The sequence below is a fragment of the Bacteroides sp. RTP31139st1_H2_RTP31139_211217 genome, from assembly GCF_040227615.1.
Classification (GTDB): domain Bacteria; phylum Bacteroidota; class Bacteroidia; order Bacteroidales; family Bacteroidaceae; genus Bacteroides; species Bacteroides uniformis.
This window is the reverse complement of record NZ_JBCNZM010000028.1, coordinates 1-42225: the sequence shown is the minus strand read 5'-3', so window position 1 is coordinate 42225 and position 42225 is coordinate 1. Positions and strand designations below refer to the sequence as shown.

30 protein-coding genes, 1 tRNA gene and 6 pseudogenes are annotated in these 42225 nt (G+C 45.8%); 30 read left to right on the top strand and 7 right to left on the bottom strand.

The window, feature by feature from the left end:
• The 13 genes and pseudogenes from ABUA47_RS06845 to ABUA47_RS06780 form a co-directional block, all read left to right on the top strand.
• The coding region (locus ABUA47_RS06845) for an RHS repeat domain-containing protein (RefSeq protein ID WP_349831479.1) at positions 1 to 3687 on the top strand (3687 nt) is incomplete at its 5' end.
• 2 nt (positions 3688 to 3689) lie between these two features.
• Positions 3690 to 3998 (top strand): hypothetical protein, encoded by a 309-nt coding sequence (locus ABUA47_RS06840; protein WP_035447399.1) that lies wholly within the window; start codon positions 3690 to 3692, stop codon positions 3996 to 3998.
• A 227-nt stretch (positions 3999 to 4225) separates the two neighbouring features.
• A pseudogene (locus tag ABUA47_RS06835) lies at positions 4226 to 5557 on the top strand (RHS repeat domain-containing protein); the annotation flags it as partial.
• The gene (locus tag ABUA47_RS06830) at positions 5538 to 5747 is read left to right on the top strand and encodes a hypothetical protein (RefSeq protein WP_035447395.1); all 210 of its coding nucleotides are present in this window, start codon (positions 5538 to 5540) and stop codon (positions 5745 to 5747) included. The pseudogene ABUA47_RS06835 and the gene ABUA47_RS06830, both read left to right, overlap by 20 nt.
• Before the next feature lie 251 nt (positions 5748 to 5998).
• A complete protein-coding gene (locus ABUA47_RS06825) occupies positions 5999 to 8023 on the top strand; it encodes an RHS repeat-associated core domain-containing protein (protein ID WP_371413385.1) in 2025 nt (674 codons plus the stop codon).
• Positions 7989 to 8519 carry a hypothetical protein gene (locus ABUA47_RS06820; RefSeq protein ID WP_118931273.1) on the top strand — a complete coding sequence of 177 codons (531 nt, stop codon included), beginning with the start codon at positions 7989 to 7991 and terminating at the stop codon, positions 8517 to 8519. The genes ABUA47_RS06825 and ABUA47_RS06820 overlap by 35 nt, the downstream gene beginning before the upstream one ends.
• A 95-nt stretch (positions 8520 to 8614) precedes the next feature.
• Positions 8615 to 9841: pseudogene (locus ABUA47_RS06815) on the top strand (RHS repeat-associated core domain-containing protein); the annotation flags it as partial.
• Between the two features lie 595 nt (positions 9842 to 10436).
• Positions 10437 to 10889, top strand: coding sequence for a hypothetical protein (locus tag ABUA47_RS06810; protein ID WP_035447390.1), 453 nt, complete (start codon positions 10437 to 10439; stop codon positions 10887 to 10889).
• Between the two features lie 115 nt (positions 10890 to 11004).
• A pseudogene (locus ABUA47_RS06805) lies at positions 11005 to 12843 on the top strand (RHS repeat-associated core domain-containing protein); the annotation flags it as partial.
• Between the two features lie 12 nt (positions 12844 to 12855).
• Entirely contained in the window at positions 12856 to 13263 is a 408-nt protein-coding gene (locus ABUA47_RS06795; RefSeq protein WP_051642902.1) for an NTF2 fold immunity protein, read from the top strand.
• 654 nt (positions 13264 to 13917) lie between these two features.
• Positions 13918 to 15099, top strand: coding sequence for an RHS repeat-associated core domain-containing protein (locus ABUA47_RS06790; RefSeq protein WP_227741093.1), 1182 nt, complete (start codon positions 13918 to 13920; stop codon positions 15097 to 15099).
• Positions 15041 to 15421, top strand: a complete 381-nt coding sequence (locus ABUA47_RS06785) for a hypothetical protein (RefSeq protein ID WP_227741090.1) — start codon at positions 15041 to 15043, stop codon at positions 15419 to 15421. Before ABUA47_RS06790 ends, ABUA47_RS06785 begins: the two co-directional genes overlap by 59 nt.
• 3 nt (positions 15422 to 15424) lie before the next feature.
• Positions 15425 to 15697 (top strand): hypothetical protein, encoded by a 273-nt coding sequence (locus ABUA47_RS06780; RefSeq protein WP_009037544.1) that lies wholly within the window; start codon positions 15425 to 15427, stop codon positions 15695 to 15697.
• 327 nt (positions 15698 to 16024) lie between these two features.
• Here ABUA47_RS06780 and ABUA47_RS06775 read toward each other — a convergent pair whose 3' ends face one another.
• Complete coding sequence (locus ABUA47_RS06775; RefSeq protein ID WP_009037545.1) at positions 16025 to 16423, bottom strand: DUF2809 domain-containing protein; 399 nt, start codon at positions 16421 to 16423, stop codon at positions 16025 to 16027.
• Between the two features lie 148 nt (positions 16424 to 16571).
• On the opposite strand from ABUA47_RS06775, the gene ABUA47_RS06770 reads away from it, so the two are divergent.
• The 12 genes and pseudogenes from ABUA47_RS06770 to ABUA47_RS06715 all read left to right on the top strand — a co-directional run bounded on the left by ABUA47_RS06770 (position 16572) and on the right by ABUA47_RS06715 (position 24651).
• Positions 16572 to 16760 (top strand): hypothetical protein, encoded by a 189-nt coding sequence (locus ABUA47_RS06770; protein WP_009037546.1) that lies wholly within the window; start codon positions 16572 to 16574, stop codon positions 16758 to 16760.
• A 70-nt stretch (positions 16761 to 16830) separates the two neighbouring features.
• A complete protein-coding gene (locus ABUA47_RS06765; RefSeq protein ID WP_009037547.1) occupies positions 16831 to 17421 on the top strand; it encodes a TIGR00730 family Rossman fold protein in 591 nt (196 codons plus the stop codon).
• A complete protein-coding gene (locus tag ABUA47_RS06760; protein WP_349831477.1) occupies positions 17418 to 18149 on the top strand; it encodes a DUF4271 domain-containing protein in 732 nt (243 codons plus the stop codon). The genes ABUA47_RS06765 and ABUA47_RS06760 overlap by 4 nt, the downstream gene beginning before the upstream one ends.
• A gap of 4 nt (positions 18150 to 18153) precedes the next feature.
• A complete protein-coding gene (locus ABUA47_RS06755; protein ID WP_005834069.1) occupies positions 18154 to 18906 on the top strand; it encodes a uroporphyrinogen-III synthase in 753 nt (250 codons plus the stop codon).
• A 198-nt stretch (positions 18907 to 19104) separates the two neighbouring features.
• Positions 19105 to 19521, top strand: coding sequence for a ribonuclease P protein component (gene rnpA, locus ABUA47_RS06750; RefSeq protein WP_022400586.1), 417 nt, complete (start codon positions 19105 to 19107; stop codon positions 19519 to 19521).
• Positions 19518 to 19739 carry a membrane protein insertion efficiency factor YidD gene (gene yidD, locus ABUA47_RS06745; protein WP_005831056.1) on the top strand — a complete coding sequence of 74 codons (222 nt, stop codon included), beginning with the start codon at positions 19518 to 19520 and terminating at the stop codon, positions 19737 to 19739. Before rnpA ends, yidD begins: the two co-directional genes overlap by 4 nt.
• Positions 19736 to 20401, top strand: coding sequence for a TatD family hydrolase (locus ABUA47_RS06740; protein ID WP_025832306.1), 666 nt, complete (start codon positions 19736 to 19738; stop codon positions 20399 to 20401). Before yidD ends, ABUA47_RS06740 begins: the two co-directional genes overlap by 4 nt.
• Before the next feature lie 107 nt (positions 20402 to 20508).
• Positions 20509 to 21801 carry a tyrosine--tRNA ligase gene (gene tyrS / locus ABUA47_RS06735; RefSeq protein ID WP_005834072.1) on the top strand — a complete coding sequence of 431 codons (1293 nt, stop codon included), beginning with the start codon at positions 20509 to 20511 and terminating at the stop codon, positions 21799 to 21801.
• Between the two features lie 124 nt (positions 21802 to 21925).
• Positions 21926 to 21996, top strand: a tRNA-Gln gene (locus ABUA47_RS06730).
• 253 nt (positions 21997 to 22249) lie between these two features.
• Positions 22250 to 22384 (top strand): annotated as a pseudogene (locus tag ABUA47_RS06725) (5-keto-4-deoxyuronate isomerase); the annotation flags it as partial.
• Positions 22385 to 22440: 56 nt separating this feature from the next.
• Entirely contained in the window at positions 22441 to 23244 is an 804-nt protein-coding gene (locus ABUA47_RS06720; RefSeq protein ID WP_005831048.1) for a gluconate 5-dehydrogenase, read from the top strand.
• A gap of 174 nt (positions 23245 to 23418) precedes the next feature.
• Entirely contained in the window at positions 23419 to 24651 is a 1233-nt protein-coding gene (locus tag ABUA47_RS06715; RefSeq protein WP_117588931.1) for a DUF4861 domain-containing protein, read from the top strand.
• A 78-nt stretch (positions 24652 to 24729) separates the two neighbouring features.
• Here ABUA47_RS06715 and ABUA47_RS06710 read toward each other — a convergent pair whose 3' ends face one another.
• Positions 24730 to 25362, bottom strand: a complete 633-nt coding sequence (locus ABUA47_RS06710; protein ID WP_005831042.1) for a response regulator — start codon at positions 25360 to 25362, stop codon at positions 24730 to 24732.
• Positions 25359 to 27248: an ATP-binding protein gene (locus ABUA47_RS06705; RefSeq protein WP_117703879.1), complete on the bottom strand. Its 1890-nt coding sequence runs from the start codon at positions 27246 to 27248 to the stop codon at positions 25359 to 25361. The genes ABUA47_RS06710 and ABUA47_RS06705 overlap by 4 nt, the downstream gene beginning before the upstream one ends.
• A gap of 321 nt (positions 27249 to 27569) precedes the next feature.
• Here ABUA47_RS06705 and ABUA47_RS06700 point away from each other — a divergent pair, with 321 nt between their 5' ends.
• Positions 27570 to 28466, top strand: coding sequence for a DUF4595 domain-containing protein (locus tag ABUA47_RS06700; protein ID WP_005831035.1), 897 nt, complete (start codon positions 27570 to 27572; stop codon positions 28464 to 28466).
• Positions 28467 to 28609: 143 nt separating this feature from the next.
• Here the strand turns inward: ABUA47_RS06700 and ABUA47_RS06695 are convergent, their stop codons facing one another.
• Together ABUA47_RS06695 and ABUA47_RS06690 are read right to left on the bottom strand one after the other, a co-directional pair.
• Positions 28610 to 29266: a polysaccharide deacetylase family protein gene (locus tag ABUA47_RS06695; protein ID WP_005831030.1), complete on the bottom strand. Its 657-nt coding sequence runs from the start codon at positions 29264 to 29266 to the stop codon at positions 28610 to 28612.
• A gap of 118 nt (positions 29267 to 29384) precedes the next feature.
• Positions 29385 to 32729, bottom strand: a complete 3345-nt coding sequence (locus ABUA47_RS06690) for a DUF2723 domain-containing protein (RefSeq protein WP_195325644.1) — start codon at positions 32727 to 32729, stop codon at positions 29385 to 29387.
• Between the two features lie 390 nt (positions 32730 to 33119).
• Here ABUA47_RS06690 and ABUA47_RS06685 point away from each other — a divergent pair.
• A pseudogene (locus ABUA47_RS06685) lies at positions 33120 to 34067 on the top strand (ATP-binding protein); the annotation flags it as partial.
• Positions 34068 to 34858: 791 nt separating this feature from the next.
• Here the strand turns inward: ABUA47_RS06685 and ABUA47_RS06680 are convergent.
• On the bottom strand, positions 34859 to 35986 hold the full coding sequence (locus ABUA47_RS06680) for an AAA family ATPase (RefSeq protein WP_022400582.1): 1128 nt from the start codon (positions 35984 to 35986) through the stop codon (positions 34859 to 34861).
• A gap of 193 nt (positions 35987 to 36179) precedes the next feature.
• Between ABUA47_RS06680 and ABUA47_RS06675 the strand changes: the two genes are divergently transcribed.
• The gene (locus tag ABUA47_RS06675) at positions 36180 to 37601 is read left to right on the top strand and encodes a sialate O-acetylesterase (RefSeq protein ID WP_349824383.1); all 1422 of its coding nucleotides are present in this window, start codon (positions 36180 to 36182) and stop codon (positions 37599 to 37601) included.
• A gap of 153 nt (positions 37602 to 37754) precedes the next feature.
• Here the strand turns inward: ABUA47_RS06675 and ABUA47_RS06670 are convergent, their stop codons facing one another.
• Positions 37755 to 40289 (bottom strand): glycoside hydrolase family 9 protein, encoded by a 2535-nt coding sequence (locus tag ABUA47_RS06670; RefSeq protein WP_195325646.1) that lies wholly within the window; start codon positions 40287 to 40289, stop codon positions 37755 to 37757.
• Positions 40290 to 40628: 339 nt separating this feature from the next.
• Between ABUA47_RS06670 and ABUA47_RS06665 the strand changes: the two genes are divergently transcribed.
• Together ABUA47_RS06665 and ABUA47_RS06660 are read left to right on the top strand one after the other, a co-directional pair.
• Positions 40629 to 41882 carry an AGE family epimerase/isomerase gene (locus ABUA47_RS06665; RefSeq protein WP_044469000.1) on the top strand — a complete coding sequence of 418 codons (1254 nt, stop codon included), beginning with the start codon at positions 40629 to 40631 and terminating at the stop codon, positions 41880 to 41882.
• Between the two features lie 23 nt (positions 41883 to 41905).
• Positions 41906 to 42225: pseudogene (locus ABUA47_RS06660) on the top strand (hypothetical protein); the annotation flags it as partial.

Here is a 42225-nt window from a genome sequence, read left to right as displayed (position 1 = left end):
ACCTACAACAGTCGTAACCAGATAGCTACTTGCCGCACAAGTACCAGCCGTTCGGGCTATGTAATGGAAAGCTATGCTTATGCAGCGGATGTTTCTTCCTACAAAGATGAATTCAAGGCTAATAACGTGCTTGATGCTGTACAGAACTACCAACGAACATCGGGAGGAGCGACGCTGTATCTGAATAATACGTACGGGGACGTCTTTTCTAAATTCACCTTGCAGTCCAGTGAAGAATATAGTAGTTTGTATCCTGAGAAAAGAACTGTTTCTTATAGGTATGATAGTAAATGGAATCCGGTGGAAGTTACTACTCCCGACAACATGTCTGTGGTCTATTTGTGGGGCTATAAATATTCTTTGCCGATTGCCCGTCTCAAAGGTATCACTTATGCGGAAGTAGTGTCTCGGCTCGGAACAACAGGTTTGGATGCTTTGTGTTCTGCCGGTTCACCCAATACGACGGCCCTCTATGCACTGAAAACGTCCTTCCCGGAATGCGAGGTCACAACCTGGCTTCACAATCCTTCTTATGGGCTGAAGGAGATAAGAAAAGCAACTGGTTTTAAGGATTTCTATCTCTATAATGCTTTGGGTGGTTTATCTGATGTGCAGGATCATAACCAAAATCCTATTGCCTCGTACTTCTATCAGTGGTCTCCTGACGGCACTTCGCAGAATTACGTTCGCACTCATGCTATGACTGCAGCAGCAGGTAGCAAGTATATGGCAAGTTATGATTATTATGACGGTTTGGGGCGTCTCTTCCAGAAGGTACAAAAGGGAATTACTCCCACCGGAAGTAATTTGATATCGTTACAAGAATATGATGGCGCAGGACGTCGTTCGGAGAGTTGGCTCCCAATTGTTTCCTCCTCTGTTTATATGTCTCCTTCGGCTATCAAAAGTGCGGCTCCGGGCAACTATTCAAGTGATTCCCGTCCCTACAGCAAGCCTGTTTACAGTGTTTCCCCATTAGACCGCATTCTGAAGCGATACTCTCCGGGAGCGGCATGGGCATCAAAACCTGTAACTATGGATTATCTGGCTAATTCTTCCGATGTGAATTGCATTAACTATTCGGTAAGTTCGTCTGGGGCACTTGTCAACAACGGTACTTATGCAGCCGGACAGTTGCGCGTGGTGAAACGTATTGACGAAGACCAACATGTTTCTTATACTTTCACAGACAAACAAGGCCATATATTGCTGGAACGCCAGATGCAGGGTAGCGAGCAGCATGATACTTATTATGTGTATAACGATTTGGATAACCTTTGCTTCGTATTACAACCGATGTATCAGAGTGTGTCAAACCTGGATCAATATGCTTTCCAGTACAAATATGACAACCGTAACCGTTGTAATTGGAAAAAGCTTCCAGGTGCTTCTGCCGTGAGCTATGTGTACGATGAGGCAGACAATATGATCTTTTCCCAGGATGGCAAGCAGTATGCCTCTAAGCAGTGGAGTTTCTATCTGTATGATAAGTTCCATCGTCTGGCAGTGCAGGGCGTTTGTTCCAATACGAATACGGCTGCAGTTTCGAATGTTATTGTATCATGTACACGGGTGAATAGCAACAGCGGTTTGGGTAACAGTGGATATACATCAAGCTTTGCCTTGGTGTCGCCCGAAGTCCATAGAGTAAACTATTATGACGACTATGCCTTCCGTAGTCTGACCGGTTTCGATAATGCCGGCTTTCCTGCGGCAACAATCGATGCCAAAGGATATGTCACCGGTAGTGTGATTACTGTTCTTGGCAGCAGTACAAAACTTTATTCGGCTAATTATTATGACTTTGAGGGACGCATCACAAAAACGGTTCAAGGCAATTTGCTGGAGGGTTATGATACGACGAACACTGTTTATACTTTTACCGGCAAGCCGAACACTGTGACACATACACATACTGCCAGCGGAAAGACCACGCGCACGGAAGTATATACCTATACCTACGACCATGCGGACAGAATAAGCAAAGTGCGGCATAGTCTTGGCGGCACTTCAATCACTCTGTACGATGCCACTTATGACAACTTCGGCCGTTTGCTGACCAAGCAGTATCACGGTACGAGCACCAACAAGCTGACTTATGCCTACAACCTGCGCAGCTGGCTGACGGGCATCAGCGGTACATGCTTCACACAGAACCTGTACTACAACACGGGTGTGGGTACTGCGAAGTACAACGGCAGCATCAGCAGCATGACTTGGAAGTCCGGGAACGAAAGTACAGTCCGTGGTTACAAATTCACTTACGACGGTCTTGACAGAGTACTGAACGCTACCTATGGAGAGACAGCAAGTATCAGCACGAATGCGAACCGCTTCTCGGAGAACGTTACGGGTTATGACAAGAACGGTAACATCAAGAGTTTGCAACGTTACGGCCAGACTGGTGCCAGTGCCTACGGCCTGATAGACAACCTGACTTTTACCTTGAACGGCAATCAGTTGAGCCGTGTGGACGATGCCGTGATGGCTTCTGCTTACGGTGGAGGCTTCGAGTTCAAGGACGGCGTGAAGCAGGTCGGAGAGTACACCTACGATGCGAACGGCAATTTAACCAAAGATTTGAACAAGGGAATCACCGATATTCAATATAATTGTTTAAATTTGCCAAGTGCAGTAACGTTCAGCGACGGAAGTACGATTACCTATGTTTATGCAGCCGACGGCACAAAGCTAAGAACGGTTCATAAGATAGGTGGCGCTACCACCACAACGGACTATTGCGGGAATGTGGTCTATGAAAACGGAGCCCAGAAGCTTCTGATTACCGAAGAGGGCTATATTACTTTGAGCGACAACAAGTATTACTATTACTTGAAGGACCATCAGGGGAACAACCGTGTAGTCATAAACCAGAGCGGAGCGGTAGAGGAGACAAACCATTACTATCTGTTTGGAGGAGTATTCGCTTCATCAACAAGCACTCAGCCTTACAAGTACAATAGCAAGGAATATGACACGAAGAAAGGCTTGAACTGGTATGATTACGGGGCACGGCATTATGATGCAGTGTTGGGACGGTTTATGACGGTGGATCCGTTGGCAGAGAAGTATTATTCAGAAAGTTTGTATACTTATTGTTATAGTAATCCTATAAATTGTATAGACCCTAACGGGAAGGATGGTATTTATATTGCCTTCCCTGATTATAAAATATCAACTCCTATTGGTAAAATTGGGAATTTAGGTCATGCTGGAGTATTATTGATTGATAATAAAACAGGAGTGACTAAATATTATGAATATGGCAGATATGACAAAGAGGGTAAAGGAGTTGTCAGAACATTCGCTGTTCCAAATGTAAAAATAGGACAAGATAAAAAGCCTACATTGGAATCATTGAATAAAACTTTATCAATAATATCTGAACAAGCGGGACATGCCGGAAGAATAGAAGGAGCATATATTGAAAGTGATAAGTTTAAAGAAATGAAAAACTATGCAGAATCAAAAATAGCGGAGAATGCTAATTCAAAGAGGAAAGAGTATTCATTAAGGAATAATAATTGTGGAACTTTTGCGGCTGATGTTTTGAAACAAGACCCATCTGTAAAAGATAAGGCACCAGTAATTATAGATCCAAGGCCCAATAGTATAGTTAAAGAGTATCAAGATAATTTTAAGTCACTAAATTATGATCCTAAAAAGAGACAAGTTAAAATTGAATAGATATGGAAAGTCAAAGTATATCATTAGGAGATTTATTTTCAGTTGAATTATTTGTAGGATCAATAACGTTTGTTTTAGGAACGGTTTTGTTCTTCTTATTATTATTATTGAATTTGAGGCTTAATCTTAAAACGACATTATTATATTGTTGCCTGCAATTGATACTTGTTGTCTCTCTTTCTACTATTTTCTTTATATTTTGGCGTTTTAATTTTGATATAATGATAGGGTTTCTATATTTACCAGGTGTATTATCTGAGGTTTTTATTATGCTCTTATTCTATTTTATATTAAAAATAAAAAACAAATAATTGAATAATATTTTTATAACAATTCTATTACAGCGGGTGGAAACATCCGCTGTTTCTTTTTATAGGGTACCCACTATAATAGAAATATTAGCAGTCTAACTTGCCAAGTGGAGTAATGAAGGCCCAATGGCAAAATTTATTCAATGAGCTTTAAAGCAAATGTTAACGCCGCCTATGATAATACTACAATCATTGGTACAGACACTAACCGTTTCCGCGAGAACGCGACAGCTTTCGTCTACAATAACAGCTTCGAGTTCAAGGACAGCATGAAGCAGGCGAACGAGTACACCTACGATGCCAACGGCAATTTAACTAAAGATTTAAACAAGAATATTACCGGTATATCATATAATTGTTTAAATTTGCCAAATACAGTAACGTTCAGTGACGGAAGTACTATCACCTATATTTATGGAGCCGATGGCACAAAGCTGAGAACAGTCCATAAGATAGGCAGTACAACCACAACGACTGACTATTGCGGCAATGTGATCTATGAAAACGGAGTCCAGAAGCTGCTTCTTACCGAAGAGGGTTATATTACTTTGAGCGACAGCAAGTATCACTACTACTTGAAAGACCATCAGGGGAATAACCGGGTAGTCATCAGCCAGAGCGGCACGGTAGAAGAGACGAGCCATTACTATCCTTTCGGCGGTACATTTGCAAGTGCAGGTAATGTTCAGCCTTACAAGTACAACGGCAAGGAGTATGACTCGAAGAAAGGGCTGAACTGGTATGACTACGGGGCACGGCATTATGATGCGGCGTTGGGGAGGTTTGAGACGGTGGACCCTTCTGCTGAAAACTACTTCAAAACAAGTCTCTATGCTTATTGTGGTAACAGCCCTATCAGCAGAATAGACCCAACAGGAGCTGACTGGTATGAAGATAAACAAGGGAATTTACGTTGGCAGGAAGGCAGTGAAGCCTTAAAAGGCTATACTAATATCGGTTCATCTGCCTCTATTGCGTTAGGTAATGACAACTATCTGAACTTCTATCAGAATGGAGGTATCTTAGCCAATCAGGCTGTTAATGCTTTTGACTTGATAGCTTCCTGCGGTAAACTTCAGAATCAGTTCTTAGGTAAAACCAGTCCTTTATCTGAAGACTCTAAGTCTGCCCTTTTCAATTCTCTGAACAGTCGTTCTATAGATGCTATTGCGCGACCTATAGGCGAAGCTGCCTTTGGCTTTGGTGCCGGAAAGTTTGGCGGTATGTTGTTGGGGAAGGCAATAGGATGGGCTGTAGGAAAGGTGGCAGGAAGAGGTACTCAAAATGCAATACAATCAACTGCTCACGGAGTGCAACGGATTGCTGGAACAACGGCAACGAGAGGAGGGGTACTTTCTGTGAATGAAGTAAGAGTAACAAAGTCTGTAGGAAAGGCTTTTACTCAGGCTGATGGAGCTACAGTTTATCTTCATGAAATTACTCCCGGTAGATTTAATGCTGTTGTAGAAGGGAGGAAAGGTATAATAACAACAATGGGAAATTGGTCTCAAAAATCTATTAATAGAATAGCGAAAAATTATGGATGGAATATTAAATAAAGAAATGGTTGTTTGCTGTTTCTGCGGGAAGAGTTTACCCTTAGAAGCGGCTGTAGTTTTGAAAGTTTGGGCAAATGAGAAGAGTGAGGAGTATCAAGTATTATATTCCCATAAATCTCATTTTGTTAGAGCATTAGATAAATCAGTAATACTACATCCAGATTTATTAGAGCCTGATGCTTTAGGTTAATTCGTCGTAACGAACTACTGTCTTCCTCTGATATAGGTTGATTAAAAACCAATCTATCTAATTACTATCCTAACATCAGATATTCCATATCTTGTATGTTAGGATAGTTTTTGTTATTCTATCAGCGAGACGTAGGATACCTATTGTGTGTATGATGACCACCGTAATCTCTGCACTTGGAAGAAGCTTCCGGATGCGCAGCTCGCGGAGTATGTGTATGACAACGGTGGACGGCTGACGCAACAGGGGGAGTGCACGAACAAGACGGTTTCTTCCGATCAGGTGGTGCATGTGCAGAACTGGGCGGTACGGGTTTCCCGACGAGCCAGTTCACGAACGACACTTCGGGCTACAGTAAAGGCTCCCTGACAGGAAGCGCGGTGACTGTATCCGGCAGCAGTACTAAAATTTACAAAGGCTATTACTATGACGTCAAGGGGCGTGTAACTAAAGTCGTACAGAACAATCTTTTGGGCGGTTATGACGTGACTAATACGGTCTATACCTTTACGGGACAGCCCGCCACGGTGACGCATAGCCATACCGCAAGCGGCAAGTCCACACGTACGGAAGTCTATACCTATAGCTATGACCATGCAGACCGTGTAAGCAAGGTGGAGCATACTTTGGGAGGAACCAAAATAACTCTGGCAGACTATACGTACGATAGTTTCGGCCGTCTGAGTACCAAGTCCCTGCACGGCTCTGCGGCGAACAAGCTGACGTATGCCTATAACCTCCGCAGCTGGCTGACGGGCATCACAAGTACGCGCTTCACCCAGAACCTGTACTACAATACGGGTGTGGGTACCGCCCGCTACAACGGCAGCATCAGCAGCATGACCTGGAAGTCCGGGAATGAAAGCACCGTCCGCGGTTACAAGTTCACCTACGACGGACTGGACCGCATGCTGAATGCCACCTACGGCGAGACAGCAGGTATCAGCACGAACGCGAACCGTTTCAGTGAGAACGTGACGGGGTATGACAAGAACGGTAACATCAAGGGATTGCAGCGTTACGGGCAACTCTCTTCAGCCGCCTACGGCATGATAGACAACCTGACTCTCACCTTGAACGGCAATCAGTTGAACCGTGTGGATGATGCCGTGACGGCTTCCGCCTACAATGGCGGCTTCGAGTTCAAAAACGGTGCCAATGCTGCCGATGAGTACTCTTATGATGCCAACGGCAATTTAACTAAAGATTTGAACAAAGGTATTAGCGGCATTACATATAATTTCTTAAATTTGCCGAATGTGGTGACTTTCAGTGACGGAAGTACCATCACCTACACTTATGGAGCCGACGGCACAAAGCTGAGAACAGTCCATAAGATAGGCAGTACTACCACCACTACCGATTACTGCGGAAACGTGGTCTATGAAAACGGAGTCCAGAAGCTGCTTCTTACCGAAGAGGGTTATGTTACTTTGAGCGACAGCAAGTATCACTATTACTTGAAAGACCATCAAGGGAATAACCGGGTAGTCATCAGCCAGAGCGGTACGGTAGAAGAGACGAACCATTACTATCCCTTCGGCGGGGCGTTTGCAAGTACAAGTAATGTTCAGCCTTACAAGTACAACGGTAAGGAGCTTGACTCAAAGAAAGGGTTGAACTGGTATGACTACGGGGCAAGGCATTATGATGCGGCGCTGGGAAGGTTTACGACGAATGACAGATTTGCCGAGAAGTATTATTCGATGTCTCCGTATCAGTATGGGGCGAATAATCCGGTGAATAACATAGATGTGAATGGAGATACAATTGTTGTAAATCCTAATCCTAATGGCTTGATAGATAATGTGAGAATATTTTTTGGATTTGATACCAAGTATCAAAAGGACGTGAAAGCAGATTTGCAGCAACTTAAGAAGGATGATAAGGAAATTGGTGAGATGATTATTGAACTGGAGAAAAGTAAGAATGTTCATTCAATAACAAGGACTAAACGAGGAAAGTCTAATTCTTCAGGATTTGATAGAGAAAAAGCTAAAAAAGACATTCCGCAAGGAAGCATTATAAATTATGACCCTGATGTTAAAACGGATATTAATGGAAATCATCGGACACCAAGAATTGGTTTAAGCCATGAGTTACAGCATTCGTCGGATGTAGATAAAGGTATTATGTCTTATGAAAATATAGGAAATGGAATACCCATGAGAGAAATTCGTGCTATTAATACTGAGAATAAAATTAGAAAAAGAACAGGAGATGCAAAAAGAACGGAATATCGTGGAAGGAAAATACCCCAAAAACTGTTGGAATAAGATTATCCTTATGTTGGGTATTAATCTCTTATTTGTAATGTGTGTACATAAAACAAGTGAGAGGTATGAAGATATGTTTGTTGATTCTACTTGGCAAAGTCCTTTTGTTGCAATGAATATAGAATACAAAGATAGTGTATATTCGATAGTTCCAAGAGAAGGAGATATGTACCTATTTCTGAATGATGGGGTAGCTAATAAGAAATATCGATATGAACTTTTTCCAATTTTATTAGAACAGACATTGGGTATAGACAGCATTACATTTTGTTCACTAAAGGAAATGGACTGTATGGTAACTCCACAGCCATACATAGATTCAATTTATAAAGGAAAAGTAGAAAATCTTATTTCTTTGCTTTTTAATGAGAAAGGTGTACTTTCTGTTGGTTTGTCATATCCAGAAGAAAAATATTTGATTTATTTGTTATTTCATCATGGAGTTTATCTTAATACAGATTGCGAAACTGGAGTTTTGTATATCTTAAATAAATAAGTATTTTATATTCTTGAAATAATCTATTTAATTGCTATCCTAACATCAGATATTACTATATCTTGCATGTTAGGATAGTTTTTTATTTACTTCCCGCTTCCGGAAAGACTACAAGAGAGGAAGTATACACTTACAGCTACGACTATACTGACAGGGTGAGCAAGGTGGAGCATACTTTGGGAGGAACCAAAATAACTCTGGCAGACTATACGTACGATAGTTTCGGCCGTCTGAGTACCAAGTCCCTGCACGGCTCTGCGGCGAACAAGCTGACGTATGCCTATAACCTCCGCAGCTGGCTGACGGGCATCACAAGTACGCGCTTCACCCAGAACCTGTACTACAATACGGGTGTGGGTACCGCCCGCTACAACGGTAACATCAGCAGCATGACCTGGAAGTCCGGGAATGAAAGCACCGTCCGCGGCTACAAGTTCACCTACGACGGACTGGACCGGATGCTGAATGCCACCTATGGCGAAACAGCAGGTATCAGCACGAACGCGAACCGTTTCAGTGAGAACGTGACGGGCTACGACAAAAACGGTAACATCAAGGGATTGCAGCGTTACGGGCAACTCTCTTCAACCGCCTACGGCATGATAGACAACCTGACTCTCACCTTGAACGGCAATCAGTTGAACCGCGTGGATGATGCGGTAGCGGCTTCCACCTACAATGGCGGCTTCGAGTTCAAAAACGGTGCCAATGCCGCCGATGAGTACTCTTATGATGCCAACGGCAATTTAACTAAAGATTTAAACAAAGGTATTAGCGGCATTACATATAATTTCTTAAATTTGCCGAATGCAGTAACGTTCAGTGACGGAAGTACCATCACCTATACTTATGGAGCCGACGGCACAAAGCTGAGAACAGTCCATAAGATAGGCAGTACAACCACAACGACTGACTATTGCGGCAATGTGATCTATGAAAACGGAGTCCAGAAGCTGCTTCTTACCGAAGAGGGTTATATTACTTTGAGCGACAGCAAGTATCACTACTACTTGAAAGACCATCAGGGGAATAACCGGGTAGTCATCAGCCAGAGCGGCACGGTAGAAGAGACGAGCCATTACTATCCTTTCGGCGGGGTATTTGCAAGTGCAGGCAATGTTCAGCCTTACAAGTACAACGGTAAGGAGCTTGATACGAAGAAGGGTTTGAATTGGTATGATTATGGGGCGAGGCATTATGATGCGGTGTTGGGAAGGTTTATAACGGTTGATGCTTTATATGACAAACATTTTAAAGTATCTCCTTATGTCTATTGTGGAAATGAGCCTGTCGGTCGCATTGATCCGGATGGAAATGATTGGCGCGTGCAAACCCATTATAATCGTGAAACGGATAAGATAGAATATAAAATTACGGTAAGAGCGGCTTTGATAAATAATTCTAATAATAAGGAGCTTGATATAAAGACTTTGGCTGGACAAATAGTAGAGCAAGTGAATGCCGCATATACGATTTCAGGTGATGACTTTGTTTCGACTATGGATATGCAATTGAGAACTGTCAACTCGGTGGATGATATAAAGGACACTGAACACGTTTTGCAGATTGTTGATCAAGATATGTTGACAAAAACGGATAAAAGTGTAGTTATGGCTGAGACTTATAAAAATAGTCTGGATGTGAAAATAGGAACGAAAGCGGTTTCTAATATGTTGAACAATGATGATAACCGGACTTTTGCTCACGAACTTGGTCATTCAGGAGGATTGGGGCATACAATGAATGTGGAAAACTTGATGACACAGAAAAAAGTTATTCAAGATTTTGATGGAGATTATCTTAAAGCAACTCAGTTAAACCGTTCTCAGATACAAACAGTCCGAGATAATTATATCCATAACAAGTTGAATAGGCATATTCCTAACTGGAGGCAAAAACTTAAAAGAAGGCAGTAATATGAAGACACGTATATTTATTTTTATAATCATACTTGCCATGCTGGTGGCGTGCATTGGTCATTTGGACTCAGAGAATGATTTCATGATTCGAGTAGGTACTGGTTTTAAGGAGCGTACCGGTAAAGATTATATCCAATGTTGGGTGAATGACAGCCTTGTTTTTAATGGACTGTATGTGAACAAGACGGATGACCAAATATTGGACTACCATGAAGATTGGCTTGGAATGGAAATCACCCGTTTCGATAAAAGCGGATATGATAGTTTAAAAATAAAGATACGTGTCACATCTCTGGATACGGTATTATATTGTGGAAAAAGGGTCATAGATAGTACGTTCCGATACCGGATTGATAATATTCCCAATATTGTAATTTCATGTAGCTCCAACGGTGGTATTTTGTTGTGGGATACTTTACGTACACCTGATTATTTTTGGCTCGAATATTGATATATTAAGAATCTCTGATTCTATAATCTAAACAATTCCCTGCTTATGTTGGATGTAAGCAGGGAATTTCATATAGGAGCATGCTGACTTGGAGCGGTACGCTTTCCGTTACCGGTACGACGTGACATCCACGGTCTATACCTTTACGGACAAGCCTGCCACGGTGACGCATACGCACACGGCAAGCGGGAAGGACAGCCGGACGGAAGCATACACTTACAGCTATGACCATGCAGACAGGCTCTCCAAGGTGGAGCATACATTGGGAGGGGCGAAGGTGACGCTTGCTGCCTATGCTTATGATAACCTTGGTCGTCTGCAATCGAAGTCGCTGCACGGCTCCGACGCGGACAGGCAGGCTTACGCCTATAATGTACGCGGCTGGCTGACGGGCATCAGCGGAACGAAGTTCACGCAGAATCTGTATTATAACACCGGCAACGGGCCTGCCAAGTATAACGGCAGCATCAGCAGCATGACGTGGAAGGCAGGAACGGCAAGCACCGTCCGCGGCTACAAGTCCACTTATGACGGACTGGACCGTCTGCTGAATGCTACTTATGGCGAGACAGCAGGCATCAGCACGAACGCCAACCGCTTTTCGGAGAACGTTACGGGGTATGACAAGAACGGCAATATCAAGGGATTGCAGCGTTATGGCCAGACTGGTGCCAGTGCCTACGGCCTGCTTGATAATCTGACTTTCACCCTGAACGGCAATCAGTTGAGCCGTGTGGAGGATGCCGTGAGTACCGCGGCATACGGTACAAACACTGCCTTTGTGAACGGTGCAAGCGCTGCAGGGGAGTATGCCTACGATGTCAATGGTAATTTAACGAAAGATTTGAATAAGGGAATTACCGATATTCAATATAATGTATTAAATTTGCCGAGTACGGTATCGTTCAGTGATGGTAGCACGATTACCTATACTTATGGTGCTGACGGCACGAAACTGAGAACAGTCCATAAGATAGGTAGTACAACCACAACGACTGACTATTGCGGTAATGTGATCTATGAAAACGGTACTCAGAAGTTGTTACTCACAGAAGAGGGTTACATCAACCTGACCGGTACCCAGCAGTATCATTACTACTTGAAAGATCATCAGGGTAACAACCGTGTAGTGATCAACCAGTCTGGTACTGTGGAGGAAACGAACCATTACTACCCTTTCGGTGGTGTGTTTGGCACTACAGGCAATACCCAGCCTTACAAGTATAACGGTAAGGAGCTTGATACGAAGCAGGGTTTGAACTGGTATGATTATGGGGCGAGACATTATGATGCTGCGTTGGGAAGGTTTACGACGAATGACCCGTTGGCAGAGAAATATTATTCGATGAGTCCGTATACTTATTGTGCCGATAATCCGGTAAAGTTCATAGACCCAAATGGTATGGAATATGCTCCTGGTGATCTGTTTAAGACTAAAAGAGCAGCAGCTAAAGATTGGGGTATGTATTATAATGGTGCATCTATTATACGTAAACGTGAAATGGGCTCTTCTATTTATGAAGTTAAGCAAAAGGGAAAGCTAAAGGGATATTCTTATAGTGCAGCCAATGAAGGAGAGCACAGCGTATCTATAAGCTTACCTCCTAACGGTGAGAGATTTGTAGGATCGATTCATTCGCATGGAGACGCGGACGCAGAGCATATAAATAATAAATTCTCAAAAGCTGATATAAAATATATTGAGAAAACAAAAGAAAATGGTTATTTGGCTACGCCGAGTGGCGATTTGTTAGAATATAATCCTTATAGTAAGAAAACATCAATAGTGACTAGTGATCTTCCTAGTGATCCCAAAGATCCTAAACGAAAGAATAATATTAATCCGAAAGATATTCCTGCTGAAAAGGGTAAACAAAGAATGAAAGAATTGCTACAAAAGCCAGATTTAAACATTCCTGTTAGCCAGAGAGAACATATTCATTGGGTATTTTAAAAAGATAGCAATATGTATAGGACTTATTTTTTTGCTTTAATGCTATTTGCGATGTCATGTACAAACAGTACATCGAAGGTCGGAGAAGATCAACAATCATCTCAACAGATTGAGTATGTAATGAATGATAGTCTCTCAACAGATTTTTATACTGATATGAAAAGCTATGTTCCTGCAGAGGGATTTATACCTACAGCGGATATTGCAGTAAAGATAGCGGAATGCGTACTATTGGAAATTTATGGAAAGGAAAGTATAGAGAAAGAAAAACCTTTTTCTGTTAACTTGGTAAATGGAATATGGGTAATAGAAGGGCATATTCCTAATGGAAATGATAGTGCGCTGACTTTCTGTGGACAATCTTATGTGGAAATAAGAAAAAGTAATGGTGAGATTATAAAGCTTTTGCATACTAAATAAAAAATATTACTCTAATATAAGTTGCCTTTTTTCAATGAGATTTATTTAATTACTATCCTAACATCAGATATGCTATATCTTGTATGTTAGGATAGTTTTTTAGGTCTATCAAATGATGTAGGTCATGCAGGACTACATCCGTACTCTCCGGATGCTTAACAGCACGGGCACTTCCTATCTGGATAACATTTCCTATATGTATTATTTGTACGACAGTCTGGGACGGCTGACCCTGCAGGGGGGAATCCTTCTTCCAGTCCTACCGTGCTTGTGCAGAACAACTTGCTCAGTGGTTACGACATCACAAGTACGGTTTATACTTTCTCCAACAAGCCGTCTGGTGTGACACATACACATACTGCCAGCGGAAAGACCACGCGCACGGAAGTATATACCTATACCTACGACCATGCGGACAGAATAAGCAAAGTGCAGCATAGTCTTGGCAGTACTGCGATTACTCTGTACGATGCGACTTATGACAACTTCGGTCGTTTACTGACCAAGCAGTATCACGGTACGAGCACCAACAAGCTGACTTATACCTACAACCTGCGTAGCTGGCTGACGGGAATCAGCGGCACACGCTTCACGCAGAACCTGTACTACAACACGGGTGTAGGTACTGCGAAGTACAACGGCAGCATCAGCAGCATGACCTGGAAGTCCGGGAACGAAAGTACAGTCCGTGGTTACAAATTCACTTATGACGGTCTTGACCGGATGCTGAACGCTACCTATGGCGAGACAGCAAGTATCAGCACAAATGCGAATCGCTTCTCAGAGAACGTTACGGGTTATGACAAGAACGGTAACATCAAGAGTTTGCAACGTTATGGCCAGACTGGTGCCAGTGCCTACGGCCTGCTTGATAACCTGACTTACACATTGACCGGTAATCAGTTGAGCTGTGTGGAGGATGCGGTGAGTACCGCTGCATACGGTACAAACACTGCCTTTGTGAACGGTGCAAGCGCCGCAGGGGAGTATGCCTACGATGTCAATGGTAATTTAACGAAAGATTTGAATAAGGGAATTGCCGATATTCAATATAATGTATTAAATTTGCCCAGTACGGTATCGTTCAGTGATGGTAGCACGATTACCTATACTTATGGTGCTGACGGCACGAAACTGAGAACAGTCCATAAGATAGGCAGTACAACCACAACGACTGACTATTGCGGTAATGTGATCTATGAAAACGGTACTCAGAAGTTGTTACTCACAGAAGAGGGTTACATCAACCTGGCCGGTACCCAGCAGTATCATTACTATCTGAAGGACCATCAAGGCAACAACCGTGTAGTAATCAACCAGTCAGGTACTGTAGAGGAGACGAATCATTACTATCCTTTCGGCGGTGTTTTTGGCACTACAGGCAATACCCAGCCTTACAAGTATAACGGCAAGGAGTTTGACAATAAGAAGGGTTTGAATTGGTATGATTATGGGGCGAGACATTATGATACGGCGTTAGGAAGGTTTACGACTAATGACAGATTTGCCGAGAAGTATTATTCGATGTCTCCGTATCAGTACGGGGCGAATAGTCCGGTTGTTAATATTGATGTGAATGGAGATAGTATTAGAATTTGCACTGAAACTCAGTCCTTTGGTCACACATGGATTAGTGTTGGTGAAGGATCTAATATGACTGTTTATAGCTACGGACGATACAATGGAACTAATAAAGGGCCAGATAGAAGCTCTAATTCTTTAGGAAATGGTTCCGGTGTTCTTTTAAAGTTAATGGGGGATGAAGCAAAAGCTTACAATGACAAAAAAAGCAGCTGGTGGAATGTCTGTATTTGTAGTAACAGATGTGGCAGATGAAAAAGTTGCTAATATTTTAGACGAAAAGTTTAATATGTCAACTACAATGCCAGATAATCCTAAAAGTGATTATTATAACAGTTCTTCTGCTCGTATTATTGATGAATATAAGCTGACAAGTAATAATTGTACAACAATGGTATATGACGTGTTGAATAAAAGTGGGTCAAATGCTCTGAAAGGGACAAGGCTACAACAAACAAGTAATTTGGGAACATGGACTACTATTCCTATTGTCAACAGATTTGTTCTTCCAATATCAATGCAGAATCATTTAGTGAGAATATCCAAACCAGGAGGTGTAGTTTATAAAACAAGATAGATTATGAAATGGCTTAGAATTGTGTTTGTTGCCACATCAATAATTCTTTCATTATTAATTATATACGCAATTATTAATTGTGAAATTAGTTATAAATATGAGATTGAAAATCGATGTGGGGATAAGATTGATATCTTATGGGTTGAGGAGTGGCTAAAAGAAACGATTAAAGTGTGGAAGTTTTTTCTATGCTATGTAATCATTAATATCTTTTATTTAGTAGCTTCTCTTGTCAATAGCCGTAAATCTTCAAAAGAAAAATGCAGTTTATCATAAACAAACGCAGTCTCTTTTGTATTGATAATTAGGCCGTCTTGCCTTGATATGAATTGACTATTTTTATCGTTATCCTAACATCAGATATCCCATATCTTGCATGTTAGGATATTTTTTTGTCATATAACAGTCATACCATTTCTAATGTTGTAACTATCCTCCGTGCCGGGCTACACCCTTTTTTGCAGATGGCTATACCATCGCATAGAAAGGGTGTAGCCATCCGGAGTAAAAGGTGTAGCCTCGTGAAATGTGTCCTACGAATGCTTTTGGCGGGGATAATAGCGGCTTGCATAGAATCTGTGTTCCTTTGTCCGCGTCTTGTTTTTATACTGCTTCATCCGAAGAAGAAAAGGAAGCGCAAGAATCTACGGTGGCAGATAACATTACCCCGACAGTATAACATATCATATCCGACCATAAAAATCCATGCCCGAAGACCAATGCTCCGAGCGTGGTGTTTCGTATGGCATTCGCCCAATCGACCTGGTATAATTGGCTGATTTCTATGCAATAAGAAAACAGTAAGGAGATTGCGGTCACTTTGAGTATGGATGCCGAAGGGAAGAGAAAGCGTAATCCCCAATAAACCATAGCTGCCCAAAGTGTATCGCCAATATACTCTGCAATAAATTTAGGCAATGCATTGCCATACTTCCGGGAAGCAAGTCCTGCCAATATGATGACGAAAGTGACGGTTAAGTAAATCCAACGTTTGTATTTCACATCATGATGTTTTAGGTCCATTGCAAATTTATGGAAAATTGACAGATATGAGTGAGAAGGAAGAGCTTTTTCGTATTTTTTCCTATCGAACGGTCTGTGTAAGGCTATAAACAGAAAAGCAAATGAAGGGCAATACTATGACACGTATATGGCCAAAAATAACTATTGGTACAGCATGCATGAACTGAGCCGCATGGACGATGAAACAGGCGACCCCTTGCCGGGTGACCGGAGACTTGCACCTATTCCCGTCGGATTTACCGTTCGGAGCGGTGGCACCCAATGGCTGTTCGAGAACAGCGTCCGCACCACAAATCCGGAAGAACTTTGGAAATAAGACTCTCTTGTTTCAAATCTCCCCGAAATCATGTACCTTTGTGGCGATACCTAAAAAAGGGTGTGGCAAGATGATGAACAAGATAAATTCCGTATGCGTATATTGTGCTTCGAGCACAAAGATAGATTCCGTTTATTTCGATGCAGCCCGTGAGCTGGGCGCTTTGCTGGGGCAGCGGCAAATTCGCCTGATTAATGGTGCGGGAAATATGGGACTGATGTCCGCTGTGTCCGATGCGGCACTCCGGGCAGGGGGAGAGGTGACGGGCGTCATTCCCCGCTTCATGGTGGAGCAGGGATGGCATCACACCGGACTTACCCAACTCGTGGAAGTGGAAAGCATGCACGAACGGAAAAAGACAATGGCCGACTTGAGCAATGCCATCATTGCCCTGCCCGGTGGTTGCGGCACCCTGGAAGAACTGCTGGAAATCATCACTTGGAAGCAACTCGGACTGTATCTGAACCCGATTGTGATACTGAATGTCAAGAACTATTTCGACCCTCTGCTCGATATGCTCCGGCAGGCGGTGGACGAAAACTTCATGCGTACGCAGCACGGTGCCATCTGGCATGTGGCGCAGACACCGCAGGAAGCCGTGGAACTGATATATACCACTCCCTTGTGGGACGCCTCCATCCGTAAATTCGCTGCAATATGATAGGGCTGTTGATGGCTTGGGCAGTAGTGGGGATGGAGGGGATTCCTATTCCATATTCTCCGAGAATGGACGATGGCATCACCGTGGTCCTTTTGTGCTGTTTCTTTCTGTCGGCCTATGTCTTGTCACGCAGCCGCAAGTTCCTGCTGCAACTGGTGAAGGATTTCCTGCTTCATCGCGAACGTACCAGCATATTTGCCACTTCCACAGCCGCCGATATGCGCTATTTGCTGCTGCTCATCCTGCAGACTTGCATCCTTGCGGGTGTCTGTATCTTCAGCTACTTCAATGATATACAGCCGGAACTGGTACGTCATGTGTCGCCGGGGCTTCTGCTGGGGATTTACATCGGTGTGTGTCTCTTCTATTTGTGCTTGAAGTGGATGCTCTACTCTTTTCTGGGTTGGATTTTTTTTGACGAAAGTGTTACAACGCTATGGCTTGAGTCCTATTCTACGCTACTTTATTACTTGGGATTCGCCCTTTTCCCGTTTGCCCTGTTCGTAGTCTATTTTGATTTGAGTTTGCAGCTGACGATAATAATCGGATTGATTTTAGCCTGTTTTGCTATAATATTGATGTTATACAAGTGGTTAAAGCTTTTTTGTAACAATTTATATGGCGGTTTGCTTTTAATTGTGTACTTTTGTGCCCTTGAAATCATGCCTTGTTTTGTGTTATATCAAGGTGTGATGCAGCTAAACAGTTATTTGATAATAAAATTTTAGGACGTTGAAAATTAAGAAAGTACTTGTGTCGCAGCCGAAACCGGCATCAGAGAAATCTCCTTACTACGACATCGCCGAGAAGTATGGTGTGAAAATAGATTTTCGCCCATTTATCAAAGTGGAGAGCCTTTCAGCGAAAGAGTTCAGACAACAGAAAATTTCGGTATTGGATCATACTGCCGTTATTTTTACTTCGCGTCATGCTATTGATCATTTCTTCCACTTGTGTACAGAATTGCGTGTGACAATTCCCGAAACAATGAAGTATTTCTGCGTGACGGAGGCCGTTGCTCTGTATATCCAAAAGTATGTGCAGTATCGTAAGCGTAAGATTTTCTTCGGAAACACCGGGAAGATTGACGATTTGATACCTTCCATTGTTAAGCATAAGACTGAAAAGTACTTGGTACCAATGTCGGATGTACACAATGATGACGTGAAGAATCTGCTGGATAAGAATAAGATTCAGCACACGGAAGCTGTCATGTACCGTACTGTCAGCAATGACTTTGCTGCAGATGAGGCTTTTGATTATGACATGCTGGTGTTCTTCAGTCCGGCAGGCATCAGTGCCTTGAAGAAGAATTTCCCTGATTTTGACCAGAAGGAAATCAAGATCGGAACATTCGGCTCTACCACTGCCCAGGCAGTCCGTGATGCCGGACTTCGTCTTGATCTGGAAGCTCCCAGCGTGCAGGCACCCTCAATGACGGCGGCGCTTGACATGTTTATCAAGGAGAATAATAAAGGAAAGTAAAAAGAGTTATGAGTTATAAGTTATGAGTGATTTGCTTATAGCTTGTAGGCATAACAATGGATTTATAAAATTGAGCTACAAGTGGTTGTGCTTTTATGTCGCCAGGTACTTGTAGCTCGTTTTTGTATCGCCCCATAACTTATCACTCATAACTCATCACCCATCACTCATCACTCATAACTTATAACTCATCACCCCATGCCAAATACCTTGCGTAAGTCCGAACGGTTGGACAAGAAGAAAGTGATAGAGAAGATGTTTGCGGGCGGCTCACGCTCGTTTTCGGTTTTCCCTTTGCGTGTGGTGTATCTGCCGGTGGAGGAGCTGGAGGCACCCGTTTCCATTCTTGTAAGTGTTTCGAAACGCCGTTTCAAGCGGGCGGTGAAGCGCAACCGCGTGAAACGCCAGATACGTGAAGCCTACCGCATGAACAAACACGGACTGCTGGCCGTGCTGACGGAAAAAAAGTGCCGTCTGGCCGTGGCCTTCATCTATCTTTCGGACCAGTTGGTAGACTCTTCTGTCATTGAGGACCGTATGAAGACAGCTTTGGCACGCATTGCCGAGAAGGTAGCGGCAAATGCTGAAGCTGAGCAAACTCCGCAGGTGTCATGAAGCGTCTGCTTTCATATCTGCTGCTGCTTCCCATCTATTTCTATCAGAAGTGCATATCGCCCATGATAGGGCCTTCATGCCGTTTTACCCCCACTTGTTCGCAATATGCGGTGGAGGCCATCAAGAAACACGGACCTTTCAAGGGGTTTTGTCTGGCAGTCAGGCGCATTCTGCGCTGCCATCCCTGGGGAGGTTCCGGATATGATCCCGTTCCATGAATATTCCAGTTGACATACATACACACCGGCTTCCGCAAGTACCCGGAACTGCCATTGCAAATTGCTATCCCGAAACGTTCTCTCCACAGAGCGGCGGATGGTATTCGGTGGGGATACATCCCTGGCATATAGGTCGGAGTGGAGGTGAACACTCAGGAGTTGAAGGTGCTGTGGCTAGCAGGGTGTGCGGCCTGGAGGAGTTAGTGCGCCATCCCCAAGTACTTGCCGTGGGCGAAGCCGGGCTGGACAAGCTGGCAGATGCTCCGATGGATTTGCAGGTGGAAGTGTTCAGGTGCCAGGCATGTTTGGCAGAGGAAGTGGGAAAGCCGCTGGTGATTCATCTGGTGAAGGCGGTTGATGAACTGCTGAAGGTGAAGCGGGACTTGCGCCCGTCGAATCCGTGGATAATACATGGTTTCCGTGGCAAGGCGGCGCTGGTGGAGGAATATCTGAAACATGGCTTTTACCTTTCATTCGGGGAGAAATACCAGGAAGCAGCCTTGTGCCGGGTACCTGCCGACCGGCTGTTCATCGAAACGGATGAAAGCGAAGTTTCCATCGGGGAATTGTATGCACGCGCTGCCGAAGTGCGCGGCATCTCTCCCGAGGAGCTTGGAGAAACACTCCGGAGAAATGTCTGCAAAGTCTTTTTTAAACCCTAAGAGTTGTTTCTTCGAATAAAGAGTCGTATTTTTGCGCAGATTAAAATAGGAATCAAACAATTCATAGATAATCACTTAAATAATTAATCAGATAACTTAATCATTCGATGAATTTTGTAGAAGAATTAAGATGGCGTGGCATGCTCCACGATATGATGCCGGGTACGGAAGAACTTCTGGCTAAGGAACAAGTGACTGCATACATTGGTTTCGACCCTACTGCGGACTCTTTGCACATCGGGCACCTTTGCAGTGTGATGATTTTGCGTCACTTCCAGCGTTGCGGACACAAGCCGTTGGCACTGATTGGCGGTGCTACGGGTATGATTGGTGACCCTTCCGGAAAGTCTGCCGAACGCAATCTGCTTACGGAAGAGACGTTGCAGCGCAACCTGGCCGGTATGAAGGCCCAGCTCTCCAAGTTCCTGGATTTTGATTCGGATGCCCCCAACCGTGCCGAGTTGGTGAACAACTACGATTGGATGAAGAACTTCACTTTCCTCGATTTTGCCCGTGAAGTGGGTAAGCACATCACCGTGAACTATATGATGGCGAAAGATTCTGTAAAGAAGCGTCTGAACGGTGAGGCACGTGACGGTCTTTCCTTCACGGAATTCACCTACCAGCTGTTGCAGGGGTACGACTTTCTTCATCTGTATGAAACCAAAGGCTGCAAGCTCCAGATGGGTGGCAGCGACCAGTGGGGTAACATCACCACCGGTGCCGAACTGATTCGCCGTACGAACGGTGGGGAGGTATTTGCACTGACCAGCCCGCTGATTACGAAGGCCGACGGTGGCAAGTTCGGCAAGACAGAGTCCGGAAACATCTGGCTCGACCCGCGCTACACTTCTCCATATAAGTTCTACCAGTTCTGGCTGAACGTGAGCGACGAGGATGCCAAACGCTACATAAAGATATTCACTGCACTGTCCAAGGAGGAGATTGATGCTCTGACGGCCGAGCACGAGGCTGCTCCCCATTTGCGCGTCCTTCAGAAGTGCCTGGCCAAGGAAGTGACTATCATGGTTCATTCCGAAGAGGACTATAACGCTGCTGTGGATGCATCCAACATCTTGTTTGGCAATGCAACTTCCGATGCACTGAAGAAGTTGGACGAAGATACGCTGCTGGCTGTGTTCGAGGGTGTTCCCCAGTTCGAAATATCCCGTGATGCACTGGCTGCCGGTGTGAAGGCGGTGGATTTGTTCGTGGATAATGCTGCTGTATTCGCTTCCAAGGGCGAGATGCGTAAGCTGGTGCAAGGCGGTGGCGTTTCTCTGAATAAGGAGAAACTGGCTGCTTTCGACCAGGTGATTACGACAGCCGACCTGCTGGACGAAAAATACCTGCTGGTACAGCGCGGCAAGAAGAATTACTATCTGATTATCGCCAAATAACGGTAGCCTAAAGAGAAGTAATTAAGGAAATGATGCTTCGGCAGTAAAAATAGCCCCGAAATATTTGGATATTTCGGGGCTTCCTTTTATCTTTGCACCGCTTTTTAACAGAAAGCCCTATGTTTGGACTATGGTGTAATGGTAGCACAACAGGTTTTGGTTCTGTTTGTCCAGGTTCGAATCCTGGTAGTCCAACTACGATACAGCTAATTGCAGCTAAAAACCCACTAAAATCGCAAGTTTTAGTGGGTTTTTTTGTTATTCTTTCCCCCTCTTGTTGGCACTATAGGTATAGATTTTTTCTTTTTACGAATCTTTGAACGATATTGCTATATAATTGACACAAATTTATACGGTTTCTCCATTTTCTTTTGTTACATTTGCATCGTGTACGCAAACGATGTGTATTTGATGGCTGAAGTTATAACCTATTAAATGTAGTGCAATCATGAAAACGAACTATGAAATTCGCTATGCTGAGCATCCCGATTATGTGAAAAGCTACGATATGAAAAGCATTCGCTGCGATTTCCTTATAGGGAAGGCATTCTCCCAAAATAAAGTTTCCATTGAGTATAAACTACTTGCAAATCGTACATAAATAGAATATCACTTATTTAAACTTAATAATTTAACGTTATGAATCCGTATTTGAATTTTTCTTTGGAAGGTAAAGTAGCCCTTGTTACAGGTGCTTCTTATGGTATCGGTTTTGCTATCGCTTCAGCTTTTGCAGAGCAAGGAGCAACTATCTGTTTCAACGATATCAACCAGGAGTTGGTAGACAAAGGCTTGGCTGCCTATACTGAAAAGGGTATCAAGGCACGCGGTTATGTATGTGATGTGACAGATGAACCTGCTGTTCAGGCCATGGTAGCCCAGATTGAAAAGGAAGTAGGCTCTGTTGATATCCTCGTAAACAATGCCGGCATCATCCGCCGTGTTCCTATGCACGAGATGGAGGCTGCTGACTTCCGTCGTGTAATCGATATCGACCTCAATGCTCCGTTCATCGTATCAAAGGCTGTTCTGCCTGCCATGATGAAGAAGGGCCACGGTAAAATTATCAATATCTGCTCTATGATGTCCGAACTGGGTCGTGAGACTGTGTCGGCCTATGCCGCTGCCAAGGGTGGCTTGAAGATGCTGACTCGCAACATCTGCTCTGAATATGGTGAATATAACATCCAATGTAACGGTATCGGTCCGGGTTACATCGCTACCCCGCAGACTGCTCCGCTGCGTGAAAAGCAGGCCGACGGTAGCCGTCACCCGTTCGACTCGTTCATCTGCGCCAAGACTCCGGCAGGCCGCTGGCTGGCTCCGGAAGAACTTACCGGTCCGGCAGTGTTCCTGGCATCGGAAGCCTCTAATGCGGTAAACGGTCACATCCTCTATGTAGACGGAGGTATCTTGGCTTATATCGGAAAGCAACCGAAATAAATTTAAGGATAATTGAGAAGGTGATAAAGTGGCAGGATAATGTCACTTGTCACCTTTTTCTTTTGGGCGCGGATTACGCGGATTTCGCGGAAAGGATAAGGAAAATCCGTATAATCCGCGAAATCCGCGCCTAAAAGAAAGTTATACAACTGATTAGGAAAAAGCAATGATTATATGAGAAACTTTCTTTTATTATGTATGGCGGCCCTCTGCTGTCTTGCTTGCAACGATAGCAAGATAGTGACTATTACGGTAACCAATCCGTTAGCGATGGACCGTTCCGATGAGATGGTAGAGGTGTCCATGACCGAAATCTCAAACCTTCTGAATCTGGCAGACACCGCACAGATTGTGGTTCTGAATGTCGAAGGGGAGCAGGTGCCTTACCAAGTGACCTACGATGACAAATTAATCTTCCCTGCGACGGTAGCTGCCAATGCATCGGCTGCATATACCGTCCAGGCCGGTACTCCCGTCGATGTGGAGGTAAGGGCTTGTGGGCGGCAGTATCCCGAACGTCTGGACGACATGGCCTGGGAGAACGACTTGGTAGGCTTCCGTGCCTACGGTCCTGCATTGCAGGCAAGGGGTGAACGCGGTTTCGGCTACGACTTGTTCACGAAGCGAGGCACTGCTGCACCGGTACTGGAAGACATGTATGCCAAGGAACTGGATGCAGACTCCTGGAAGCAGGTTAATGAATTGCGCAAGACAGACCCGAAGGCAGCCGATGAGCTGGTACGCACATTCTCCTATCATATAGACCACGGTTATGGCATGGACTGCTATGCAGTAGGTCCAACATTGGGAGCTGGAGTGTCTGCATTGATGGTGAATGATACCATTATCTATCCGTGGTGCTACAAGACGCAGGAGGTGCTGGACAACGGTCCGTTGCGCTTCACCGTGAAGCTGGAGTTCAATCCGTTGGCTGTGAAAGGGGATACTGCGGTGGTGGAAACACGTCTGATTACGCTGGATGCCGGTTCTCATCTGAACCGTACTGCCGTTTCGTATAGCAATCTAAAGGAATCTTTGCCCATTGTTACCGGTATTGTGCTGCACGAACCGGACGGTGCTGTGGTGGCTGATGCCGCCGGTGGCTATATGACGTATGTAGACCCCACTACCGGACCGGATAATGGCAAGATATTTATGGGGGCCGCTTTCCCTGCCGTTGTGAAGGAAGCCAAAACCGTGCTTTTCCCCATAGAGGAGAAGAAGATGCGTAACAATGCGGACGGTCATGTACTGGTTGTCAGCGACTATGAGCCGGGCGCTGACTACGTGTATTACTGGGGCTTTGCCTGGGACCGCGCGGACATCAAGACTGCTGAAGCCTGGAACCGATACATGGCTGATTTTGCACAGAAGGTGCGCAATCCGATGACGGTGAGTATCCGCTAAGTTGATTTTCTTCCTTTTCAGACGGAGAAGCTTGAGAAGCTGGAGGCTTGTAACTGTCCGGGCGAATGACAAGTGTTCTCAGAATAAGCTCTTCCCCTTGTAGACAAGTTCTGCAACGTTTTTGGCCTCCAGTTTTTCCATCAGGCGCTTCCGGTAAGTCTGTATTGTATTGATGCTGAGAAATAGTAATTGGGATATTTCAGAAGTGCTCAGTCCTTGCGAGAGATAGGCGAGCACTTCTTTTTCACGTCTCGACAATTCGGGAAGTGCATGTGGTAGGGTGTTTTGTTTTTCCTTGTCCAGTTCGCTGAAAACATTGCTGAAGTATCTGGTTCCGTTTTTCAGTGTACTGATGGCGTCTCTCAATTCGCTGGTGCTGGCATTTTTTGAAACAGCTCCGTTGATGTTTAGGGTGGATAATTTGGCTATGATCCAAGGTTCTTCATGCATGGTATAGATTAAAATGCCGCATTCGGGTATCTGGCTGTGAAGGTGGGATATGAGTTGGAATCCATTCATATCCGGTAGTTCAAGGTCAATGATGCAAAGGTCGAATCTCTCTTTGAGGGTCAGTTGTTCCACGTCTTTTGCACAAGTGGCTCCTTTGCACGTCACTCCTTCGAGTTGCGAGGCCAATGCGATGATGCCTTCAGCAACAATCGGGTGGTCATCTATTACCAGTATTCTGTATGTTTCTTTGTTTGGTTTCATTCGTTTATGTTAAGCAGTAGGGTGAAAACGTTGTTTTCTGTTGACGAGCATACATTGGCGGTAGCGTTGATGGCTCTGATACGGTCGTTTACGGTGTGCAATCCTATGCCGTCATTGTTGTTTGTTGCTGTTTGTTGCTTGTTTGCATTCTTACCGTTGTCTGTAATTTGCAGGGTATATTTATTTTCATTGTCGGCACGGAGACTGATGACTATATGACTGGCTGAGGCATGTTTCACGATGTTCATGGTGAGCTCTTGTACGATGCGGTACAGCTCATAAGCGGTTTCATTGGGAAGATGGCGTGATGCGTTGTTCTCCGTTGGATGATAGCTGACCTCTATGCCGGTGTTCTCGGTCAGTTTGGCAGCATAACGGTCGAGTATCTGGTCTAGACTGAGATGCTCGAATTCGGGAGGCATCAGTTCGTGTGAGATATTCCGCACGTTGTTTCTCAGTTTGCTGACGAGTGAGGCCAGTTCCTGCTCATTCCCTTTGCCGGCAGAAGTTTCTATCTTCATTTGCAGCCCCAGCAGGTCGTTGGCTATGCCGTCATGCAGTTCCTTGGCAAAATATTTGCATTCCTCTTCCAACCCTTCAATGTAACGGCGTGCCGAGTTCAGTTCGTTTTCTTGCTTTAGCAGTTCAATCTTCTTTTCGGCTATTCGTTTCTTGTGGCGGAGCGTCAACAAAGTAATGAGAGCAAGACCGGACAGAAGGGCTACAGCAATGGAGGCTTTTAGCAGGAAGGCTTGGTGTTCCAGTTGTTCTTGTTGCAGGTGGGCTATCTCCAATTCCTTTTCTTGTGTGTGATATTTCACGTTGAATTCTGCCATTTGTTGCGTCAGATTGTGCTGTGCCAGCGTATCAGTCCACATGCGGGCACTATCCATATAGGTGTAGGCCAGTTTGGGGTTTCCCAAGGCATCGTAGCATCGTGCCATTTGTGTAAATAATGTTTTGGGCTCGGTACCGGTTTTCCGGTTACGCAGCCAGTGGAAGTCCTTCAAGGCGCGGGCATAGTTTTTGCGGTTTGTTTCGGTGGCTGCCCTCGATTGTATGAATCCTATGGCAGCGATGGAGTTGGATGGTACCCGTTGTAGTAGTTTGTTCCCCAATTTCAAGTAGTGGTCTATGGAATCGGGTTGTTCTTTTCGTTCAAAGAGTCTCAGCATGCCGGGCAGGCAGCGTATCTTCCATAGGTCTTCGTTTCCCTCTCCGTGGCAGGCAATGTTCCAGGCTTTGCGGTTGGATTTTTCAGCATCATCCAGCTTGTTCAGTTCAGCCTTTATGGTTGCCCTGATTTGCCAGGTGGTGAAGGCTACGAATGGGTCTTCGGTTCTGGCGGCATGTTCGGCGGCCATGTCGGTATACTTTTCGGCTTCGTCCAGCTGCCTGATATTGAAGTATAGGATGGACACATTGTTGCAGATGTGGGCTATCCAGCTTTCGTCTCCGTATTGCAAGGCAGTGTCCAGTGCTTTATTGTAATAGTAGAGTGTAGAGTCATTCATTTGGTGCTGACGGTAGAGGAGGCCCAAATCGTTGTATACGCTGATGTGCTTTTCCAAATCATCTATCTGCGGCAGGTAGGGGAGCACATTTTTTTTCATGGCAAAGGCTTCTTCTGTCTTTCCCACATAGATCAGTAGTGTGGCTTGTTCGTTCAGCAAGATGGGATACATGAAGGAGTGCTTTACGTTCCGGGTGGCAAAGGCGCTGTCGAAGCTACGTTGCGCTTCATCGTAGTGTCCTTCTTCCATGAGATTGGCTGCCCGGTTGTAGAAGTGTGCCAACAGAGTGTCTGTTGGTATTTCTCCGGCGTGAAGCAGGATAGTGGTTAAAGAAAAGAGGAGTGATAATAGCTTAGTATGGCGTACCCTCATATCGGTATATTTTAGTGGAATTCAATCTGTGCTTAGTTGTTGCAAATATACGTCTTATTCATTTTGCTTTTTATTGGAGATGCTGAATTTTTTCTGTATGTGGCTGAAAAATCACCTTTTTCAGTGACAAGGAGTGAAAGGAAAAGTTTATTACTTTGCAAAAAATATTAAGCTTTGTCTGGGAATGATAAATGGCCAAAAGTATCTGTCCGGGTTTGAATGGCAGAGTCTTGTTGTCGTGAGATACGGACGGCATTCCTTATACTTTTGTTATTATGGATTTTCCTTAGAGGGATGGGGATAAAACAAGATTTGTAACTTATGAAAATGTTTAAAATGATGGCTGCCTCCATGTTGGGTGTGGCGTTGTGCTTGGGATTCACTGCTTGCAGTGACGATGACGAAAATGAGAATGGTGAGGGTGGCGAAAACACCGCCACTGTGGTCAATCCTTCGCAAGTGTTTACGGGAGGGCTTCCGAAGTCGGTTTCGGGCATGGCGATTTCTCACAATGAAGAAGGGCTGGTGACGAACATTACAACTGAGGATGGGGATAAAGCCGTCTTTGAGTACTTTCCCGCTACTACAAAGGCAGATGTTGCAAAGGACCGAGCAAGAATCACCGTGACGGATGAAGAGGGCGATGTTACAGAACTGAACTTGCAGCTCAACAGCGATGGTTATGTGGAATTTTGCAACTCAATAGACCACGCTGGTACTCCCGATGCCGATGAGTTTACTTGGGAGATGGAATACGACACTGAAGGCCATCTGGTTGTAATGAAACGCTCTGAAAGCGATGGTGAAATAACGAACATCACCTATAAGGATGGAGATGTGGTGAAGACTTCCACACGTTATGTAGCTAGTGGGGATCTCAATGGTGACGGAATTATCGACAGCAATGACGAGTGGGAGTATAGTGCTGCCATAGACTATACGACGGATAATATAACAGCTCCTATCGAGAATAAGGGCTGCCTGATGTTGTTTGATGAAATACTGGATGTGGATATGGACGAGATGATATATGCCTATTATGGAGGCATGCTTGGTAAGGCTACGAAACATCTGCCGCTTGTAGGGCATTATACATACAATGGCGAGGACTCTGTGTCCGATATGTATTTTACATGGACATTGAATTCCGACAGTTATCCTACGGAACTGGTTGTAAAAGACCAGTGGGATGAATACAGATGTACATTTACTTGGTAATTATAAAACATCTGTTTATTCTTGTGGAACAGGACATGAGCCTATAAAATGTAAGGGGTTGCCTTTTGCCGAGACAACCCCTTCTTATTTTATGTGGAATTTATTGTGACAGCAGATGTTGGTAACTTTCTGCTGTTTCAAGTTTATAATACTTTGAATTCATATCCCTCTTCCTTCAGGAAGTCAATGGCGCGTGGCAGTGCGTATTGCAGGTTTCCGTTGCACCAAGATTTCAGGGAATCGTGGAAGGTGATGATGGAGCCGTTGCGGGCGTAGCGCATCACGTTGGCAAGCACTTGCGGACCGCGCAGCTTCTTGCTGTAGTCGCGGGTCACGAGGTCCCACATCACAATCTTGTAGGTTCGTTTCAGCGTGAGATACTGGTTGGCGAACATATGGCCGTGGGGAGGGCGGAACAAGAGAGGGTAGAGAACCTTCTCCACATTGCAATTGATGTCCCCACCCATTTCCATGAAAATCTTCGCCTGTTCGGTATTTCCCAGATAATTCTTGGCCGTGTATTCAAATCCACGGATATGGTTGAAGGTGTGGTTACCGATGCGGTGCCCACGCTCAACGACCATCCGGAATTCGTCCGGATGCTTCCGTATGTTGTCACCTACCATGAAGAAGGTGGCTTTGATGTTGTGCTTATCCAGCAGGTCGAGCACCCAGGGAGTTACTTCGGGGATAGGGCCATCGTCGAAAGTCAGATAAACGGCTTTTTCATTGGGGTCCATCCTCCAGACTGCACCGGGATATAGTTTGCGAAAAAACTCAGGAGGTTGTTCTATAAACACGTGATTAAGGATTAAGGGATTAGGGATTTTAAGGATTAGGGGTTAAGGATTAGGGGTTAATGATTAGTGATGAACTGCACAGGCTAATCCCTAATCCTTTAATCCCTAATCCTTATTCTCACTCCTTCATTCTGTCCACATACATATTATACAGTTCTTCCACCTTCGGCTCGTAGATTTCGGCGAGCTTGGAGTTGTACTTCTTCATGGCCTTCACCTCGGCATCGAGTACAGCCCAGTGGTATTCAAACTCACGGGTAGAAATCATGAAGCGGTTGTCGTCCAGGCTCAGATACCAGGTCAAGTACTCTACAGCCTTGTCAGCAAGGGCTTTCATTATCTCGTCCGCCTTGGCGGTTTCGCCCAGTTGGTAGTAGGCTTCTGCCATCTGTACGGCACCGTTCTGCCAGTCGTAAGGCACGTTGTAGGCGGGAATCATCTTTTCGGCATAGTCCAGGGCGGCTTTTGCCTTGTCTTTCTTGCCCTCACGCATCAGCTGCTGCACGAGTTGGGAGAAGATGCGACGGTGAGAGTGACACATGCGCATGGCGTTCTCGTCGATATAGATGCCCGGCTTGTCGATGCCACCGAACTTGAACTTGTTCATCAGGTTGTCGTACATCTTTTCGGAGTCTATTGTCACGCCCGTCTTACTGGTGTCGAACGGAGTGAAACGATAGGCAAGACCTTCCTGAACGAAGTGGTTCTCCATGTTCAACTGGTTCTCCCTGCCTACGCTGACAGCGATATAGATGGGGCGTTCCCAGTTGGCCTCGCTCAGCATCTCGAGCATCATCAACTCGCTCTTGTAGAGGGCGCGTTTGCCTTTCAGCGAAATGTGCATGTAGTCGGGGATTGAGTCGCCCGGTATCATCATGCCGCTGCGGCACACGGCTTCCTTGTCTACCTTGATGACGATGCTATCGGTAGGAATCACCTTCAAGTCCTGATTCTTGTTGCGCACCCAGTTCTTGAGGATATTCTTTAGCTCATACGGGTTGTCACCGAATTCTTTCTTTACATTGACCAGTGCTTCGGGATTACCGTCCAGTGCCTGCTTCTCGGCTTCGGCATAGAGCTGGTCGATGCTTTTCTTGTACTCAGGCTGGATGGGGACGTATTCGTTGGTGCCTTCTACGTACTCCATACGGTCCCACGTGATGGGGAGAGAAGGACTGTCGTAGGCGGGGCGCTTCATCTGGTCGATGTACCAATCGGTCTGCAGGTACGAGAGGTTGCAGGTGCGGGCGTCGGTACGGAAACCTTCGGTCTCCTGGTTGTACCAGAGGGGGAAGGTATCGTTGTCACCGTTGGTATAGATAATCGGATTGCCGCTTTCTTGCAGGGACATCAGGTAGTTCTGGCCGAAGTCGCGTGCCATGTAGCGGTCGCTGCGGTCGTGGTCGTCCCAAGTCTGGCTTGCCATCTGCACGGGGACAAAGAGGCAGGCTACGGAAACGATGGCGGCAGCAGGCAGTTCCTTCATCTTGGCATAGTCTTGAAGCAGACGGACGAGTCCTGCCACACCCATACCAATCCAGATGGCGAAGGCGTAGAACGAACCGGCGTAGGCATAGTCACGTTCGCGCGGTTGGCTCGGAGTCTGGTTCAGGTAGAGCACGATGGCAATACCGGTCATGAAGAAGAGGAAGAAGACCACCCAGAATTGCTGGATGCCTTTCTGCCCACGGTAGGCTTGCCATAGCAGGCCGATGATCCCCAGCAGCAGGGGCAGGCAGTAGAATACGTTGTGTCCCTTGTTGTCTTTCAGTTCCTGAGGCAAGAGGCTCTGGTCGCCCACCAGCCAGTTGTCGATGAACGGGATACCGGTAATCCAGTTGCCGTGTTCAATTTCTCCGCTGCCTTGTATGTCGTTCTGGCGTCCGGCGAAGTTCCACATGAAGTAGCGCCAGTACATCCAGTTGAGCTGGTAGGAGAAGAAGAACTTGATGTTTTCCCACTGTGTGGGCATGTTTACCATAATCATGTTGCCGCATTTGTCATAGGGCACATCGTAACCCTTGATGTCCTGCCAGGCATGGTATTGTTGTGTATGGGCACTGCTGTACATACGCGGGAACAGCATGTTCTGGGCGTATTCGTACTCAATGCGTCCGGGGATTTCGATGTACGAATCCTTTTCGTCGGGCGTAGCTTTCTCCTTGCGGATGAACTTCGTGCCGTTGTACTTGATGCGCGGTTCGCAGTAACCGTCTTTCACGTCCAGTGCCACTTGCGAGGAGAAGGCAGGGCCATAGAACAGCGGGCGTGTGCCATACTGCTCGCGTCCCAGGTATTCGCCCAGTGTGAAGATGTCTTCCGGAGAGTTCTGGTCCATCGGCGTGTTGGCGGTGGAGCGGATGACGATAAGTGCATACGAGGAATATCCGATGACAATCATCATGGTGCAGAGCAGCGAGGTGTTCAGCGTGCGTGCCGATACGCGGAATTTCTCTTTGACGGCTGCCTGCGTCTTCGGACGGAGGTAGAGCCACAATGCGGCAATGACAATGATACCGATAACTACCGAGCTGGTACCGTGTCCGTAGAACGGGATACCCAGCATGGCGATGGTGAGTATGAACGAGAGTGCCATACGTGCCTTGTTGCGTTCGGTATAGCTTTCGTAGATACCCCAGATGAGGCAGGCTGCCAACAGGATGATATATACGATGACACCCGTGTTGAAGGACATGCCCAGCGTGTTGACGAAGAGCAGTTCGAACCAGCCGCCCACTTTCACGATACCCGGCACGATGCCGTAGAGTACGGCTGCTACCAGTATGCCCGAAGCGAGCAATGCCAGCAGGGAGCCTCGGGCATTGGCGTTGGGTACTTTCTTGTAGTAGTATACCAGTACGATGGCGGGCAGGCAGAGCAGGTTCAGCAAGTGCACGCCGATACTCAGACCGGTCAGGTAGGCGATGAGAATCAGCCAGCGGTCACTGTGAGGCTCGTTGGCGACGTCTTCCCACTTCAGTATGAGCCAGAATACGACGGCAGTGAACAGTGAGGAGAAGGCATACACCTCGCCTTCCACAGCGCTGAACCAGAAGGTATCGCTGAACGTGTAGGCAAGTGCGCCCACCAGACCGCTACCCATGATGGTGACCATCTGTCCGCGTGTGATATTGTTTTCGTCTGTCATCACAAGTTTGCGTACCAGGTGCGTGATGCTCCAGAAAAGGAACAGGATACATGCGCCGCTCATCAGCGCGCTCATGTAGTTCACCATCTTGGCAACGGTGGAGGCATCGGAAGCAAATTGTGAGAATAGGTTGGCTACCAGCATGAAGAACGGTGCGCCGGGCGGGTGTCCTACTTCCAGCTTATAGCCGGTGGTGATGAACTCCGGGCAGTCCCAAAAGCTTGCAGTAGGTTCGATGGTCATGCAGTAGACCGTCGCTGCAATGAGGAAGGTAATCCAGCCTACAAGGTTGTTTACGGTTTTGTACTGTTTCATTCAGATGAAATTCGTTATAATTCAGTTTTGTTTTTTACAAGTTGTTTTGCCATCCGCTTAGTTAACGTATTGGCATATATGGGCGCAAATATAATGATTTCGCTTCTAAATAGGTGACAATAAGCAGCATTATTAGGATAGGTTAAGGGATTTGCTGCATCTATAGATGCAGCACGGTGGAAGTATAGATGCAACGCGGTGGATATATAGATGCAACAATGATGATTCTATAGAGGGAATATCCGGCCGATAAAGGGGATGCGGAAAGGAAGTATCCTCCTTGCTTGTCTAAATGAATCTTTCGTTTATAACCGAAAATCTAGCCTTTTTCGCAAACTTTTTAGGTTATGAACGAAAGAATGGATATACTTAGGAAGTACAATCTCTGGACAAGAGGAGATTTATATTTTCATCGACGAAGTGCAGCTCATCGAAGAATGGGAAAAGTCGGTCAATTCTTATTCGCAGGACTATACCGAGGAGTACGAGCTCTTTATCAGCGGCTCCAACTCACGGATGCTGTCCGGTGAGCTTGCCACGCTGCTTTCGGGGCGATACGTCCAATTTCCGGTATATCCCTTCAGCTATCAGGAGTATACAGAGATAAGGCATCTGGAACAGAACCGCGAGAGCTATATGAATACGGGCGGAATCCCGGAACTTTTTGTCTTGCCCGAAAAGCAGGAGGTGTAGCGCAATTACTTGTCTGCCTTGAAGGACACCATCTTGCTGAAGGACATCAGCCAACGCTACAGCATACGTGACCCCCGACTGCTTGAAGACCTTTTTGCGTTTCTTGTAGGCAATGCCTCTAATTTAGTGTCCATCGGCAACATCGTGAACTATTTCAAGAGCCAAGGCCGGAAGACGGGCTATGATGCCGTGGCTGCTTACATAGGCTATATCGAAGACTCGTTCTTGGCGTATCGTTGTGAACGCTTCGACTTGCGCGGAAAGGAAATACTGTCCGGTACGGCGAAATATTACATCAACGACCTTGTCTTTAAGAATTTTCTCTATCCCGGAACGGCCTATGGGGTGGGTTATAAACTGGAGAATCTTGTCTATCTGGAGTTGCTCAGGGCAGGCTATGATGTCTATACCGGATGTGCCAAAGAAAAAGAGGTGGACTTCATCGCCCGGAAAGGCGACCGTACGATATATCTGCAATCCACCTACATGCTGGTATATGAACAGGCGGTGCGCCGTGAGTATGCTTCGCTGGAGTCGATACAAGATAATTATGAGAAGCTGGTTGTCTCGCTTGACGACTTCTGCCTGCCGTCTCATGAAGGAATAAGGCATGTGCGGGCGTGGGAACTGCATGGGTTGTTGTAAAAGGTGCTGAAAGACGGAAATATCCCTATAACCTTGACAAAAAGTAATGTTTTTTCCGGTTTTCCTGCCGCACTTGGTTTTATAGAAGAACGGATTTAGGATATATTGTGGATATTCAGCTCATAAAGATGCGTTCTTTTTGCATATTCTTCCGCTTTTGTGGGACTTTTATACAGAAATTGGCTACACTTTTAAGCTAAAAAGAGTATACCGTTTTACTAAAATGGGAGTTGCGTTTTAGTAAAACGGTTACTCTGTTTTAGTAAAACGTTCTTTTGCTTTTGCATTTTCGGTGTATCAGGGCTTTCGGAGGTGTGATTTCGATTTATTAGAAGGACGTTCGTTTTGGTATAATGCTTATAACCTGACACTTATGGATTTTCGCTCTCGTATTTCTTTCTGTGTGGATAATCGGTCCGAAATACGGGATTCTCGTGCGATAGAAAATACAAAGTGTCAGAATGACAAAATCATATTTATCTTCTGTAGGTATCAGCCTTAAAAATACTTTCCAATCTTTTTCTTGTTTTCATTCTTTATCGTTAAATTTGCCATCGAAGCAAGGAAGTGTCCTTAGCTTCAATGTTTTGTGAAATGATATTGTAAGAAGCGTTGTGCTTCATTCTTGTCTTTGAGAACCTGAGAAATTTTCGAAACTATACAAGAATGGCATGGACTGCTCCTGCGCTGGTTTCGGCGTGGGTCTGCTGTCTGTTCATTTGTATAGTGGGGTTTTCTCAGGGCCTTCAAAGACGATGGATAGCACGCAGTTCCACGTTCTTTTTTTATATTCAGCAATACTCCCTCCTGAACCAAAGCTCGAATATCGGATCGGAGAAAACATACTTGTTCCCCTCTTTCTCAATGAAATCACGTTCTGTCAGCATACGCTTGTTGCGTGTGATGGTCTGTGCACTGCCCAATTCATATTTCCGCACTACGGGGATGGAGTTGAAGCGGTATTCACCGTCGGCTACAGCACGAAGCATGGCAGTTTGGGCAGCAGTCAGGTTCTCGGTGTCGTTCATGAACATAGGCATGTTGGTGTCTATCAGTTGGCGGGTACGGATTTCGATAATCTCATCTGTCACTTTTTCAGACGTACCGCTCCAGATGAAATAGCACAACTGTTGCAAATACCACGAATGGCATTTCACGATGTCGCACAGTTGTTCTGCTTGCTGTTCGCTGATTTCTTTGTTCGTCCGGTGGAAGGCATTGACGATGAAGGGCACCCATTCCTCTTTCTTTATCTTTTGCAGGAACAGTACTTGTCCGAAGCGGTAGAAGGGGTTAGAAGAATTGTTGAAGATGTCCATCATCATATGCCGCTTGCTTCCGTAAAAGCAATAGGAGACTTGTTGCTGCTTCTGCCAGGCAGAGCGCATTTTTCCCTCCATACTTTTGTAGCCGGGTAGTAGTGCCAGTTGTTGGAACTCGTCGATGCAGACAATCAGGTGTATGCCTTTGGCAGCTGCTATCTTTTCGGGTAGTTCCAGTATCTCCATGACACTTTTTTCTTCCAGTTCCAATTTCAGGTCAAAGGAGAGGGTATCGGTTGGGTCGCTCTTCAATGTGATACTGGGAGAAACGGCTTTAAGAAACTGTTTCACATCTTCAAGCCTCTTTTCAAGGGTGGAGGCGGCGCAAGAAATGACTTCTCGCGCAAAGATGCGGTAGAATTCAGCTTCCGTCTTGATGCTGAATGCATCAATGAAGCAGACACGGATATGCTTGTCTTCTTGTGTCAGTTCGTCCATAGCTACTTTTACAAGCGACGATTTTCCCCATCGGCGCGGTGAAATAAGCATTACGTTGATGCCCGATCCAAGTAATTCTTTCAGTTGCTTTCGTTCTTCTACCCGATTGACGAAACTTTCTTTATCAACCAGTGTGCCGTATTGAAAAGGTGATTTCATAAGCTTTCTGTTCTTGATTTAATGACAAATATACAAATTATACATCAATGTATAATACATCAATGTATAATTTTGTTTGAGCACATGTGCAAAAACACCCACTTTTTGCACATGAAACGGAGAACGTGAGCAAAAAAGCCTTATTTTTGCTCGCGTTATTGATTCCGAATATAATGTTAAATACAAATATACTATGAAAAGTAAGGTTCTTGCATTGATTCTATTATGCGGTGCCGCCTCGTTGGGCGCCAAAGTAAAACTGCCTGCACTGGTGGGCGACAACATGATACTCCAGCAGCAGACTGAAGTGAAACTGTGGGGAACGGCTGCTCCGGAAGCCGAAGTACGCGTTACGCCTTCGTGGAACGGACAGACAATGACTTGCCGTGCCGATAAGGATGGCGGTTGGACGCTTGCCGTGGAGACTCCGGCAGCAGGATACACGCCTTATGAGATAACTTTTGATGACGGAGAAAAAACTACGTTGAAGAATATCCTAATCGGTGAAGTATGGCTTGCTTCCGGCCAGAGCAATATGGAAATGCCCCTGAAAGGTTTTGCTGGCTGTTGCATCATGAACGGAGCGGATGACATCATAGTTTCTGCCGAGAATAAGGGGGTGCGTATGTTCACCGTTCCCAAGCACCAGACTTATGAACTGCAAACCGACTGCAAAGGTAGCTGGAACATATCTTCCATAGAAACCGCACCCGATTTCAGTGCGACGGCCTACTATTTTGCCACTTCGTTGAGCCGTGCCCTCCGGATTCCGGTCGGCATCATCTGTAGCGCTTACGGTGGATCCACTGTAGAAGGTTGGATAAGCCGTGAACTGCTGGAAAACTATCCAGACATATCTCTCAACCCCGATTCCATCGAACGCCTGCATCCCATGCTCCGCCCCATGCTGATGTACAATGCCATGCTGAAGCCGCTTCAGAACTATACCATCAAAGGGTTCATCTGGTATCAGGGAGAGTCGAACGTAGGTCGCCATGAAACATATGCCGAACGCTTGGCCGACATGGTGCAGCTGTGGCGCAAGGAATGGGGGCTGGGCGAATTGCCTTTCTACTTTGCCGAAATAGCGCCGTACGCCTATGGAGGTACCCAGCAAGAGAAAGCTGCTTACCTACGTGAAGCGCAATTCCGTGCCCAAAGCCTGATTCCGAACAGTGCCATGATTTCTACAAACGACCTTGTAGAGCCTTATGAGATATACAATATCCATCCCCGCAACAAGACAAAGGTAGGTCAACGCTTGAGCTATCTGGCATTGAACCTTACCTATGGATTGAAGCAGATACACTGTTTCGGCCCACAATATAAGTCATGGACTGCTAAAGGCAGTGAAGCATGGGTTTCCTTCGACCATTTGGAAATGGGTATCTGTCGCAACTACGACCTTCGCGGTTTCGAAGTGGCGGGTGAGGACCGTGTGTTCCATCCTGCCGACAAAGTATGGCTGCACTGGCAGACGAATGAAGTGGTAATCTCTTCAGAAAAGGTATCCCATCCCGTCAGCGTGCGCTATTGTTTCCATGATTTCCAGATTGGTACGATGATTGGCGGAAATGAATTGCCTACCATTCCGTTCCGTACGGATAATTGGTGAAAGAACGGAAAGTAGATAAACACTTTCATTATACTATAATATTAGGCGCGGGTTACGCGGAATCCATGGATGCAGTAAACTAAATCCGTGAAATCCGTGTAATCCGCGCCTAAAAGAAAACATCCAGAGGGTTTTGTTCCCCCTCTGTCTTTCTTATTGTTTCAGCAACTGTTCTGCTGCAAGTACCAGGAACATATAGTGGGATGAACCTCCTCCCAGCACATATTCAGTTTGCTGCCAGAGGAACGGGAACGTCAGGAGTTCCGGGAAGTCGGGACGGATAAGCGCCGTACCGGAAATGACTCCACCGGGAATGTACGACCAGTCTGCGCGGTTCAGTCCGTAGCCTACAGTGGCTGATTGTGCGCCGACACCCGAGGCGAAGGAAGCCTGGTTGGAGCCCGGGTGGCATCCGAGAATGAAGTTGAGGGCATTGAATACCGGTGCTTTCGGGAATATTTCCGGATAGGCGGTTGTCAGGAAGTAGTGCTGGAAGCCGAAACGCTGTATATCCCAGCCTGCACCCCAGATGTTCGGACGGTAGGGAACGCCATAGGGAGTCTCCTGCACTTGTTTGTTCAGTTCTTGTTCATATCCGGTCAAAGCTTTGCGGAAAGCTGCTGAAAAGGCTTTGGCTTTCTTGTTCTTCATCTGTGCGAACAGTTTTTCCACACGTGCCGTGTACCAGCCGATGCGGCCTATCTGCTTGATGATGAGCTCCTGGTTGTCCAGAATGAAGTCCATATAGGGTTGTTCGCCGGTGGTGAGGTACAGCTCTACGGCTGCCTGCACTTTGGGGAACAAGGCTCTGTTGTTGCCGCTTCCGGTAGAAGCATATACTTTGCGAGCAATGTCGAGGCAATGCACACTCAATGTATCATTGAAACCTTTCAATACACGTGATACGGCAGCCAGCTGGGCAGCTGTCGACAGTTCCCGTCCGGGGTTATCCTCCGTAAATATCCAGCGGTCGTCTTCATTACCGATTTTCCCGTCGGTCATGGCGGCGGCATCACCCAGAAGTACGTACTGGCGCAGGTCGTTGCAGATGATTCCCCGGTAGAGACGTCCCAGTGCCAGGTAGCCGTTGACTACCGTAAGGGCGCCGTTCTCTACTTGTTGCAGCAAGTCATTCTTACCGTCGGGCTGGTGGATTTCCGTCACACGGTTTATCTGGTCGATGGAAGTCACGTCGAGATTCGGGTGGAAAGCTTCGTAGGCCAGTGCCAGGATATAGGATTCTCCGGCTTGGGATTCGATGCGGAGGTCAAAGTCTCCGGCATCGTGCCAGCCGCCTATGTTCACTCCGGGAACCACTTCACCCGGTTTGAACTTGGACAGGCCCTCTTTCTGGTCGTAGCCGTCGATATGATTGTGTGCCGGTGCCATCTGGGCATCGTCCATGTGGCAGCAGTCGTGCCATACGCGGTATTTTTCGTTGACGCGCATGTGGCACATCTGTACGGGAAGGAAGTATTCCAGTACGGGTTGCCATACGCCACGGGCATATACGTCATTGTCGATGCGGAAGATGGGAGACACGGAGGTATTGTATTTAATCTTATAAAGCCCCGGTTCCTTTACATCTGTGAAGTTTACTTTCAGATAGTTATACCTCAAGAATTTACCCCAGTTGGCAGGAGTGACGTTCTTGACAACCTTTTCGCCGTCGGCATCAATGCGGATGATTTGTGCCGTTTCCTTTCTGCTGTCACGTATATCCATTTCGATGACGGCTTCCTTGTCCTGAGTGGGATGATAACCTATCTGTGAAGTCTGGATAACCGGCTGATACATCCAGTCGGCCACTACGTTCGGAGTGATAATCCATTTGACGGCACCTTTGGTGACACCCGGTTTTATGTTGCTGCGCAGTACGAACCAGCCGTTGTTGTGGTTCATACGCCCGTCAAACAGTTGCAGGTCACCGCTCAATGATTCGATGGTAACTTTGTTGTAAGGGTCATCGGGCCGGGAGGTGAACTTGGTTCCTTTGGCATAAGGTTCGCTGATGATGTCGTCTGCCACAATCGGGCTGTAACCTTTTCCTATCAGTTTGTCCATGTCTGCCAGCGATTTTTTGCCGTCATGGTAGTTTCCTGTATGCAGATAGTTGGGCTGGGTTGTCATCAGGGGGGAGTTGGGCTGTTGCGGGAAGATGCCGCTCTGACCGTCCATAATCCAGGGCTTGCCGAAGAGGGAACCCGGGAAGAATTCAAGGTTGAAGCCCACTTTTCCGATGAATTCCTGGGGAATGGGGCGGTCAAGATCTACGGTCACCTCTATGTTTTTACCTTTGCTTTCCACGTTTACCGTATATATAAGGTGGAGGTCCGGGTAAATCATCGGGTTGAATCCGGTGAGATGGCGTGAGGAGTCGGGATAGCACAGCGTGGCGGTGATGCTGTTGTCACCGAGCTTCCGGTCGAGCTGTTTCGGTACGGGTTGCCATTGTCCGGGCGTGGCTTCCAGGCGGATGTCTCCGTTTGTTGCCACACGGTGTCCGTTCATGATGATGCATACCCCTCCCTGGTGTCCTTCGGGATAGATGTCATCAAAAGCCATGACGTCGACTCCCTGGTTCTTGAAATAACCGGAGGATGTCAGCTTGAAGTCTTGCGCATGCAGCGTACTGCTGCCGCAAAGCAGTGCCAAGACTGATGCAAATAGGAAATGTTTCTTTCTCATAGTATCTATTTTTGAGTTACAAAATTTTCTACTAATATACGGACTAAAAAGGAAACGGATGGCTTTTGTTTGTAGCCAATAACGTTATGAAATGTGTCTTTTTCCTCTATTTTTATGATATTCATTGTTATATTTGTCATACAATGGTGTTTGAACTGCCAGATACCAACGTTTGAGCTAATAAAAGCTGATGTCTGGTAAAACAAGGACTCAGTACCCAAAAACAGCCTTTATCGGAACCAATTGTATCCATTGAAAAAGGATGGTAGTGAGTAGTGGCAACTTGTTTTTTTGTACATTTGCAATGTAACTATGATTAATTCCTTAAATCGCTATATTATGAAACGTATGTTTTCCGTTTTTTTGCTGATTACAGTATGGTTGCTGGTTACACCTTTCCTGCAAGCACAGTCACACGTAGACAAGGTTTTAAAAGATGAAATAACCTCGGACTTGAAAGAGAATATCCTCTCTTTTTGGGAAAGATACAGCGTAGATTCTTCCGGAGGCTTTTATGGTTCATTGGGACGTGACGGTGCCCCGATAGCGGATGCTCCCAAAGGTGGTGTACTGAATGCCCGCATCCTTTGGACTTTTTCAACCGCCTACCGGATGTATGGCGATACTGCCTACCGTAAATTGGCTGACAGGGCGCAACGGTATTTCATAGACCACTTCATTGATTCGCAGTATGGAGGCGTATATTGGCTGATAAAAGCGGACGGTACCCCATTGGATACGAACAAGCAGACTTACGGCTGCTCTTATGCTATCTACGGTTTGTCCGAACATTTTAGAGCAACGGGCAACAATGAAAGCCTGCAAAAAGCCATAGAACTTTACCGGACCATGGAGAGCAGAATCAAAGACCCCGTAAACGATGGTTATATAGAATCTTTCACCCGCGAATGGGGAGTTCCCCAAAAGCTGGGATATGATGGAGATGGCGTTGCCACCAAAACAATGAATACCCATATCCACGTATTGGAGGCATACACAGCTTTATATAAAGTATGGAAGGATAATGGCCTACGCGAACGTCTTACAAAAGTAATAGATTTGATAATAACCAAGCTCTACAATCCACAAACACATCACCTGATATTGTACTGTGATTCGAATTGGAACAATCTGGATGACATCGACTCTTACGGGCATGACATCGAAACTTCCTGGTTGCTGACGGAAGCTGCAGAGGCTCTGGGTGACCCGGAGGTTATCGGGAGGTGCAGGAAGGTAGCATTGGAACTTGCAGACGCCTCCTTGAAAGAGGGCATCAACCCGATGGGCGCCATGATGTACGAACGGCATAAGGACAAAATCAGGAAGGATGCTTCCTGGTGGTGCCAGGCGGAAACTGTGGTCGGTTGTATCAATGCCTGGCAACTGACTGGTGAACAATCTTATTTGGACAGTGCCGTCCGCACTTGGAACTTCATCAAATCACGGATGATAGACAAGGAGTATGGTGAATGGTTCAGAACGGTGCTGGAAGATGGAACTCCCCGCTACAAGGAGCCTAAAGCAAGTATGTGGAATTGTCCCTATCATAATAGCCGTATGGGGTTTGAGATTGATACCAGACTGAAATGACAACCTTTTATAGATTTGATATTATGAAGAATTTACGAATTTTCCAGTTTGGAATAGTTGTATTGCTGTGTGGTATATTATCTCTGCCGCTTTCTGCCCAGACGGAAGTGATGGCATGGAGCAATATCACGGGTGTCCGTGTAGACGGTGAATTGATAGACTTTGAGTCATCCCTGCGTGTCGGAACCTTGAAAGGAGATATGGAGATTACTGGAAAGGAGAAGCAGGTCCGTCCCGTTTTCCATCGTGAGGGGGATATGCAGGAAGTGACGACTACTCTACGAGGTGTAAAGTTCCATCAGAAAGTGACTGATAAGGGAAAAGGCTTGGTGGAGATTTCTAT

What these genes read in the sequence shown, in the direction of transcription:
- ABUA47_RS06840 (WP_035447399.1), top strand. Translation starts at nt 3,690, where the DNA reads ATGGAAAGTCAAAGTATATCATTAGGAGATTTATTTTCAGTTGAATTA.
- ABUA47_RS06780 (WP_009037544.1), top strand. Translation starts at nt 15,425, where the DNA reads ATGAAATGGCTTAGAATTGTGTTTGTTGCCACATCAATAATTCTTTCA.
- ABUA47_RS06665 (WP_044469000.1), top strand. Translation starts at nt 40,629, where the DNA reads ATGAAACGTATGTTTTCCGTTTTTTTGCTGATTACAGTATGGTTGCTG.
- ABUA47_RS06720 (WP_005831048.1), top strand. Translation starts at nt 22,441, where the DNA reads ATGAATCCGTATTTGAATTTTTCTTTGGAAGGTAAAGTAGCCCTTGTT.
- ABUA47_RS06795 (WP_051642902.1), top strand. Translation starts at nt 12,856, where the DNA reads ATGTATAGGACTTATTTTTTTGCTTTAATGCTATTTGCGATGTCATGT.
- ABUA47_RS06770 (WP_009037546.1), top strand. Translation starts at nt 16,572, where the DNA reads ATGGCCAAAAATAACTATTGGTACAGCATGCATGAACTGAGCCGCATG.
- ABUA47_RS06700 (WP_005831035.1), top strand. Translation starts at nt 27,570, where the DNA reads ATGAAAATGTTTAAAATGATGGCTGCCTCCATGTTGGGTGTGGCGTTG.
- ABUA47_RS06710 (WP_005831042.1), bottom strand. Translation starts at nt 25,362, where the DNA reads ATGAAACCAAACAAAGAAACATACAGAATACTGGTAATAGATGACCAC.
- ABUA47_RS06690 (WP_195325644.1), bottom strand. Translation starts at nt 32,729, where the DNA reads ATGAAACAGTACAAAACCGTAAACAACCTTGTAGGCTGGATTACCTTC.
- yidD (WP_005831056.1), top strand. Translation starts at nt 19,518, where the DNA reads ATGAAGCGTCTGCTTTCATATCTGCTGCTGCTTCCCATCTATTTCTAT.
- ABUA47_RS06705 (WP_117703879.1), bottom strand. Translation starts at nt 27,248, where the DNA reads ATGAGGGTACGCCATACTAAGCTATTATCACTCCTCTTTTCTTTAACC.
- ABUA47_RS06785 (WP_227741090.1), top strand. Translation starts at nt 15,041, where the DNA reads ATGACAAAAAAAGCAGCTGGTGGAATGTCTGTATTTGTAGTAACAGAT.
- tyrS (WP_005834072.1), top strand. Translation starts at nt 20,509, where the DNA reads ATGAATTTTGTAGAAGAATTAAGATGGCGTGGCATGCTCCACGATATG.
- ABUA47_RS06760 (WP_349831477.1), top strand. Translation starts at nt 17,418, where the DNA reads ATGATAGGGCTGTTGATGGCTTGGGCAGTAGTGGGGATGGAGGGGATT.
- ABUA47_RS06765 (WP_009037547.1), top strand. Translation starts at nt 16,831, where the DNA reads ATGATGAACAAGATAAATTCCGTATGCGTATATTGTGCTTCGAGCACA.
- ABUA47_RS06675 (WP_349824383.1), top strand. Translation starts at nt 36,180, where the DNA reads ATGAAAAGTAAGGTTCTTGCATTGATTCTATTATGCGGTGCCGCCTCG.
- ABUA47_RS06680 (WP_022400582.1), bottom strand. Translation starts at nt 35,986, where the DNA reads ATGAAATCACCTTTTCAATACGGCACACTGGTTGATAAAGAAAGTTTC.
- ABUA47_RS06810 (WP_035447390.1), top strand. Translation starts at nt 10,437, where the DNA reads ATGAAGACACGTATATTTATTTTTATAATCATACTTGCCATGCTGGTG.
- ABUA47_RS06830 (WP_035447395.1), top strand. Translation starts at nt 5,538, where the DNA reads ATGGATGGAATATTAAATAAAGAAATGGTTGTTTGCTGTTTCTGCGGG.
- rnpA (WP_022400586.1), top strand. Translation starts at nt 19,105, where the DNA reads ATGCCAAATACCTTGCGTAAGTCCGAACGGTTGGACAAGAAGAAAGTG.
- ABUA47_RS06670 (WP_195325646.1), bottom strand. Translation starts at nt 40,289, where the DNA reads ATGAGAAAGAAACATTTCCTATTTGCATCAGTCTTGGCACTGCTTTGC.
- ABUA47_RS06790 (WP_227741093.1), top strand. Translation starts at nt 13,918, where the DNA reads ATGACCTGGAAGTCCGGGAACGAAAGTACAGTCCGTGGTTACAAATTC.
- ABUA47_RS06715 (WP_117588931.1), top strand. Translation starts at nt 23,419, where the DNA reads ATGAGAAACTTTCTTTTATTATGTATGGCGGCCCTCTGCTGTCTTGCT.
- ABUA47_RS06740 (WP_025832306.1), top strand. Translation starts at nt 19,736, where the DNA reads ATGAATATTCCAGTTGACATACATACACACCGGCTTCCGCAAGTACCC.